The following is a 57,671-nucleotide window of genomic DNA, read 5'->3' as shown; positions in this document are numbered from 1 at the left end:
CAACCATTTCAGCGCCAAGACGCTTCAGTTCTTCCGCGTCACGTTTAATTTCACTTTTACTGACCCAGATAATTTCATCGTCTTCATCTTCAACGTCATCACCGGGCACGTCGTCGAGCCAGTCATCGGGCTGCTTAGTCATCTCAGGCTCCTTAAAAAAAGAGGCTAATGTTACCAGTTAAGGCGCGCACTGAAAAACGGTTCTCTGTTAGACTTCACTTAACACCTTCCTACATTATGGCATTAGCGATGAAAGTCATCTCTCAAGTTGCACAACAGCGCAAGACGCTGGAAGAGGCCGTGACCACGGCGCTGGAACTGGCGGCAGGCAAATCAGACGGTGCGGAAGTCTCCGTCAGCAAAACCACCGGCATCAGCGTCAGCACCCGCTACGGCGAGGTGGAGAACGTAGAATTTAATAGCGATGGTGCGTTAGGCATCACCGTTTATCATCAGAACCGCAAGGGAAGCGCCTCCTCAACCGATCTGAGCCCGCAGGCGATTGCCCGCACGGTGCAGGCGGCGCTGGATATTGCCCGCTATACCTCCCCGGACCCGTTTGCCGGCGTGGCGGATAAAGAGCTGCTGGCCTTTGACGCCCCGGATCTTGACCTGTTCCATCCGGCGGAAGTGACCCCGGATCAGGCGATCGAGCTGGCCGCCCGCGCGGAACAGGTCGCCCTGCAGGCGGATAAACGCATTACGAATACCGAAGGCGGCAGCTTCAATAGCCACTACGGCATTAAAGTGTTCGGCAACAGCCACGGCATGTTGCAAAGCTACTGCTCAACCCGCCATTCGCTCTCCAGCTGCGTTATCGCGGAAGAGAACGGTGATATGGAGCGCGATTACGCTTACACCATTGGCCGCGCGCTCGAGGATTTGCATACCCCGGAGTGGGTCGGCGACGAATGTGCCCGCCGCACCCTGTCGCGCCTGGCGCCGCGTAAACTTGCGACAATGAAAGCACCGGTTATCTTTGCCAACGAAGTGGCCACCGGGCTGTTTGGGCACCTGGTCGGCGCTATCGCCGGCGGCGCGGTCTATCGCAAATCGACGTTCCTGCTCGACTCCCTCGGCCAGCAGATTCTGCCGGAGTGGCTGACGATTGAAGAGCATCCGCATCTGCTGAAAGGGCTGGCCTCGACGCCGTTCGACAGCGAAGGCGTGCGCACGCAACGTCGTGACATTATTAAAGACGGCGTGCTGACGCAGTGGCTGCTGACCAACTACTCGGCGCGCAAGCTGGGGATGAAGAGCACCGGGCATGCGGGCGGCATTCATAACTGGCGGATTAACGGCCGCGGCCTGAGTTTTGAAAAGTTGCTTAAAGAGATGGGCACCGGACTTGTCGTCACCGAATTGATGGGCCAGGGTGTCAGTGGCGTGACCGGCGATTATTCGCGTGGCGCTTCTGGCTTCTGGGTTGAGAATGGCGAGATTCAGTATCCGGTAAGCGAAATCACCATCGCAGGAAATCTGAAAGATATGTGGCGTAATATTGTCACTGTGGGTGACGATATCGAGCTGCGCAGCAACATTCAGTGCGGTTCCGTACTGCTGCCTGAGATGAAAATCGCCGGACAGTAATTGCGGATTATCCCCACTATTCAAGATGCAGTTTGCAGAATAACCTGTACAGAAGGGCGCTCCTTGCAGCGCCCGTTTGCTTAAATAATAAAAAAGGATGTGAGCAATGCGTAAAAAACTGTTAGCAATGCTGGCTGTCTCCGCCCTGACTATGGGGTCTGTTTCGGCGTTCGCCGCTGAGCTGGGCGAAGATATGGATACCATCGCGAAAAACCTGCAGGTGGTGCAGAAAACCTCCGATGCCGGCGAACTGAAAGCGGCATTGACGAAGATGCGCGGCGCCGCCGTGGATGCGCAGAAAGCGACCCCGGAGAAGCTGGAAGGCAAAGCGGCGGACAGTGCGGAAATGAAAGACTATCGTCACGGTCTGGATATTCTGATTGGTCAGATTGACGGTGCGCTGAAGCTGGCGGAAGAAGGTAAAGTGAAAGAGGCGCAGGCTGCCGCTGAAGGGTTCAAAGCGACCCGTAACACCTACCATCAGAAATACCGCTAATGCCTGTTGCAGGAGGCTGCTGTCGAGGCCTCCTGCACATCCCCCCACGATAAAACCCTGCTGGCATCACACTTTTTCCTTTTTCTTTTCCGTTTCTTCAGGCAACGGCAACCGCCAGCGCCATGATTTCTTGTGATGCTCATCACGCGATTTCGCCCAAAACATCCTCTTCTCATCAGTTTCACGCCGATTATGTGCAATGGATCACGCAAGCCGTCCGCCTTTCCACTTCGAAGTGGAAAACAACTCGCTACAAACTCCTCCCTCCCGGCGCTAGTTTTATCCTCAGAGACATCAACGGGGTAACACTAGTGAATAACGGAGCGGTAATAAACGACGTAGGGGAACAGGCAAAGCAAACCGAGCTGCTGGCTGAGAAGATGCTGCCGCGGGTTTATGCGCTGTTAAGCCGTCGCAATATCATCCCCAACGCCGTCCAGCAGCAGATGCTGACCTCCCACGTGCGGGCGATGGCCCACCGGTCGATTAGCGGCGAGCCGCTGCCGGAAGTGGATGCCAGCCTGTTTGAAGAAATTTCAGAAGATTCAATGATGCTTGCCCGCGAAGTGGTCGCGGAATTCGGCAACCTGCCAGAAGAAGAGTCCTGGCTGCTGTCGGTCCACTTCGAAGTAGCAAAAGACAACCTGTAAGGAGCAATAAAATGGAACAGATTACTGTGGTTATTGGCGACCGCCTGGGTAAAGGGCAAAAAGTGGCCGCTGGCGCGGAAAAAGCCGGTGCTCGTGCGGTTGTTGTACCGGGGGTTGCCGCCGATATGAAGCTGGGCGACATGATGAAAGCAGAAAATGCCACCTTCGGCATCTCCTTCTGCGGCAGCGGCGGCGCAGGCGCCATCACCGCGCAGAACAAGCACGGCTACAAGGCAAAATATGGCATGCGCTCCGTTGATGAAGGCGTGACCGCTATCAACGAAGGCTACAACGTTCTGGGTTTCGGCTTTATGGATAAAGAAGAGCTGGGCGAGCGCCTGGTGGAAGCCTGGAAAAAGAAATACGGCGCGTAAGCATGAAAGAACAATTCACCACCACGGTGAGCGTGAAGGGGAAAGGCGAAAGCAAAGCACGGGCCTTCGCCGACGCCCTGAACCATGTACAGGCAGCGGTGATGAAAACCTCATCGCATATCTTACTGCGTATTGAGCCACAGGATGTGAAGGTTGTTCGTGCGCATGAAGCGACGCGTAAAGAAGCGTTTCTGTTCTTCTTTTTACGTCGTGAACGACGGAGCTACAGCGTGGAGCTGGATGTCACCGTCAACGTGACGGCCATTGATGTCGAGAAAGTGGATTTCGTCACGCAAACCTGAATTTAATCATAGGGTTAAACTATGTTCCTGATAATTTTAATAAAATCGCTCATTATCGGCGGCCTGGTCGGCGTCGGAGTGGGCGCCGGAGCGGCACGCATGTTTCATGCGCCTACCACTCAGGGGATGGGGGCGTTTCGTACCCTGGGCGAGCTGAATTCCTGCGAAGGCGATCCGGCTTCCCACTTCTCCTTTGGTCTGGGATTCTTCTTTAACGCCTGGGCCTCTTCCGTTGCAGCGGGCTCATTCACTCAGGACGTCGATCACCGCATTATCCCGAACTGGGGCGCCGCGGCATTGATGTTGAAAAACCGTAACGTCGGCGAAACGCTGCACGATCCGAAGAAAATGGCGATTGCCTGCGGCATCATCGGCATGCTGGTGGTCGCCTTCTTAAACCTGACCGCCTCTTCCGTACCGGAAGCGCTGCAGGTCACCGCGGTGAAGGTGCTGGTCCCGGCGGCCAACCTGCTGGTTAACACCGTGATGCCGGTAATCTTCTGGCTGGCGGCCATCGATGCCGGTAAAAAATCGGGCTTCTGGGCCACCATTTTCGGCGGCGCGGCGCAGCTTATCATGGGTAACGCCGTACCGGGCCTGGTGCTGGGGATCTTGATCGGTAAAGGCGTAGAAGAGAGCGGCTGGAACCGCGTCACCAAAGTGATGATGTCGGCCATTGTCGCGCTGTTTGTCCTGAGCGCCTTCTTCCGTGGCTTCGACATTAAGACACTGCAATCCTTCCATCTGACTGTGCCGAACTGGTTGGATCTGATCCACAACTCGCTCAGCGGCAAATAACAGGAGCCTCTACATGGAACAGAATAAAGGTTTTTGGTATGCCGACTGGTCGTTTCCGATCTTTGTTGGTCTGCTCTCCTCCGGCGTTTTCGCCGGGACCCACATGTATTACCTCTACGGTATCGGCGCGTTTAACGAAGTGGCTTTCGTGGCCATGCTGAAAGCGGGCATTGATACCGGCGCTTATGGCGCGGTGGCCGCGTTTGGCGCCAGCTTCCTCTTCGCCCGTATTATCGAAGGCTCGCTGGTCGGGATCCTCGATATCGGCGGCGCCATTCAGACCGGCGTGGGTCTTGGCGTTCCGGCGCTGCTGCTCGGGGCTGGCGTTGTCTTTCCGGTGGCGAACTTTGCCGCCTCGCTGGCGACCGGTCTCGCGCTGGGCCTGGCGATTGGCTACATCATCATTCTGGCGCGTAAGTTCACCATCAATCAGAGCGACTCCACCTACGGCGCCGATGTGATGATGGGGGCCGGTAACGCCTCAGGCCGCTTCCTCGGGCCGTTGATTATCCTCAGCGCCATGACCGCCTCGATTCCTATCGGTATCGGTTCTTTGGTCGGCGCGCTGCTGTTTTACATCTGGCAGAAGCCTATCACTGGCGGTGCCATCCTCGGTGCCATGATTTTAGGTTCGCTATTCCCGGTAGCGCTGTGACACCAACGGGCGCGTATGCGCCCGCCTTAACAGGAGATACGTATGTTTGATCTACTCCTGCGCCGTGCGCGCCTCGTCGACGATACCCTGACCGATATCGCCATCCACGACGGAAAAATTGCCGCGCTGGGCGAGATTAGCGCGTCAGCGCGTAAAATCGTTGATCTGCATGGCAATTATTATGTCAGCGCCGGCTGGATTGATTCCCACGTTCACTGCTACCCGAAGTCGCCAATTTATCATGACCAGCCGGACAGCGTCGGTATCGCCACCGGTGTCACCACCGTTATCGATGCCGGGAGCACCGGCGCGGACGATGTCGATGACTTTTATCAGTTGACCCGCCAGGCCACCACCGAAGTGTATGCGCTGCTCAATATCTCCCGTGTCGGGCTGATTGCCCAGAACGAGCTGGCCAATATGGCCCATATTGACGCGGATGCGGTGAAGCAGGCGGTCACACGCCTCCCGGACTTTATCGTCGGCCTGAAGGCGCGCATGAGCAGCAGCGTCGTCGGTGAGAACGGGATTACGCCGCTGGATCGAGCGAAAGCCATCCAGCGGGAAAACGGCTTTCTGCCGCTGATGGTGCATATCGGCAACAACCCGCCTAATCTCGACGACATCGCCGGGCGGCTCAGCGCAGGCGACATCATTACCCACTGCTATAACGGCAAACCGAACCGCATCCTGACACCGGGAGGCGAGCTGCGCAGCGCGATTACCCGCGCCCTGCAGCGCGGCGTACGGCTTGATGTCGGCCACGGTACCGCCAGCTTCAGCTTTGACGTGGCCCGACGGGCCATTGCGATGGGCATTCTGCCGCACAGCATCAGTTCCGATATTTACTGCCGCAACCGTATTGACGGCCCGGTTCGCTCGCTGGCGCTGGTGATGTCGAAGTTTCTCGCCATCGGCATGACGCTGCCGCAGGTCATTGACTGTGTCACCGTGAACGCCGCCGGTGGGCTGCGCCTGAAGAGCAAAGGGCAGCTGGCCGTGGGCTATGATGCCGATTTAACGCTGTTTAGCGTGCAGCATGCGCCGACGGTGCTGGTCGACGCGGAAAAAGAGAGCCTGCAGGCTGACAAAATTCTGGTGCCGCTTGCCGCGATTCGCGCAGGCAAGGGCTATCTGACCGAACAAGGGAGCGCGGAAAATGCCTTCGATTTTTGAAAAATACCATCTCAAGCAAGTCATCAACACCTCCGGTCGCATGACGGCGTTAGGCGTCTCCACCCCGCGCCCGGAAGTGGTGGAGGCGGTGATGAGCGGCATGAATCACTACTTCGAAATGAAAGACCTGGTGAACAAAACCGGGGAATACATTGCCCGGCTGCTGGATGTGGAAGGGGCGACCGTCGTCTCCTGCGCCTCGGCGGGGATTGCGCAGTCGGTGGCGGCGGTGCTGGTGAAAGACAGCAACTGGCTGCTGGAAAACCTGCATGTTACGCCGGTTGAGAACAACGAAATCGTGCTGCCGAAAGGCCACAACGTCAATTTCGGCGCGCCGGTAGGCACGATGGTCGCGCTGGGCGGCGGCAAGCTGGTGGAGGCGGGCTACGCCAACGAATGTTCCGCTGACCAACTGGCGGCAGCGATTACCCCGCGTACGGCGGCGATTCTGTATATCAAATCTCACCACTGCGTGCAGAAAAGCATGCTCAGCGTAGAGCAAGCGGTGGTTGTGGCGCGTAAACATAATCTGCCGCTGATCGTCGATGCGGCGGCAGAAGAAGACCTGCAATGCTACTACCGCGCCGGTGCTGATCTGGTGATTTACAGCGGCGCGAAAGCGATTGAAGGGCCGACCAGCGGTCTGGTGGTGGGCAAAACTCAGTACGTTGAGTGGGTGAAACGCCAGTCGGCGGGTATTGGCCGGGCGATGAAGGTGGGTAAAGAGGGGATCCTCGGCCTGACCTGCGCGATTGAACATTATTTGCTGGCGCGCAAAGAGAGCGGCGATGAGATGGTCGCCAAAATGACGCCGTTCCTTAACCAGCTGAATACGCTTAATGGCGTCACCGCTCGCGTGGTCTGGGATAGCGCCGGCCGTGATATCGCCCGTAGCGAAATCAAATTTGATGAAGCCGTGACCGGTATCGCTACCGGCGAACTGGTGGACGCGCTGAAACAGGGCGAATACGCCATTTACTTCCGCGGCTATAAGGCCAACGAAGGGATTATTGAAGCCGATGTCCGCAGCGTGAACGCGCAGCAGCTGGAGATTGTCTCTCGTCGCATCGCCGAGGTTCTGAACAAGGAGAAAAACGCATGAAACTGACCCCCAACTTTTATCGCGACCGGGTATGCCTGAATGTCCTGGCGGGCAGCAAAGACAACGCCCGTGAGATCTACGAGGCGGCGGAAGGTCACGTCCTGGTCGGCGTGCTCTCCAAAAACTATCCGGACGTGGCGAGTGCGGTGGCGGATATGTGTGAATACGCGCAGCTGATTGATAACGCACTCTCGGTAGGACTGGGAGCGGGCGATCCGAACCAGTCGGCCATGGTCAGCGAAATCTCGCGTCAGGTACAGCCGCAGCACGTTAATCAGGTGTTCACCGGCGTCGGCGCCAGCCGCGCGCTGCTCGGGCAGAACCAGACCGTGGTCAACGGCCTGGTGTCGCCGACCGGCACGCCGGGTAGGGTTAAGATCTCAACCGGCCCGCTGAGCAGCGGTGCGCCGGACGGGATTGTACCGCTGGAAACCGCCATCGCCCTGCTGAAGGACATGGGCGGCAGCTCCATCAAATACTTCCCGATGGGCGGCCTGAAACACCGCGATGAGTTCGTCGCCGTGGCGCAGGCCTGCGCCCGCCATGATTTCTGGCTGGAGCCGACCGGCGGCATCGATCTGGAAAACTACAGCGAAATTTTGCAGATCGCGCTCGACGCGGGGGTCAGCAAAATTATTCCGCACATCTATAGCTCGATCATTGATAAAGCCAGCGGCAATACCCGCCCGGCGGACGTTCGCCAACTGCTGGAGATGACTAAAGCGCTCGTCAAATAGGTTGCTTGTCCCCGCCGCGCGCGTTGCTCTGCAAGACGCGTGCGGACCCCCATTGAACCATCAAGGAGTCACTATGCCCACCGCTCGTCACCTGCTTGTTGCTTCACTTTCTCTGCTGGCCGCCGCCGCCAGCGCGCAAACGCATTATGCCTGGGTCGGCACTTACAACCCGAATGGCGAAGGACTTTACCGCTTTACCGTCGACGGTAAAACCGGCGCGCTGCGCGATAAGGCGCTGGTCAGCTCGCTGCCGAACGTTGCCCAGCTCACCGTCGCGCATGACGGGAAAACCCTGTATGCCGCCAGCGAAGTGGAAAAAGGGGTGGTGCAGGCGTGGCGGATTGAAGCCAACGGCGAGCTGACCGATCTTAACCAGGTCTCCTCTGCGGGGGCCGGGCCGGTCTATCTGTCGCTGACGCCGGATGGTCGCCATCTGCTGGTGGCGAACTATGTCAGCGGAACGGTGGCGGTGCTGCCGATCAAAGACGACGGCAGTCTCGGCGAGGCGGTTGATAGCCATCAGGATCAGGGCCCTGCCGGCGCAGAACGGCCGGCGGCAGCCGCTGAGGGGAGCTTTGCCATCAGCGATCATAACGGCCCGCATGCCCATATGATCGCCGCCGATCCGAGCGGGAAATATGTCTATTCTACCGATCTGGGGCTGGATCGGATCTATCAGTACCGGCTGGACAACGGCAGCGGCAAGCTGACGCCGAACGATCCGCCGTTTATCGCCGCCTCTTCTGCCGGCGCCGGGCCGCGGCACTTTGTCTTTACGCCGAAAGGGGACGGCCTGTGGCTGATTAATGAAGAATCCTCGACGCTGACGTTCTATCATCTTGATAAGCAGAGCGGGCTGTTGCGCGAGGGCAAAACGGTCTCCGCGTTGCCGAAAGGGTATAAAGGCACTAGTTTCGCGGCGGGCCTGGCGCTGAGCGCCGACGGAAAACAGCTATATGTCGCCAACCGTTTACATAACAGCATTGCGCATTTTAGCGTGATGGCCGATGGCAGCCTGAGCCATCAGCAAGATATCTGGACCCGCGGTGACTACCCCCGCACGCTGACGCTGGATACTCAGGGGCGGTGGCTGTACGTCATGAATCAGCGTAGCGATAATATTACCCGTTTTAGCGTGGCGCCACGGAGCGGCAAGCTGACCTTTGCCCCGGATTACACTCCGGTAGGCAGCCCATCACAGATGGTTATCTCCGCTCAACCCTGAGCCGTAAGATGAAGGAACCGACATGCGATTTCCCAACCAACGTTTAGCGCAACTGTTTACTTTGCTGCAAAACGAAACGCTGCCGCAGGATGAACTGGCGCAGCGGCTGTCGGTTTCTACTCGTACCGTGCGCGCCGACATTACCGCGCTTAACGCGTTGTTAGTGGAGTATGGCGCGCAATTCATGCTGACTCGCGGCAGCGGTTATCAGCTGAAAATCGACGACCCGTTGCGCTACCGGACCCTGCAGGAGCATGCGCCGAAGCCGCAGCAGATTCCGCGTACGGCGACGGATCGCATCAACTTTCTGCTGGTGCGCTTTTTGACCTCCGCGTTCTCCATCAAGCTCGAAGATCTGGCGGACGAGTGGTTTGTCAGCCGGGCGACGTTGCAAAGCGATATGGCCGAAGTGCGCGAGCGCTTTCAGCGCTATCAACTGACGCTTGAGACCCGTCCACGGCACGGCATGAGGCTGTTTGGCAGCGAAGTGTCGATTCGCGCCTGCCTGACCGATCTGTTATGGCAACAGGCGCAGCAGGGGGGGATAAACCCGCTGATGCATGAGGAAGCGCTGAACTCGGATGTGCAGGAGCAGCTTGGCGATATGTTGCAGGAGATCCTGACCCGCCACCATGTGCGCCTCACCGATGAAGGCGAGCGCTTTATCCGGATGTACAGCGCAGTGACGGTGCGTCGCGTCAGCCAGGGCTATCCGCTGGCGGAATTCAGCGCGGAGGATGTCGCGCAAAACGTGCGTGATGCCGCGCGCGATCTGGCCGGCGTACTGCAGCAGCTGGCGGGCAAGGCTCTCTCTCCGGCAGAAGAAGCGTGGCTGTGCGTGCATCTTGCCGCCCGTCAGGTTCAGGACGTCGATCCGGGCACTATCAGCGCCGACGATGGCGAAGCGCTGGTGAACTACATCCTGCGCTACATTAACAGCCAGTATAACTACAACCTGCTGGACGACGCCCAGCTACATGCCGATCTGCTGACCCACGTTAAAACCATGATCACCCGGGTTCGCTACCAGATAATGATCCCCAACCCTCTGCTCGATAATATTAAGCAGCACTACCCGATGGCGTGGGATATGACCCTCGCGGCGGTGACCGGTTGGGGGAAATACACGCCCTATGCCATCAGCGAAAACGAGATTGGTTTCCTGGTGTTGCATATCGGCGTCGGACTGGAACGTCATTACAACATTGGCTATCAGCGGCAGCCGCGGGTGCTGCTGGTGTGCGATACCAGTAATGCGATGGTGCGGATGATCGAAGCCATTTTGCAGCGTAAATATCCGCAGTTAGAAATCGCCGCCACCCTGTCGCAGCGGGAGTATGAGCAGCAGACGACGGTCGCTGAAGATTTTGTCATCTCGACCGTGCGGATTGGCGAAAAGGATAAGCCGGTGGTGACCATTGCGCCATTCCCGACCGATTATCAGCTGGAGCAAATCGGCAAGCTGGTGCTGGTGGACAGGACCCGTCCGTGGGTGCTGAATAAATATTTCGATGCGGCCCATTTCCAGGTTATCGATGCGCCTCTCGACTGCCAGACGCTGTTTGCCGGGCTGTGCCAGCAGCTGCAGCAGGAAGGATTTGTCGATGCCGGGTTCCATGACTCGGTGGTCGAACGCGAGGCCATCGTCAGCACCATGCTGGGCGACGGTATTGCGCTACCTCACGCCCTTGGCCTGCTGGCGCAAAAAACCGTGGTCTATACCGTCATTGCGCCAAACGGTATTGCCTGGGGCGATGAAACCGCCCATATCATCTTCCTGCTGGCGATCAGCAAAAGCGAGTATGAAGAGGCGATGGCGATCTACGATATTTTTGTCACCTTCCTGCGCGAACGCGCGATGACCCGGCTTGCCGCGACGCGCAGTTTCGAAGAGTTCAAAGCGGTGGCGGTGGAGTGCGTCAGCCGTTTTTGATTACCGTTATCTTAAGCGGTGGACGACCTGATTGCTGCTGCCGCGCCAGATCAGCGCCGGATCTTTTAAATCCTGCACGAACTTACCGTCGACCAACACGTTAATCAGATCCACCACTTCCCGCTGCGCGTCGTTCAGCTCGTCGAGCTTATAACCGGTCCAGACCCAGATATCCTTCCCGGGGCATTCGGCGAGGATGCGGCGCACCAGCGCGAGGATCTCCGGCACGTTCTGCGGATGCAGGGGATCGCCGCCGGAAAGGGAGATCCCCTGGCGTTTGATTCGCGTGTCGTTGAGATCGGCAATGATACGGTCGGCCATCGCGGTTGTGAACGGTAGCCCGGAGTTGAGTCGCCAGGTGCTTTTGTTATAGCAGCCGGGGCATTCGTGGACGCAGCCGGAGACGAACAGGGTGCATCTTGTCCCTGGCCCGTTGACGATATCGACGGGGTAGTATTGGTGATAATTCATTGTTTCCTCTTCTCATTTGACGCTGCAGCGGCGTTGGCTGCGCTCGCTCGCCCGGGTCACTTACTACAGTAAGCTCCCCGGGACTGACTCGTTTGCCGCCTTGCTACAACGCCAACTGATTTGAGGAAACCTACGCTGGTGCGTTGTAGCCCGGATAAGCCGCTGGCGGCGCCTCCGGGGGGACGATGGTGAGATTAGCGTTGTAGCCCGGACAGGCCGCTGGCGGCGCTATCCGGGATGACGGTGGCGAGATTAGCCGACTTGACCGTTGCCGAGATGTTTGACCCGGCGCTTCACCTCTTCCTGTTTACCGGCGTTGAACGGACGGGCGTCCGGGCTGCCGAGATAGCCGCACACGCGACGGGTCACCGACACGCGGGCGGCGTCGTGGTTGCCACATTTCGGGCAGGTAAAGCCTTTACTGGTACATTCGAACTCGCCGGTAAAACCGCACTCATAGCACTCGTCGATCGGCGTGTTGGTTCCGTAATAGGGGACGTGCTGGTAGCTGTAATCCCAGACATCTTCCAGCGCCCTCAGGTTATGCTGGATATTCGGGTACTCGCCGTAGCAAATGAAGCCGCCGTTGGCCAGCGGCGGATACGGCGCTTCGAAGTCAATCTTGTCGTACGGATTAACCTTTTTCTCCACATCGAGGTGGAAACTGTTGGTGTAGTAGCCCTTATCCGTTACGCCCTCAATAACGCCAAATTCGGCGGTATCAAGACGGCAGAAGCGATCGCAGAGGTTTTCGCTCGGCGTGCTGTACAGGCTGAAGCCGTAGCCGGTCTCTTCTTTCCAGCGGTCGACGGCGTCACGCAGACGCTGGACGATGGCGACGCCTTTTGCACGCAGCGCGTCGCTGTCGTACATGTGCTGATTGCCCGACAGCGCGTTGATGGTTTCGTGGATGCCGATATAGCCCAGCGAAATGGAGGCGCGACCGTTTTTAAAGATCTCTGACACCTCGTCGTCGGCATTCAGGCGTACGCCGCAGGCGCCTTCCATGTACAGGATCGGCGCCACGCGCGCTTTCACCCCTTCCAGGCGAGCGATGCGCGTCATCAGCGCTTTGTAAGCCAGATCCAGACGGTTATCCAGCAGCTTCCAGAACGTCGCTTCATCCCCTTTCGCTTCCAGCGCAATACGCGGCAGGTTCAGGCTGATCACGCCGATATTGTTGCGGCCATCGTGGATCTGCTCGCCGTTTTCTTCATACACGCCGAGGAAGCTGCGACAGCCCATTGGCGTTTTAAACGAACCGGTGACTTTCACCACCTGATCGTAGTTGAGGATGTCCGGGTACATCCGTTTGCTCGCGCACTCCAGCGCCAGCTGCTTGATGTCGTAGTTCGCATCGCCGAACTTGTGATTCAGGCCGTCGCGAATGGCGAACACCAGTTTCGGGAACACCGCGGTTTTGCGGTTTTTGCCAAGGCCAGCGATGCGGTTACGCAGAATCGACTGCTGAATCAGGCGGGATTCCCAGCTGGTGCCGAGACCAAAGCCAAAGGTGACGAACGGCGTCTGCCCGTTGGCGGTATGCAGAGTATTGACTTCGTACTCCAGCGACTGGAAGGCGTCGTAGCACTCTTTCTCGGTGCGCGAGCGGGCATAGCCTTCCGCATCAGGGATCTGCCACTGTTCGGCGATTTTACGGTGCTTGTTGCAGCTTTCTTTGACGAACGGCGCCAGCACCTCATCGATGCGGTTAATGGTGGTGCCGCCATAAATATGGCTGGCGACCTGGGCGATAATCTGCGCCGTCACCGCCGTGGCGGTGGAGATCGATTTCGGCGGTTCAATCTCCGCGTTGCCCATTTTAAACCCGTGGGTCAGCATCCCTTTCAGATCGATAAGCATGCAGTTGAACATCGGGAAGAACGGCGAATAGTCGAGATCGTGGTAGTGAATCTCACCGCGCTCGTGGGCAAGCACCACATCGCGCGGCAGCAGATGCTGACGGGCATAGTGTTTGGCGACGATCCCGGCCAGCAGGTCGCGCTGAGTCGGGATGACTTTACTGTCTTTGTTGGCGTTTTCGTTGAGCAGGGACGAGTTGGTTTGTTCAACCAGACCGCGAATCTCCTGGTTCAGGCGGCCGCGTTTTTCACGCTCGATATCGCGGTCGTGGCGATATTCGATATAGGCGCGGGCCAGCTGTTTCCACGGCCCTGACATCAGCTGGTTCTCAACGGCGGTCTGAATCTCGTTGATATCAACCTGGCTACGGCCCTGCATCTGCTGGCTAACGACTTCTGCGACGGTGGCGCAATAGTCTGCGTCATCGACTCCCGCTGCTTTAGCTGCACGCAGAATTGCTTCTTGAATGCGCTCAGATTTGAACGGCACTTTACAGCCATCACGTTTCATCACATGCGGTGTCATGATCACTCCATACTTTATAAAACAGGTTATCCACAGAGGCGGAAGAATCACCGGCGTCGCCGGGGCTATACCTGCCGCCGTTTTACGTCGGTTCCGGCCCTTTTTATCCACATCCCACCACCGCCACAGAACGATGGGATGTGCTGACATAATAGACGATTAATACAAGATGTAGGGCCGGGGTGCATTCTAAATTCTATATGTAGTGATTTGCATCAAAGATGTTTGCGATTTTATTGATGCAGAACAAAGTAAAAAGGTGAGAGTACGGATGGTGGGCGCTGGGACTTATGTAAATTTATCTGACTATAAAATAAGCAAAAATTGGCCTGGAGGGCGGAAGTATTCAGGCCGGAAATACCGTGCCTCAAACCATCACGGTGGCGTTGAGTCAATCGACCTGCTGCGGCAGGGGATAGCGTGCTGGCTACGGGCTACAGGCCCGGCAAAGTTGGCCGACCCGTAGCCCGGTAAGCGCAGCGCGCCAGGACTTATTCCTGTAACCACCATACCGCTTCAAACGGCCGCAGGGTCATGGCGGCAGGGCGATTCGCCGCTTCCGCGTAATTGCTTATCAATACCTGCCAGTCGCCGTCCGCCTCCTCCGGCTGCCAGCTCTGGAACTCGCGGCTCAGGTTTGCTGCGACGACCAGCGTTTTCCCTTGCCACTGGCGGCGATAGCACCACAGCGACGGATGCTCAGGCAGCAGATCCTGATAGTCGCCCCAGGTCAGCACCGGCGTGGTTTTACGCAGCGCAATCAGCTGCTGATAGGTGTAAAAGACCGAATCCGCATCCGCCAGCGCCGCCTCGACGTTGATCGTCGGATAGTTATCGCATAGCGCAATCCACGGTTCACCGGCGGTAAATCCTCCCTGCTCGCGAGCGTTCCACTGCATCGGCGTGCGGCTGTTATCGCGCGATTTACTCGCCAGAATCGCCAGCAGCTCGTCGGGTGCCTGGCCCTGCGCCGAGCGCTCAATAAACATGTTGTGGCTCTCGAGGTCGCGGTACTCGTCGATTTGCGAGAAGTGAGGATTGGTCATGCCAATCTCTTCGCCCTGATAAATGTAGGGAGTGCCCTGCATGCCGTGCAGGACCATCGCCAGCATTTTTGCCGCCGCTACCCGATATTCGCCTTCATCGCCAAAACGCGACACGATGCGCGGCTGATCGTGGTTACACCAGAACAGCGCATTCCACGCCCGGTTGTGCATGCCCTGCTGCCAGTGGCTGAACAGCGCTTTCAGCGCCACGTAGTCCGGGCGCGCGAGGGTCCATTTTTCACCGCCGGGATAGTCCACCTTCAGATGGTGGAAGTTAAAGGTCATCGACAGCTCGCGACCGTCCTGTGCGGCATATTGCTGGCAATGTTCCAGTGAGGTGGAGGACATCTCGCCGACCGTCATCAGATTACGCGGCGTGAAGACATCGCGGCTCATCTCCTGCAGGAATTCGTGGACCCGCGGACCGTCGGTATAAAAACGGCGGCCATCGCCCTGGGTGTCCGAGGGGAAGGTTTGATCTTTCGAAATCAGGTTGACCACATCGAGACGCAGGCCGTCGACGCCGCGGTCGGCCCAGAACTCGCACACCTTTTTTAGTTCCGCGCGCACGGCCGGGTTTTCCCAGTTGAGATCCGCCTGTTCCGGCGCGAACAGATGCAGGTAGTACTGCCCGCTCTCTGCGTGCCACTGCCAGGCGTTGCCGCCAAACTTCGAGCGCCAGTTATTGGGCGGCGTCGTCGGTTCACCATCGCGCCAGAGATAAAACTGGCGGTACGGGCTCTCTTTGTTTAACGACTCGCGAAACCAGGCGTGGGCGGTAGAGGTATGGTTGAAAACCATATCCAGCACGATGCGGATGCCGCGGGCTTTCGCCTCGGCCACCAGTTCGTCGAAATCATCCAGCGTGCCGTAAGCGGGGTCGATGGCGGTATAGTTCGCCACATCATAGCCGTTATCGACCTGCGGAGAGACGTAGAAAGGCGTCAGCCAGATGGCGTCCACGCCGAGCTTTTGCAGATAGTCGAGGTGCGAGGTGACCCCACGCAGATCGCCGGTCCCGCTGCCGGTCGTGTCCTGGAAACTCTTCGGATAAATTTGATAAATAACGCCGTTTTGCCACCAGTGGGGGAGGGTATTCATATCGCTTTCCTGCTACAACGAAGGGGGCGCCAGCGCGCCCCGGAAGAAAAAATCAGACAATCTGTAACGTGCCCTGACGGAACTTACGCTGATAGACGACGGTGGTGAGCACAATCGGTACCACGACCGCGATGACCATCGCTAAACCGTACACCTGCCAGTAAGTCGGCTGAATGGAGAGAATGCCCGGCAGGCCACCGACGCCAATCCCGTTCGCCATTACGCCGTTCAGGCCGCACAACAACCCGGCAAGACCAGAGCCGATCATCGCGCAGAGCATCGGGAAGCGGTATTTCAGGTTGATCCCGTACATCGCCGGTTCGGTGACCCCGAGGTAGGCCGAGATAGCGGCCGGGACCGAGATCTCGCGTTCGTTCTGTTTGCGGCTGGCGATAATAATGCCGACCACGGCAGACGCCTGGGCGATGTTGGACAGCGCAATCAGCGGCCACACCGGCGTACCGCCCATGCTTTGAATCATCTGCATATCGATAGCCAGCGTGGTCTGGTGGACCCCGGTAATGACCAGCGGTGCGTAGAGGAAGCCGAACAGCGCGGCGCCAATCGGCGCGAAACTGCCGGTCATCAGGTGGCGCACGGCAAAGGCGACGCCGTCGCCGATCATCCGGCCAAACGGACCGATAAAGGCGTGGGCGAGGAATACCGCCAGAATCAGCGAGCAGACCGGCACCACCACCAGATACAGATAATCAGGGACCATGCGTTTCAGGCGCGTTTCGATAAAGCCGAGCGCCAGACCCGCCAGCAGCGCCGGGATGACCTGCGCCTGATAGCCGACCTTCGCAATCGTAAACAGGCCGAAGTTCCACACTTCCGGCACCTGCTGGCCCAGCAGATAGGCGTTCATCAGTTGCGGAGAGACCAGCGTGACGCCGAGCACGATGCCGAGGATCGGCGTGCCGCCCATTTTCTTCACCGCGGACCAGCAGATACCGACCGGCAGATAGAAGAAGATGGCTTCGCCAATCAGCCACAGGAAGTCATAAAGGGTTTTCAGCGACGGGTGCATTTGCGCCAGCGTCTGCCCGTTGCTCATCGGCAGATCGCCGATCACGTTACGGAAACCGAGGATCAGACCGCCGCTGATCAGCGCCGGCAGCAGCGGGAAGAAGATCTCGGCAAAGTGCGAAATCAGTTGCTCGTGCCACTTCATGTTTTGCCGCGCGGCCTGTTTCGCCTGCTCTTTATCGGCAGAGGCTTTGCCGGTGGTGGCCAGCAGGGCTGTGTAGTAATCGCCGACGTCTGTGCCGATCACCACCTGGAACTGCCCGGCGTTGGTAAAGCAGCCCTTCACCATGCGCAGTTGTTCAATTTCTTTCGGTCTGGCGATGGCCGGGTTATTCAGCACAAAGCGCAGACGGGTAATACAGTGACTGACGGTGGCAATGTTATCGCGCCCGCCGACCAGTTCGATTAATTTATCGATGTCCTGCTGATTTACTTTACTCATGATGAGGCCTCAAAACAGAGGGGAGAGAGTGCGTAATGACCTGAGACGAATCCTAACCGCTCCGTTTAACTTTCAAAATGGGAACGTTCCCGAAACGCAGCAACGATCACATAAATCCCACAAACGGGCTTAAATCAGCGCGGCGGGAATGACGATTTGACGAGGTTCAGCGTGGCCGCCGATCTGGGCGATCAGCTGCTGGGCCGCCTGGCGACCGGCCTCGGCGTAACCGGGATTCACGGTGAGGATTTCCGGATGGAGGAACTTCATCAGCGGCGTACTGCCGACGCTGGCGACCTGCAGATGTCCAATGCGTTGCTCTTGCAAATACTTGCTGGCGCCGAGGGCGAGGGTATCGGTCGCGCACACCAGCGCGCTGGTATCGGGGGTCAGAACGCTGGCGACATTTTCATAACCCTGTTTCATGGCCAGGCCCGGCAGGGCGGCGGACGGAGTCAACCGATGCTGCGCGCAAAAATTGAGGTACGCCTGATGGCGGCGCTGCCCGGTGGTGACATCGCTATGCGGCACCCCGAGGAAGCTGATATGCCGATGGCCGTCATCGTACAGGCGCTGCATCAGCATGTTCACCGCGCCGTTGTCATCGTAGCAGACGGAGGCAAACCCCGGCGCATCGCGGGCCAGCAGCACCATCGATTCCCGCCACGGCGTCAGCATCTCTTCGCTAATACCGGTAAAGCCGAACAGTACCACGCCGTCGATATGGCGGCGGGCGAGGATCCCCAGGTGTTCGTTGACCAGCGCGGGAGAAAACTGGCTTTCCATCATAATCGGATCGTAGCCCTGCTCGTAAAAGGCGGGCAGCATCGTCTGTACGGCAAGGTTTTCCGACAGCGAGTCCAGACGGGTGACGATAATGGCAACCACTTTGTCGCTTTGACCCCGCATCGCCCGCGCTGAACGGGAGGGCGAGAAGCCGTACTGCTGCATCACCGCCTCGACCCGTTCACGGGTGCGCTCATTGACGCCGCTTTCGTTATTGAGCACGCGGGATACCGTCGATTTCCCGACGCCGCTTAAGCGCGCGATATCTTTGATGGTCAGCCGGTTTTGCATGCAGAGGTCTCGTCGTAGTCCGCCAGAAGTGAGCCTAATGCTACTCAACCAAACCGCAATGAGCAAAGTCTGGTTTACGTCTTGTTTAGTTACTCGGGGTTATCATTCCGACAGTGGCGATAAAATGCCTGTTGCTCGCGGTTCTCTCGCGCCGCTTTTACTCACTTACCGGAGATTATATGGACCCCGATCCCACTCCTCATCCTCGATGGAGTTACATCCTTTTCCGGTAAGCCTGCTTAACACTGCTTTACCGGAAGCGTAAAGCAGTGACGTCCTTGATGTCCCTGCCATAAAAAAATAATACCTGACAGGTAATATTCTCGTACCTGTCTTTTTTGCCGCGTTCGTCTGTGCGAGCGTGGAGGGACTGTTTATGTTGAAAAATATCACCCGGCACCTGTTTACACAGCTCAGCCGCCATTTGCCGCGCCGACTGGTTCAGCGCGATCCGCTGCCTGATGCTCGCAATCTGGCCACTGCGCCGATTCCGGATTCGCTGGGTAAGCACTGCCTGAACGTGGCGGCGATGGACGAAAATGAAATCTGGCGCGCCTTCGAAAGCCACCCGGAAGGGCTTAACGACGCCGACGTTGCGAAGAAAATTGCCCGCTATGGCGATAACCAAATTCCGGCGCAAAAACCGGCGCCGTGGTGGGTGCATCTCTGGACCTGCTACCGCAACCCGTTCAACCTGCTGCTGACCGTGCTGGGCATCGTCTCGTATGCGACGGAAGACCTGTTTGCCGCGGGAGTGATTGCGCTGATGGTGGGGATCTCCACGCTGCTCAACTTCATTCAGGAAGCCCGCTCGACCAAAGCGGCGGATGCGCTGAAGGCGATGGTCAGCAACACCGCGACGGTGCTGCGGGTGGTCAACGAACAGGGCGAAAGCCGCTGGTGCGAACTGCCGATTGACCGCCTGGTGCCAGGCGATATCGTCAAGCTGTCGGCCGGGGATATGATCCCGGCGGACCTGCGTATTCTCCAGGCGCGGGATCTGTTCGTGGCCCAGGCGTCGCTGACCGGTGAATCGCTGCCGGTTGAAAAAGTGGTGCGCAGCCGCGACCCGCAGCAGAGCAACCCGCTGGAGTGCGATACCCTGTGTTTTATGGGCACCAACGTGGTGAGCGGATCGGCGCAGGCGATGGTCTTCGCCACCGGCGGCAACACCTGGTTTGGTCAGCTGGCCGGACGGGTTAGCGAGCAGGAGAGCGAACCTAATGCGTTCCAGAAAGGCATCAGCCGCGTCAGCATGTTGCTGATCCGCTTTATGCTGGTGATGGCGCCGGTGGTGCTGCTGATTAACGGCTACACCAAAGGCGACTGGTGGGAAGCCGCGCTGTTTGCCCTTTCGGTAGCGGTGGGCCTGACGCCGGAAATGTTGCCGATGATTGTTACCTCAACCCTGGCGCGCGGGGCGGTAAAGCTGTCGAAACAGAAAGTCATCGTGAAGCACCTCGACGCGATTCAGAACTTTGGCGCGATGGACATCCTGTGCACGGATAAAACCGGCACCCTGACTCAGGATAAAATCGTACTGGAAAACCATACTGATATTTCCGGTAAGGTCAGCGAACGGGTTCTGCATTGCGCATGGCTGAACAGCCACTATCAGACCGGGTTGAAAAACCTGCTCGATAAGGCGGTGCTGGAAGGGGTGGATCTGGAGGCGGCACGCCAGCTTTCTGAACGCTGGCAGAAAGTCGATGAGATCCCGTTCGACTTCGAACGTCGCCGTATGTCGGTGGTGGTGAGTGAACAAGACGGCGTGCATCAGCTGATCTGCAAAGGCGCGCTGCAGGAGATCCTCAACGTCTCGACCCAGGTGCGCCACAACGGTGAAATCGTGCCGCTGGACGATACCATGCTGCGCCGTATCAAACGCGTCACCGATACCCTCAATCGCCAGGGGCTGCGCGTAGTGGCGGTGGCGACCAAATATCTGCCCGCGCGTGAAGGCGACTATCAGCGCATCGACGAGTCCGATCTGATTCTCGAAGGCTACATCGCCTTCCTCGACCCGCCGAAAGAGACCACCGCCCCGGCGCTGAAAGCGCTGAAGGCCAGCGGGATTACCGTCAAAATTCTCACCGGTGATAGCGAGCTGGTGGCGGCGAAAGTGTGCCATGAAGTGGGGCTGGACGCCGGCGAGGTGGTCACCGGGAGCCAGATTGAAGGCATGAGCGATGACGAGCTGGCGGCGCTGGCTAAACGCACGACCCTGTTTGCACGTCTGGCGCCGTTACATAAAGAGCGCATCGTCACGCTGCTTAAACGCGAAGGCCATGTGGTCGGCTTTATGGGCGACGGCATCAACGATGCTCCGGCGCTGCGCGCGGCGGATATCGGTATCTCCGTGGATGGCGCGGTAGATATTGCGCGCGAGGCCGCGGATATCATCCTGCTGGAAAAAAGCCTGATGGTGCTGGAGGAGGGGGTGATCGAAGGTCGCCGTACTTTCGCCAACATGCTGAAGTACATCAAAATGACCGCCAGTTCGAACTTTGGTAACGTCTTCAGCGTGCTGGTGGCGAGCGCCTTCCTGCCGTTCCTGCCGATGCTGCCGCTGCACTTACTGATCCAGAACCTGCTGTACGATGTATCCCAGGTGGCGATCCCGTTTGATAACGTCGACGACGAGCAGATTCAAAAGCCGCAGCGCTGGAATCCCTCGGAACTGGGGCGCTTTATGGTCTTCTTTGGCCCGATAAGCTCAATTTTCGATATCCTGACCTTCTGCCTGATGTGGTGGGTGTTCCATGCCAACGTGCCGGAAGCCCAGACGCTGTTCCAGTCGGGCTGGTTTATTGAAGGGCTGCTGTCGCAAACGCTGATTGTGCATATGATCCGTACGCGGCGGATTCCGTTTGTGCAGAGCCGCGCCGCGTGGCCGCTGTTTGCCATGACGATGGTGGTGATGCTGATTGGTATCGCCCTGCCGTTCTCGCCGCTGGCGGGCTATCTGCAGCTGCAGGCCCTGCCGCTGAGCTACTTCCCGTGGCTGATTGCCATTCTGGCAGGCTACATGACGCTGACGCAGATGGTGAAAGGCTTCTACAGCCGTCGCTACGGCTGGCAATAACCCGTCTTTGTGCCGACCGCTCTCCCTCAAGGGAGGGCGGTCTTTTTGGCCTTTCTCTTAAATCTCAGAAAGTTGTGAACCCCGCCGTCCCCTTGGCTTGACGCTCTTTTGCGCGCATGTTAGCCCAATATTTTGCTTTTTTTGGCCCGTCATCAACAGGAAAACTCATGCTGAACTCTGTGCGTTATGGCCTGCTGACCAGTTGATGCATAACGGCGCTGAAAATACGGCGATTCCTGACGTCACGATTGATGGCGCGCCGCGCTTCCCGTGACGCGAGCTGCTGCTGGATTCCGCTCGCCACTGCATGCCGCTGGAGGCGATCAAACGCCAGATTGACGGCATGGCGGCGGCCAGGCTGAACGTCTTCCACTGGCATCTGACCGACGATCAGGGCTGGCACTTTGCCTCCACGCGCTATCCGAAACGGCAACAGAAGGCCAGCGACGGGCTGTTTTATACCCAGGCGCAGCTGGACGAGGTGGCGAAAACGCGGGATGAGCTGGCGATCGCGGCGGTGTATTCGCTGGAGAAACGGCTGCGGGCGACGAAGGTCGAGTAGTAAAACTCCCTCACCCGGCGCAGGGGGAAAAGCGTATGGGTGAGGGGGAAGCGAGGATTAGCGGCGGATAGCGATCGCTTCGATCTCGATCTTCACATCTTTCGGCAGGCGAGCCACTTCAACGCAGGAGCGTGCCGGGAAGGTCGCGTGATGTTCGGTGAAGAACGCTTCATAAGCGGCATTCACGGTGGCGAAGTCGTTCAGATCTTTAACGAACACGGTGGTTTTAACAATATCGCCGACTTTCAGGCCAGCGGCTTCAACGATAGCTTTGACGTTGTCCAGAGACTGACGCGCCTGAGCGGCGACATCTTCCGGCACGCTACCGGTTTTCGGATCGACGGGGATCTGGCCGGAAGTGATGATCATGCTGCCCAGATCGACACCCTGAACATACGGGCCGATGGCTGCCGGTGCATTTTCCGTCGCGATAGTTTTAGACATGAGTTCTCCTGAATAACAGCATTATTAAATGGGGAGGCAAAATCCTTCGAGTTGCATCGACGCGACAAGGGGCGAACCGCCCGCACGGCCGACAAAGAAGCAGCTTGAAGGATAGCGCGTATGGAACCCGGCCATTATAGGGAGCCGGGTTGCCAATACCAACCTCAATTAGTTGGCCAGAACGACATAGTGCGAAAACTCTTTTTCGCAATATTTGCACTTCAGCGCGATATCGTTTTCGCGCTTTTTCACCGCAAAACTGGAGGAAACCGGCTCGGCGTGGCTGATGCAGTTACTGTTCGGGCAGACCAGTACGCTGTTAATCCGATCCGGCAGATTCGGGCGTGACTTACCGACTACTTCATAATCATCGATGCGGTTGACCGTCGCCTGCGGCGCATACAGGGAGAGCTGGTTGACCTGCTCGTCGGTGAGGAAGGTGTTTTCGATTTTGATTAAATCTTTGCGGCCCATCTCGCCTGACGGCAGGTTCAGGCCGATGGTGATACGCTGATCGGTCTCGGTCAGTTTGAACAAGGTCAGCAGTTTAAAGCCCACCTGCGCCGGGATGTGGTCGATAACGGTGCCGCGTTTAATGGCTTCTACCTGTAATTTATTGTCGTGTGTCATCTCTTTTTCCCCCTTAGAGTGCCAGATCGCGATTTAGTACCAGCGCCAGTAACGCCTGGCGGGCGAAGATGCCGTTGCCGGCCTGCTGGAAGTACCAGGCGTGCGGCGTTTTATCGACATCGGTGGTGATTTCATCAATGCGCGGCAGCGGGTGCAGCACTTTCATATTGCCACGGGCGCCTTCGAGGTCGGCGGCGCGCAGGACAAACTGCGCTTTCACGTTGGCGTATTCCGACGGGTCAAGACGCTCTTTCTGCACACGGGTCATGTACAGAATATCCACCTCTGCCATCACCTCTTCAAAGGTGCTGTGCAGGCTCCAGGCAATCCCTTGTTCATCCAGCATATCGAGGATGTACTGCGGCATCGCCAGCGCGTCCGGGGCGATAAAGTAGAAGCGGTTGCCGTTAAATTTCGCCAGCGCCTGGGTCAGCGAATGGACGGTGCGGCCATATTTCAGATCGCCGACCATCGCGACGTTGAGGTTTTCCAGACGGCCCTGCGTTTCCTGGATGGTGAAGAGATCCAGCAGGGTCTGCGTCGGGTGCTGGTTAGCGCCATCGCCGGCATTGAGTACCGGGATGCCGCCGGAAAATTCGGTCGCCAGGCGCGAAGCCCCTTCCTGCGGGTGACGCATGACGATGGCGTCAACGTAGGTGCTGATAACCGAAATGGTGTCGGCCAGGGTTTCGCCTTTTTTGCCCAGCGAAGTGTTGCTGCTGTCGGAGAAGCCCACCACGCTGGCGCCGAGGCGGTGCATCGACGTTTCAAACGACAGGCGGGTACGGGTCGAGGCTTCAAAGAAACAGCTGGCGATAACCTTATGCTTCAGCAGCTCCGGCTGTGGGTTGGCTTTCAGTTTTGCAGCGGTCGCCAGGACCAGTTCGAGGTCTTCTCGGCTGAGATCGTTTATGGAAATGATATGTTTTTGATATAGCGGGTTAGCCATGTTTATCTCCTGACGCCTGGGCAAAAAAAAAGCCCCTTAAATAAGGGGCTTCGAGAATTTATTGAGCAACGGAAAGAAAAACGCTACGCCAGCGCCTGTGTTCAGACGCGGTAAGACAGAATGTCGTACGCAGTAGACCATGCTTCCTCCCGGCAAATCGACCGGCATTATACGCAGCTCAAATTTCGGATCAAGCGATTAGTACACAAACAGGTAAACGATTGCTTCGATAAGTCTGCGTCAGTGCAAAAAACCGCAAAAAAGATGTGGTATGGTAGTGTCAAGGGGCATATAAAACAAAAAATGAAAAGCTGTTTTATCTTTGAGGGGTATTATGTTCGTTGGTCACATTCACCATCTGCAGGCCTGGCTGCCGGACGCGTTGCGCCAGGCGATTGAGCACGTTAAAGCGCACGTTAGCGAAGAGACGCCGCCCGGCAAATACGATATTGACGGTAATAACGTGTTTTATATGATTTCGGAAGATACGACCGAACCTCTTGTCGCCCGCCTCGCGGAATACCACGCGCGCTATCTGGATATCCAGATAGTGCTACGCGGTCAGGAAGCCATGACCTTCAGCACCCGACCTGCCGGCGCACCGGACATCGACTGGCTGACGGAGAAAGATATTGCGTTCCTGCCGGCCGGCGAACAGGAGAAAACCGTCATTCTGAACGAGGGAGATTTTGTGGTCTTTTATCCGGGAGAAGTGCATAAGCCGCTGTGTGCCGTGGACAAACCGGCCAAAGTGCGTAAGGCGGTAGTGAAGATGCTGATGGCGTAAAAATCCCCCGGTGGCGCTACGCTTACCGGGGCTACGGGAGAGGTAGCCCGGATAAGCGTCGCGCAATCCGGGAACATACCGCGAGAGAACGACTATTGATTCAGTCGGGTAGCCCGGATAAGCGTCGCGCAATCCGGGAACATACCGCGAGAGAACGACTATTGATTCAGTCGGGTAGCCCGGATAAGCGTCGCGCAATCCGGGACATACCGCCAGAGAACGACTATTTACTCAGCGTCGCCACCATCACCGCTTTGATGGTGTGCATCCGGTTTTCCGCCTGATCGAAGACGATGCTTGCCGGCGACTCAAAGACCTCGTCAGTCACTTCCATGCCGCCATGCAGGCCGTATTCCGCCGCCATCTGCTGACCAAGGGTAGTTTGATCGTCATGAAAGGCGGGCAGGCAGTGCAGGAACTTCACCTGCGGATTGCCGGTCAGCGCCATCATGTCGCTATTCACCTGATAAGCGCGCAGCAGCGCAATGCGCTCCGCCCACTTCTCTTTGGCTTCGCCCATCGACACCCACACGTCGGTATAGATAAAGTCCGCCCCTTTCACGCCCGCCGCGATATCTTCGGTCAGCGTGATGTTGCCGCCGTTTTTCTGCGCCAGCGCCCGACATTCCGCCACCAGGTTCTCTTCGGGCCAGCAGGCCTCAGGAGCCACCAGGCGCAGATCCAGCCCGGTCAACGCCGCGGCTTCGAGCATCGAGTTGCCCATGTTGTTGCGGGCGTCGCCTGCATACACCAGGGTCATTTCGTTAAAGGCTTTGCCCGGCAGATGCTCCTGCATGGTCAGCAGGTCCGCCAGCAGCTGGGTGGGATGAAACTCGTTGGTCAGACCGTTCCACACCGGGACACCGGCATAGCTGGCGAGCGTCTCAACAATCTCTTGCCCATGGCCGCGGTATTGAATACCGTCATACATCCGCCCCAGCACGCGGGCGGTATCTTTAATGGATTCTTTATGGCCTATCTGGCTGCCGCTTGGCCCGAGATAGGTGACGCGGGCACCCTGATCAAATGCGGCAACTTCGAAAGAGCATCGTGTACGGGTAGAGTCTTTTTCGAAGATGAGCGCGATGTTTTTGCCAGCCAGATGCTGGATTTCAATACCGTTTTTTTTATCGGTTTTCAGTCTGGCCGCCAGCGTCAGTAGGGCGGTGATTTCTGCAGGGGTAAAATCGAGTAACTTTAAAAAATGCTTCTGATAAAACGCGGACATGATTCCCTCACATGGCTTAAGCCCTATATTGAATTAAAATTCAATTTATATGTATGAATATTCATTTGCAACCCCGTTGCACAAATCTTTCGCGCAAAGGTGGAGGCAATCACGGCGGTATGTGACAATAGAAGTATCTGCCGCACATTATGAGGAACGAGCCATGGCAAACCCGGAACTACTGGAAGAACAGCGTGAAGAAACGCGTCTGATTATCGAAGAGCTGCTCGAAGACGGCAGCGATCCGGACGCGCTGTACACCATTGAACACCATCTCTCTGCCGATGACTTCGAAACGCTGGAGAAAGTGGCTGTCGAGGCCTTCAAGCTGGGTTACGAAGTGACCGAGCCGGAAGAGCTGGAAGTGGAAGAGGGCGAAGTGGTTATCTGCTGTGACATCCTGAGCGAAAGCGCCCTGAAGGTGGAGCTGATTGATGCTCAGGTTGAGCAACTGATGACTCTGGCGGAAAAATTCGACGTCGAATATGACGGTTGGGGCACTTACTATGAGGACCCGAACGGCGAAGAGGGCGATGAAGAAGATGACGACGATTTCGTTGATGAAGACGATGACGGCGTCCGCCACTAAATAAACCCGCACGCCATCCTTCAGGCCGCGTCTTTGCTGGCTACACATAGAAACCCCGCTGACATCGTTCGCTATGTTGTCGGGGTTTTCGTCTCGTTATACCCTGAACAATAATATTGTGTCTGTCTGGATGCGATAACGGCCGCCAGCCGTTACCGTATAGCAAGGAACCTCAATGGACTACCCGCAAATACTCGCCCCCGTACGCGACTTCCTGCACTGCCCAACCCCACAGGCGTGGATTGATGAAGCCCGTAAGCCGGAAAATCTCCCGCTGCTGCTGACTGACCATATGGTCTGCGAGCTAAAAGCGGCGCAAAACGCGTTGCTGCTGGTACGTAAATATGTTGCTGATAAAGAGGGGGCCGACGAGCTGCTGGCCTGCCTGAAGCCGTATGAGGACTTTACCTACCGCTGGGGGCCCGAGCCGGATTTCGTCGCGCTGCATAAACGGATTAATAAAAGCACTATGCCGCAGACCGACGATCCGTGGGCCCGTCAGCTGGTGGACAGCATGGTGCTGCTGATTAAAGAAGAGCTGCACCATTTCTGGCAGGTGCGGGAAATGATGCTGGCCCACGATATCCCGTACGTCAAAATCACCGCCAGTCATTATGCCCGCGGGTTACGCAGAGAAGTGCGCTCCCACGAACCGGTGATGCTGATCGATAAGCTGATTTGCGGAGCCTATATTGAAGCGCGCTCCTGCGAGCGCTTTGCCGCGCTGGCGCCGTGGCTGAATGACGATCTGCAAAAGTTCTATCTGTCGCTGCTGCGCTCGGAAGCGCGCCATTATCAGGATTATCTCGATCTGGCGCAGCAGATTGCCGAAGAGGATATCAGTGAACGCATACGCCAGCTTGGCGAGGCGGAAGCGGCGTTAATTAATGCTCCGGAGGCGGAGTTCCGTTTCCACAGCGGCGTGCCGGTTATCGCCTGAGGCGCTGTTCCCGGATAGCGGCGCTACGCGCCTTATCCGGGCTACCAAACCGCGCGCCTTATGCGGGTTACCTGACCGTAGCCCCGGCAAGCATCGCGCGACCCATCAGCCCGGCGAGGCGGAAGCGGCATTAATTAATGCTCCGCAGGCGGAGTTCCGTTTCCACAGCGGCGTGCCGGTTATCGCCTGAGGCGCTGTTCCCGGATAGCGGCGCTACGCGCCTTATCCGGGCTACCGAGCCGCGGGCCTTGAGCCGTAGCCCCGGTAAGCATCGCGCGACCGGGGGAACCGCGGCAGGCGGGGACGAGCGCTTACAGCGTTTTCAGCATCCGTACTTCGCAATCGACATGACCAGTGCGGCCAAGCGGCCCGTCGATATGTTCGAAGCCGAGGTGCTCATATAGCCCGACGGCTTCTTTCAGGAAGGCGGTGGTTTCCAGATAGCAGCGTTTGAAACCCTGCTCGCGGGCATAATCTAACGCCAGCAGCGCCAGCTTTTTCGCCAGCCCCTGGCCACGGGCAGAGGTCATAAAATACATTTTCTGTAGTTCGCAGATATCCGGTTCGCTATGCGCCAGCGGGGCAACGCCGCCGCCGCCGACTACCCGACCATCCTGTTCAACCACCCAATAGGCGGAGCCCGGCTGGCTGTAGAGCTCAAAAAGCTCATCGAGGTTAGGGTCGGCGACCGTATAGCCTTTATCGGCCGTCAGGCCGTATTCCGCAGAAACCTGGCGGATAACGTTGGCGATAGCTGCATTATCTTCAGCGGTGATGCGGCGCAGCGACGCCGTGATGGTCGCGCTCGTATTCATACGATGACTCATAGCAAATGACGGATGGTGTTGTTAATAACATCGCGAGCGGGGGGAGCGCAAGCGGGTATCACGGATAAAAACGCCCCTTGCCTGAGCCGGCAAGGGGCGGGAGGATTACAGCGCGGCGATGACCGCCTGCTGTTCGATCAGTTTGCTTTTCGCTTCGGCATAACCGTCCAGCTTCTCACGCTCTTTGGCGATCACCGCTTCCGGTGCGCGAGCGACAAAGCCTTCGTTGGCCAGTTTGCTTTCGATGCGGCTGATTTCCCCGTCGATCTTCGCCACTTCTTTCGCCAGACGCGCCAGCTCATCTTCTTTGTTGATGAGACCCGCCATCGGGATCAGCAGCTCGGCGCCGTCGATGATTTTGGTGACAGAAACCGGACCTTTGTCGTCGGCTGGCAGAACGGTGATGCTTTCCAGACGCGCCATGGACTGCAGGAAGCTCTGGTTGTCGGTCACGCGACGCTGAGCGTCAGCGCTGCAACCGCGCAGCAGCAGTTCGAGCGGTTTACCCGGGGCGATGTTCATTTCCGCACGGATATTACGTACGGCGATAATCGCCTGCTTCAGCCATTCGGTATCGGCCAGCGCCGCTTCATCAACCTGCGCCGCATCGTATGCCGGGAACGGCTGCAGCATGATGGTGTCCGCATCGATACCGACGATGGTTTTCACACGCTGCCAGATGGTTTCGGTGATGAACGGAATGATCGGGTGCGCCAGACGCAGCAAACCTTCCAGCACGCTCACCAGGGTGTGGCGAGTGCCGCGCAGTTCCGCTTCAGAACCGCCGGTCATCACCGGTTTGGTCAGCTCCAGGTACCAGTCGCAGAACTGGTTCCAGGTGAACTCATACAGGATGCCCGCGGCGATATCGAAGCGGAAATTATCCAGCGCTTCGCGGTACGCTTTGATGGTCTGGTTAAATTCAGCCAGGATCCAGCGATCGGCGAGGGAGAGCACCTGTTCGCCGCCGTTAAAGCCGCAATCCTGATCTTCGGTGTTCATCAGCACGAAACGGCTGGCGTTCCACAGCTTGTTGCAGAAGTTACGGTAACCTTCCAGACGCTTCATATCCCAGTTGATGTCGCGGCCGGTCGAAGCCAGCGCCGCCAGGGTGAAGCGCAGGGCGTCGGTGCCGTGCGGCTCGATCCCGTTCGGGAACTGTTTCTCGGTGCGTCTGGCGATTTTCTCCGCCAGCTGCGGTTGCATCATGTTGCCGGTGCGTTTCTCCAGCAGCTCAGGCAGGGAGATACCGTCAACCATATCCAGCGGGTCAATCACGTTGCCCTTGGATTTGGACATCTTCTGGCCTTCGTCGTCACGAATCAGACCGGTCATGTAGACGGTATGGAACGGTACCTGCGGTTTGCCGTTTTCATCTTTGATGAAATGCATGGTCATCATGATCATGCGGGCAATCCAGAAGAAGATGATATCGAAACCGGAGACCATCACGCTGGTCGGGTGGAACTGACGCAGCGCGTCGGTGTTTTCCGGCCAGCCGAGGGTGGAGAAGGTCCACAGCGCGGAAGAGAACCAGGTATCCAGCACGTCTTCGTCCTGACGCAGCGCGACGTCGGCGGAGAGGTTGTTTTCCTGACGCACTTCGTCTTCGGTGCGGCCCACGTAGACGTTGCCTTCGTTGTCATACCACGCCGGGATACGGTGACCCCACCACAGCTGACGAGAGATACACCAGTCCTGAATATCGCGCATCCAGGAGAAGTACATGTTTTCGTACTGCTTCGGCACGAACTGAATGTCGCCGTTTTCCACCGCTTCTACGGCAGGCTTCGCCAGCACGTCGGCACGCACGTACCACTGGTCGGTCAGCATCGGCTCGATCACCACGCCGCCACGGTCGCCGTACGGCACGGTCAGATCGTGAGGTTTGATCTCTTCGAGCAGGCCGAGCGCATCGATGGCTGCCACCACGGCTTTACGCGCCGCGAAACGCTCCAGATTCTGGAATTCAGCCGGGATCTCTGCGGAGTAAACGTCGGACTCTTCGCCTTTGGTGTCGTACACCTGCGCGCTTTCGCGGATGTCGCCGTCAAAGGTCAGGATATTGATCATCGGCAGGGCGTGACGTTTCCCGACTTCATAGTCGTTAAAGTCGTGCGCCGGGGTGATTTTCACGCAGCCGGTGCCTTTTTCCATGTCAGCGTGTTCGTCGCCGACGACTGGAATGCGGCGGTTAATCAGCGGCAGCACCACGAATTTACCGATCAGATCTTTATAACGCGGATCTTCCGGGTTAACGGCCACGCCGGTATCGCCCAGCAGGGTTTCCGGACGGGTGGTCGCCACCACCAGGTAATCTTTACCGTCGGCGGTTTTTGCGCCGTCGGCCAGCGGGTAGCGGATGTGCCACATGGAGCCTTTAGACTCGCGGTTTTCCACTTCCAGGTCAGAGATGGCGGTGCGCAGTTTCGGGTCCCAGTTGACCAGGCGCTTGCCGCGGTAAATCAGATCTTCTTTGTACAGGCGAACAAAGACTTCTTTCACGGCGTTGGAAAGACCTTCGTCCATGGTGAAGCGCTCGCGCTCCCAGTCCACAGAGTTGCCGAGGCGGCGCATCTGACGGGTAATGGTGCCGCCGGATTCCGCTTTCCACTGCCAGATTTTATCGATAAAAGCGTCGCGACCGTAGTCGTGGCGAGTTTTCCCTTCTTCTGCGGCAATCTTACGTTCAACCACCATCTGGGTCGCGATACCCGCGTGGTCGGTACCGGCCTGCCACAGGGTGTTTTTACCCTGCATGCGCTGGTAGCGAATCATGGTATCCATGATGGTTTGCTGGAAAGCATGACCCATATGCAAACTGCCGGTGACGTTCGGCGGCGGGATCATGATGCAGAAGCTCTCCTGGCTTTCATCACCATTCGGTTTGAAATAGCCCTGCTTTTCCCAGTGCTCGTAGAGCGGCTGTTCGATATCTTGTGGGTTGTATGTCTTTTCCATTATTTCCAGGTTGCCGTATTCAGGTTGAAACCAGCCATGCGATACGCTTTGTAGCGTTCGCGCGCCAGTTGTTTCAGAGAATCTTCGTAAGGGACAAAGTCTATCACTTCTGTGAAAGCGGTGGCAAAATCTGCAAAGTTTAGCCGCAGACTGATCAGAATATCCCGCGGGCTGCTGTTGCGCTTTTGCGGCCAGGCGATTTCCACCGGCGCGCCGCCTCTGGGGCCTTCTCCCGCCAGATTATGCGGGACGAAGCTTTCCGCAGGGCGGGCCCACAGCGCTTCATCCAGACGGATGGCCTGCTGTTCGTCTTCACAGGCGATAAGCACGCGCTTGCCGCTGCGCCAACGTTCTGCGGCGATGTCACACACCAGTTGCTCGACGGCGCTGAGGCCCTCAACGGTGTGGTCATTGTCCAGAAGGTAGAACGTTGCGTTTTTCATATATGGGGCTTCTTGTGGTGACTTTAAATGCTTAAGCCGGGTGGCGCTGCGCTGACCCGGCCTACAAACGGCATCTTTGCGTAGGCCCGGCAAGCGTAGCGCCGCCGGGCATCAGACGGCAATTACTCTTCGCCAGTAAACCCGGCGCGATTGAGCAGGAACTGCGACAGCAGGGCGACTGGACGGCCGGTAGCGCCTTTCGCTTTCCCGGAACGCCATGCGGTGCCGGCGATATCCAGGTGCGCCCAGTTGTACTTACGGGTAAAGCGCGACAGGAAGCAGCCGGCGGTGATCGCCCCGCCAGGACGCCCGCCGATATTAGCCATATCCGCGAAGTTAGACTCCAGCTGATCCTGATATTCGTCGCCCAGCGGTAAACGCCATGCGCGGTCGCCAGCCAGTTCGGATGCGCCGATCAGCTCATGAGCCAGCGGATTGTGGTTAGACATCAGGCCGGTGATGTGATGGCCGAGGGCAATCACGCACGCGCCGGTGAGCGTGGCGACGTCAATCACCGCTTCCGGTTCGAAACGCTCAACATAGGTCAGCACATCGCACAGCACCAGACGGCCTTCGGCGTCGGTATTCAGCACTTCAACGGTTTGACCGGACATGGTCGTCAGGACATCGCCCGGACGATAGGCGCGGCCGCCAGGCATGTTTTCACAGCCGGCGAGAACGCCAATCACGTTCAGCGGCAGCTGAAGTTCTGCGACCATGCGCATCACGCCGTAGACCGCCGCCGCGCCGCACATGTCGTACTTCATCTCGTCCATGCCTTCGGCAGGCTTGATGGAGATACCGCCGGAGTCAAAGGTCAGCCCTTTGCCGACCAACACAATCGGCCGCGCATCTTCCGCCGGGTTGCCTTTGTATTCAATCACCGACATCAGCGATTCATTCTGCGAACCGTTGCCGACCGCCAGGTACGAGTTCATGCCCAGCTCTTTCATCTGCTGTTCGCCGATGACGCGGGTGATCACATTCTGACTGTAGGTATCGGCCAGCTGACGGGCCTGAGAGGCCAGATAGGCGGCGTTACAGATGTTTGGCGGCATATTGCCGAGATCTTTGGCCGCTTTGATACCGGCGGCAATCGCCAGTCCGTGCTGGATGGCGCGCTCGCCGCTGGTCAGCTCGCGACGGGTCGGGACGTTGAAGACCATTTTACGCAGCGGGCGACGCGGCTCGCTTTTGTTGGTTTTCAACTGATCGAAGCTGTACAGCGTCTCTTTGGCGGTCTCAACGGCCTGGCGAACTTTCCAGTAGTTGTTACGGCCTTTCACATGCAGTTCGGTCAGGAAGCAGACGGCTTCCATTGAACCGGTATCATTCAAAGTATTAATGGTTTTCTGAATGACCTGCTTGTACTGACGCTCGTCCAGCTCACGCTCTTTGCCACAGCCAATCAGCAGAATACGTTCTGACAGAATATTGGGCACATGGTGCAGCAGCAGCGTCTGGCCAGGCTTACCTTCCAGTTCACCGCGACGCAGCAGCGCGCTGATATAGCCGTCACTGATTTTATCGAGTTGTTCGGCAATCGGGGAGAGGCGACGCGGTTCAAAGACGCCGACTACGATACAGGCACTCCGCTGTTTCTCCGGGCTACCGCTTTTTACACTGAACTCCATGCACTACGCTCCTGAATCTTAAAGACAACGACGGTGGCTACGGATAGAATTGAAAGCTTTCGTAACTCATGTCCGCTGTTGCGGTGACTTCGTGTTAATCTTAACGTTATTACGGCTTTGGTTCGTCAGAAAAAACCTGATATGCGGAACCAGTGAGTCATTTAATCTTAGCGATGATTTCGAAGACCAAAGAGAATAAATGACGTTTAAGCCATGAAACAAGCAATTTTCCAGCAACTGTGCTCTAAATTATTCGCGTTGCAGGAAGGCGGCAAGGCCGTGAACCCTCAGGAACATAGCTAACGATGTGACTGAGGTTAGCGGGTGCAGTCAACGCACCTGGAACGTGAAGAATAACGAGCAAAGACAGGTTTTAACGGGCGTATTTATAGTGATAATCATAAGATATCTGGTTCGTGAGACGCTGAAAAGCCAGTTGGCGATCCTGTTCATCCTGTTACTGATTTTCTTTTGCCAGAAACTGGTCAGGATCTTGGGCGCGGCGGTGGATGGCGATATCCCGACAAATCTGGTGCTCTCGCTGTTAGGCCTGGGCGTACCGGAAATGGCGCAGCTCATTCTGCCCCTGAGCTTATTCCTCGGGCTGCTGATGACGCTGGGCAAACTGTATACTGAAAGTGAAATCACGGTGATGCATGCCTGCGGCCTGAGCAAGGCCGTGCTGGTGAAAGCGGCGATGATCCTCGCGCTGTTTACCGGCGCGGTGGCGGCGGTCAACGTTATGTGGGCTGGCCCTTGGTCATCCCGTCATCAGGACGAAGTGCTGGCGGAAGCGAAAGCCAACCCCGGCATGGCTGCGCTGGCCCAGGGCCAGTTTCAGCAGGCCAGCGACGGCAGCGCCGTGCTGTTTATTGAAAACGTTAACGGCAAACACTTCCATGATGTTTTCCTGGCGCAGCTGAGGCCGAAAGGTAACGCGCGACCTTCCGTCGTGGTGGCCGATTCCGGCGAGCTGACGCAGAAGAGAGACGGCTCGCAGGTGGTGACCATGAACCAGGGCACCCGCTTTGAAGGTACGGCGATGCTGCGCGATTTCCGCATCACCGATTTTAAAAATTACCAGGCCATTATTGGCCATCAGGCGGTGGCCTCGGATCCTGACGACACCGAGCAGATGGGCATGCGCACGCTGTGGCGCACCGATACCGACCGCGCCCGCGCCGAGCTGCACTGGCGCTTCACGCTGGTGGCGACGGTGTTCATTATGGCGCTGATGGTGGTTCCGCTGAGCGTGGTGAACCCGCGTCAGGGCCGCGTGCTGTCGATGCTGCCGGCGATGCTGCTGTATCTGGTCTTCTTCCTGCTGCAAACCTCGATTAAGTCAAACGGCGGTAAAGGTAAAATCGATCCGATGATCTGGATGTGGGGGATTAACCTGCTCTATTTCGCGCTGGCCGTGCTGCTGAACCTGTGGGATACGGTGCCGATGCGCCGCTTCCGTGCCCGTTTTAACAAAGGAGCGGTGTGATGCAGGCGTTTGGCGTACTCGACCGTTATATCGGTAAGACGATTTTCAACACCATCATGATGACGCTGTTCATGCTGGTGTCGCTCTCGGGCATTATCAAGTTTGTCGACCAGTTGAAAAAAGCCGGCCAGGGCAGCTACGACGCGCTGGGTGCCGGGCTGTATACCATCCTCAGCGTGCCAAAAGATGTGCAGATTTTCTTCCCGATGGCGGCGCTGCTTGGCGCCCTGCTTGGTCTGGGGATGCTGGCGCAGCGCAGCGAACTGGTGGTGATGCAGGCTTCCGGCTTCACCCGTTTGCAGGTGGCGCTGGCGGTGATGAAAACCGCGATCCCGCTGGTTCTGCTGACTATGGCGATCGGCGAATGGGTGGCGCCGCAGGGCGAGCAGATGGCGCGTAATTATCGCGCCCAGCAGATGTACGGCGGTTCGCTGCTGTCGACTCAGCAGGGGCTGTGGGCGAAAGACGGGCATAACTTCGTCTATATCGAACGGGTGAAAGGGAACGATGAACTGGGCGGCGTGAGTATTTACACGTTTAACGACCAGCGCCGTTTGCAGACCGTGCGCTACGCCGCTGCGGCGAAATTCGACAACGACAATAAAGTCTGGCGCCTGTCGCAGGTCGATGAGTCTGACCTGACCGACCCGAAACAGATAACCGGCTCGCAGATGGTCAGCGGCACCTGGAAAACCAGGCTGACGCCCGACAAGCTGGGGGTGGTGGCGCTGGACCCGGATGCGTTGTCGATCAGCGGCCTGCATAACTACGTGACCTATCTGAAATCCAGCGGACAGGACCCGGGACGCTACCAGCTCAACATGTGGAGCAAAATCTTCCAGCCGCTGTCGGTGGCGGTGATGATGCTGATGGCGCTGTCGTTTATCTTCGGCCCGCTGCGCAGCGTGGCGATGGGGGTCAGGGTCGTCACCGGGATAAGCTTTGGCTTTATCTTCTACGTGCTGGACCAGATTTTTGGCCCGCTGACGCTGGTCTACGGCATCCCGCCGATTATCGGCGCGCTGCTGCCCAGCGCCAGCTTCTTCCTTATAAGCCTCTGGCTGATGATGAGAAAAGCGTAGTCATACGGATAACCCGGCCAGGCGCAAGCAATGCCGGGTTTTTTGTGTCTGCCGTTTTATTGGATGCCCTCAGCGTTTCGCCTCGTTGCCCTGTAGCCCGGATAAGGCGTTTGCGCCGCAACCCGGGGGCGTGCAGGGATTATGCTAACGGCATCTTCCTCCCAGTCGACTGCCCGGCCCTGTAGCCCGGATAAGGCGTTTGCGCCGCAAGCCGGGGGCGTGCAGGGATTATGCTAACGGCGTCTTCCTCCCAGTAAACTGCCCGGCCCTGTAGCCCGGGTAAGGCGCTTGCGCCACAACCCGGGGGCGTGCAGGGATTATGCTAACGGCGTCTTCCTCCCAGTAAACTGCCCGGCCCTGTAGCCCGGGTAAGGCGCTTGCGCCGCAACCCGGGGGCGTGCAGGGATTATGCTAACGGCGTCTTCCTCCCAGTAGACTGCCCAGCATTCCTCGCACCAGTTGATTGGTCACCTGGCGAACCGCGCTTTTAGCGGCCGTTTGTACCAGACCATCATGCTTGCCGCCGCGCGGACCGGTGGTGCCGAACAAAATATCTTTTAGCCCGCCGAGCAGCCCGTCGTCATCGCCGCTTTGCTGGCCTTTCACCGGCGGCGAAGCCTGCTGTTCCGTAGCGACCTGCACGCCTTTTTGCAACATTTCATAGGCGGACTCGCGATCGACTTCTTCTTCATATTTGCCGTACAGCGCGGAGTGGTTAATCAGGCCATTACGCTCGTCGTCCGTCACCGGCCCCATTCGTGAGCAGGGGGCGATGACCATCGCGCGCTCAACCACCGAAGGGCTGCCTTTCTCATCGAGGAAGGAGATCAGCGCTTCGCCGGTGCCCAGCTCCTGGATGGCCTGTTCGGTGCTGAAAGCCGGGTTGGCGCGCATGGTCTGCGCCGCGGTTTTTACCGCTTTCTGATCTTTCGGCGTAAAGGCGCGCAGGGCGTGCTGAACGCGGTTGCCCAACTGGCCGAGAACCGCATCTGGAATATCCGACGGGTTCTGCGACACGAAGTAAACCCCTACGGCTTTGGAGCGAATCAGGCGGATCACCTGCTCGATTTTGTCCAGCAGCACCTGAGGCGCATCGTTAAACAGCAGATGCGCTTCATCGAAGAAAAAGACCAGCTTCGGCTTCTCGAGATCGCCCGCTTCCGGCAGGCGCTCGTAGAGCTCCGAGAGCATCCACAGCAGGCTGGCGGCGTAGAGTTTCGGCATCTGATACAGCTTTTCGGCGCTGAGGATATTAATCACCCCTTTGCCGTGCTCATCGAGGCGCATCCAGTCCTGAATATCAAGCATCGGCTCGCCGAAAAAGTGTTCCGCGCCTTGCTGCTCAAGGGTCAGCAGGCCGCGCTGGATGGCGCCGACCGAGGCGCTGCTGATGTTGCCATACTGGTTTTGAAAGGTTTTCGCGTTATCGCCGATAAACTGGGTGATGGCGCGTAAATCCTTAAAGTCGAGCAGCAGCAGACCGCGATCGTCGGCGATGCGAAAGATAATATTCAGCACCCCGGACTGGACGTCGTTGAGATTGAGTAATCGCGATAGTAGCAGCGGCCCGAGGTCGGACACCGTCGCCCGGACCGGATGGCCTTTCCCGGCGAAAATATCCCACACCACCACCGGGTTAGCGTGGGGCTGCCAGTCGGTAACGCCGATTTTTTCCAGCCGCGCCTGCAGTTTCTCCGTGTTTTGGCCCGCGGCGGCAATCCCGGTCAGATCGCCTTTCACATCGGCCATAAAGACCGGCACGCCGATTTCTGAAAAGGACTCCGCCAGTTTTTGCAGGGTGACGGTTTTACCGGTGCCGGTCGCGCCGGTAATCAGGCCGTGACGGTTGGCCATTCCCGGCAGTAAATGCAGCTGTTTTTCCCGCGTGCGGGCAATCAGCAGGGGTGAGCTCATGATCGATTCCTCCATTTATCCTGCGTCGATTATAGGCAAACTGGCCGCAAACCGAGGTGAGAAATCGCTGCATTCGCCTGGCGTGGCGCTGATTTCTCTCAGGCGCAATGGTGTTGAATGAGTGCGATGCTCCGTTCCGTCTCGCGGCGGATATCCTCTTCGCTCCAGGATGCCAGCTCCGGTGCAAACGGTTCAAACGCATACACGCCCCGATAACCCCGGGCTTCGAGACGCTGGATTTGCTCACAGGTTTGCAGCCGATCTTTTGTCGTCAGCATGATACGTTCGTCGTCGGTCAGGTTTTCCCGTGGGCGGGCGTCCTCCACGCCGGAGAGGTGCACCAGACCGATGTCAGCGATGTCCACCTGGCTAAACCCGGCATCCGCCTGTGGATAGAGATAGTGGTGGAAGGTATCAATCAGTAGCTTAAACGGTACCTGCGCATCGCGGATAAGCGCCTGCGCCTGGGCGGCAGAGCGCAGTGAGCTTTGCGGGAAACCCAGCGGTTCAACCAGACCCTGCACGCCGTAAAACGAGAACCGCGGCGACAGATCGCGCAGCGCGTTCAGGGTTTCGCTGGCCGGCACCTCACTACCATCGTTGAGCGGGCACAGGACCAGCGATTTGGCGCCAATAGCCCTGGCCTCTTGCAACAGCGCTTCGGCCAGGCCGCGCACCTGCTCCGTGCGGCGGTTAAACGGGTACACCGCATTGATGGTCAGAATCTCAATATGGTAACGGTCGGCCAGCTCACGCACCTGCTGATGGCTCAGATCGTCGGTCACCTTGCCAGTGGGCAAATCATTACGCAGCTCGACCTTATTCAGGCCAAGATTGTTCACCAGACGGAAAAAGGCCTCGATGCTCAGGGATGGGGCGATCTTGCGATTAAGACAGAAACGTTGCAGTGCGATAGCCATGCGGCTCTCCTGAATGACCATAGGTTGGGTTTATTCGACCGACTGTAAGTCAAAACATTTATTTCATAATTAGCAATGACTGAAATGGTGAATCTTTGAGCTGCTTCGCAAATAATCGTACTTTCGCTGTCGGAGTCGCATCGGGTGCAGGGGGCGTCGCAGCTGAATCTTGCCGGACATGCTTTCTTGACGAAAGGTGAGTGCCGCAGCCGGGAAATGCGACGGTCATCACCAAAATAGAATTTCATTCCATATCAATATTGAAATATAAGTTTCATTTTACTACGGTTATAGCACAGCAAAATCGGAAAGGGGCCGCAGCGTTGGCCTTCCCACACCATGAGGCGAGAAGATGACGATCACAGGAAACTTTATCGGCGGAAAAACCGTCACCAGCAGCAGCAATGAAACGATGCCGGTGTATGACCCGGCGACGGGCAAGGTGGTGCGCGAAGTCACTTTGTCGACCGCTCAGGAAGTCTCTGATGCCATTCAGGTTGCCCGTGATGCGTTTGAAAGCTGGTCGCGCACCACGCCGCTACGCCGTGCCCGCGTCCTGTTCAACTTTAAAATGCTGCTTGAGCAACATGCTGAAGAGCTGGCGGGAATCATCGTTAGCGAGCACGGTAAGGTCTGGTCGGACGCACTGGGTGAACTGACCCGTGGCCTGGAAGTGGTTGAATTTGCTTGCGGTATTCCGCATCTGATTAAAGGCGAATACTCATCTGACGTCGGCACTGGCGTGGACAGCTATTCGCTGATGCAGCCGCTGGGCGTGGTGGCGGGGATTACGCCGTTTAACTTCCCGGCGATGGTCCCGATGTGGATGTTCCCGCTGGCGCTGGCCTGCGGCAACAGCTTCATCCTTAAGCCACCGGCGCTGGCTCCGACAGCCGCGGTACGCCTGGCTGAACTGCTGAAGGAAGCGGGCCTGCCGGATGGCGTCTTTAACGTTATCCATTGCAGCAACGACGATGCCGGGCAGCTGTATACCGATCCGCGCATTGCGGCGGTCAGCTTCGTGGGCTCTTCCGGCGTTGCCGAATATATCTACAAAACCGCCAGCGCCCACGGCAAACGCGTGCAGGCCTTTGGCGCGGCGAAAAACCACGCGATTGTGATGCCGGATGCGGATCTGGATGCCACGGTGAATGCGATTATGGGCGGCGCGTTTGGTTCCGCGGGCGAGCGCTGCATGGCGCTGCCGGTGGTGGTCGCGGTGGGCGATGAAACGGCGGATAAGCTGATTGCGCGTCTGAAGCCGCTGGTGGGAGCGCTGAAAGTCGGGCCGGGATGCATGCGCGGCAACGAAGAGAACGAAATGGGTCCGGTGGTTTCCGATACCCATCAGAAAAAGGTGCTGGGCTATATCGATAAAGGCGCCAGCGAAGGGGCGAAACTGGTCGTCGACGGGCGTAAGCTGCGCGTGCCAGGCTATGATGACGGGTACTATGTCGGCGGTACGCTGTTCGACAACGTGACGCCGGATATGACCATCTGGCGGGAAGAGATTTTTGGACCGGTACTGGGCATTGTCCGCGTGGCGGACTATCGCAGCGCGCTGGAGTTGGTGAACAGCCATGAATTTGGCAACGGCAGCGCCGTTTTCACCAGCAATGGGCACACCGCCCGTGAGTTCGTACATGATGTCCAGGCCGGGATGGTCGGGGTGAACGTGCCGGTTCCGGTACCGATGGCCTTCCACAGCTTCGGCGGCTGGAAACGCTCGGTATTCGGCGCCCTCAACGTCCATGGTCCTGACGGCGTGCGTTTCTACACCCGTATGAAAACCGCCACCGTGCGTTGGCCGGAAGGGCAGCAAACCGTATCTGAATTCAGCATGCCGACATTAGGTTAATCGGCGAAGGAGAACGCCATGTCGTTACTGGCTAAATCGGGAAAAGAGGGGCAGATCCAGCACATCACGCCGCAAAGCGCCGGCTGGCGCTATATCGGTTTTGATGTGTGGATGCTGAAAAAAGGACAGAGCATGACGCTGGAAAGCGGCGAGCGCGAGCTGTGTCTGGTGCTGGTCGCCGGGCTGGCGTCGGTCAAAACGACGACGACCGACTTCCCGGGGCTGGGCCAGCGAATGTCGCCGTTTGAACGTACGCCGCCGTGGGCGGTGTACGTCCCGCCGCAGGACAAGGTGCAGGTGACGGCGGATTCTGACCTTGAACTGGCGGTGTGCAGCGCGCCGGGTAAAGGGACGCTGCCGGCGCGGGTGATTCGTCCGCAGGATGTGGGGGTTGAGCATCGTGGCAAAGGGCGTAACCAGCGTCTTGTGCATAATATTCTGCCGGATAATGCGCAGGCCGACTGTCTGCTGGTGGTGGAGGTGTATACCGACGAAGGCGCCACCAGCTCCTGGCCGTCGCATAAGCACGATACCCCGCAGCCGGGGAAAGAGACCCAGTTGGAAGAGACCTACTATCACCGTTTCGATCCACCGCAGGGCTTCGCCCTCCAGCGGGTGTATACCGATGACCGTAGCCTGGATATCTGCATGGCGCCTTATAACCACGATGTGGTGATGGTGCCGCGCGGCTATCACCCGGTCGCGGCGATTGCCGGATATGACAGCTATTATCTGAACGTGATGGCCGGGCCGGAGCGCAAGTGGTTGTTTACCTGGGAAGAGGACCACGCGTGGATCAATAGTCCTGATTATCCTCGTCACGACTGACGCATCGTAAGCGTTAACAGGGCCGCTAAGCTTGTGCTTAGCGGCCCTTTTTGTCTGCTGCTGTTACCCGGTGGCCACCCGGTAATATTCCCCGGTGGCGCTGCGCTTACCGGGGCTACATGGGAGGGTCGCCCGAATAAGGCGCAGGCGCCGCCATCCGGGGAGGACCCGGCGGTGGAAATATTCTCCCGCAGGCAGCGTTAATATTCTCCCGCAGGCAGCGTTAATATTCCCCGGTGACGCTGCGCTTACCGGGGCTACGTGGGAGGGTAGCCCGAATCAGGCGCAGGCGCCGCCATCCGGGGAGTTACCTGGCGGCGGAAATATTCCCCTGCGGGCACCGTTAATATTCTCCCGCAGGCAGCGTTAATATTCCCCGGTGGCGCTATGCTTACCGGGGCTACGTGGGAGAGTAGCCCGGATAAGGCGCTGGCGCCGCCATCCGGGAGAGGGAGCGGGGTCAGGCGAGGCTCTGCTGGACTTGCGGTTCATTGCTGCTGCTCAGCGCCAGTGAAACGGCCAGCGTCTGGGCCAGGCACAGAGAGGCCACCTGGGAGCGGAAACCGTCAACCTGCGCTTCACGAACCACAAAGCAGACATCGCTGAAGGCTGCGAGTGGACTGACCTGGCTGTCGGTAATCGCAATCTGCCGCGCTTTGCGCTGGGCGCCCAGCTCAACCAGCTCGACAACTTCACGCGCGTAGGGCGAGAAGCTCACGGCGACCACCACATCTTTTGGGCCCACCAGGCTCAGTTGTTCGGTGAACATGCCGCCGAGGCCATCGATCAGAAACGCTTTACGATCAAGATGACGCAGCGCATAGGTCAAATAGGAGGCGACGCTAAACGAGCGGCGCAGACCAATCACATAAATATTCTCCGCCTCCGCCAGCAGAGCGACCGCGCGCTCGAGTTCATCGCCAGAAGTCTGCATCGCCAGCTGCTGCAGCGCCTGGGTATTCACCATGGTGAACATATTGAGAATTTCAGTCGGTGTTTCCGGCGGCGACGTTTCATCATTGGTGGTCTGGCGGAACAGGCGCGCGCGTTCGGTATAGTTGGCGGTCTCTTCCATCAGATGCTGTCTGAACATCTGTTTCATTTCGTTAAAGCCGCTAAAACCGAACGCATTGGCGAAACGGATCAGCGTCGATGGCGGGACATCCGCCTGCTGGGCGATGGAGGCGACGGTGTCGAAAGCGACGCTATTACTGTTATCCAGAATATAGCGAGCCACCTGTTTTAAGCGTTTGCTTAATGTATCGTAGCGACGCCGGATTTCATCCTGCAGGATGGTCAGTTGGGTCGGATTATTGGCCATAGATTGCGCTCTGAGAAAATGAAAGGAATATAACTTCCAGTGTACCAAATGAAGCGAATTTTTCATTTTTTGCGATGAAATACGCGATTCATTTCACGAAGAAACAGAAAAAAACCCGCACCGGGAGATGTGGGCGGGTTTTATCGCGGTTAACCGCGGGCTTCGCGCCAGTAGCCGATGAGCGTCAGGTAGTTGCGTTTCACCTCGCCAATCAGCGCCTCATCGCTCAGCTCGCCCGCCATCCAGAGCCGTGACGGCTGGCCAAAGATGGTGCGCCCGACGGCGAAGCCTTTGATGATCGGGTGGCTGGCGGCCTCGGCAAACCCGGCGCGCAGCCGATCTGACGGCGCATCGAGGCCAAGGAGCAGGATCCCGCGACACCAGGGATCTTCGCGCGCGATAAGGTCAGCTATCTTTTCCCAACTGGCGCCGGAGAGCGGCGGCAGTTTCCACCAGTCTGGCTGAATGCCGAGCCGGTAAAAATGTTCCAGCATCGTGTGATAGTGGCGCTCGTCTTTATCCGGGCCGTTTTCCGGCAGGATCACCTCCAGCAGCAGCTCGTGCCCGGACTTGTTGCAGGCCTGCCAGACTTCCAGCAGCAGCGCATCCTGCTCCGCGCGCAGCGGCGCCGGATCTGCCGGATGATAGAAGACCAGGCATTTCACCACATGCTCCAGCGGCCAGTCGATCAGCTGAGATCCAATGTTGCCGTGCTCCAGACGCAGCGGGCGCGAACCCGGCAGCTCGACCGGACGACCAATCCACCAGCCTTTGCCAGTAATGGCGTTCAGCGCGCTCTGACCGTAGGTGCCGTCGGCGAGAATACCGCTCCGCTGTTCCAGCCCCGCCTCTTTGGCGGCGGCTTCGGCGGCGGCCAGCAGCAACAGCTTAAGGCGGGGAATAGAGGCCGGATCGCACCCGGTTTCATCGGCCAGATCGGCCAGCTGTTTACGATGATCAAAAGCGAAGATGCACAGTTCCGGCCACGGCTGACGGCGACTGGTGACGCGGTGTAAATGGTTTAAGCGCGCGTCGATATCCGGACGCGGGACGGATTCCGCCCGCAGCAGATAATCATCCAGCTCGACTTTGGTTGGCATCGCCGGCGCACAACCGTGACGCGAGACCACCAGCGCGCCGCAGGCGTTGGCGTAACGACAGGCCTGCTCCCAGCCTTCGTCATTCAGCCAGCCGCGCAGCAGACCGGACATAAAGGCATCCCCCGCGCCCAGCACGTTGAGTACATCGACCCGCACCCCCTGCTGAAGCGGAATGCCGTCCCAGCTATCGGGAATATCGCCTTCCAGCACCACGCAACCCATTGGACCCCGTTTGCAGACCAGCGTCGCTTTGGTCGCATGGCGGACATTTTTCAGCGCGGTCAGCGTATCGGTGCTGCCGCCGGCGATATGGAACTCCTCTTCTGTCCCGACCACTAAATCGAACAGATGGAGCACTTCCTGAAGCTGACTGGTGACCGGACCGGATTCGATGAAACGCGTTTCACCGTCTCCCAGCGAGGTCAATCCCCACAGCACCGGACGATAATCGATATCCAGCGCGGTGCGCAGGCCGTGACGGCGGGCGTACTCCAGCGCCTTCAATACGGCCGCACGGGTACTGGCATGAGAAAGGTGGGTGCCCGTTACCGCCAGCGCACGGGAAGAGGCGATGTACTCCTCATTAATATCCTCAGGCACCAGCGCCATATCGGCACAATTATCACGGTAAAAAATGAGCGGGAAGGTCTCCTGATCTTTAATTCCCAGCATCACCAGCGCGGTGAGACGCTGTTTATCCGTGATCAGGTATTCGGTATCGACCCCGGCCCGGCTGAGCGTTTCGCGTAAAAAACGGCCATTATGCTCATCGCCGACGCGCGCCAGCATGGCAGATTTTAATCCCTGAATGGCGGTGCCAAAGGCGACGTTGCCGGAAGATCCGCCCAGATATTTAGAGAAACTGGCAACATCTTCTAGCCTTGCGCCAATCTGCTGGGCATAGAGGTCGACAGCCACCCGGCCAATACAGATGACGTCGAGCCGCTTTACTGCTGCATTCATAGCTAGGGTTTCCTTTTACATATCTGCTGTACGGAAGGGTCGGAATGCCGACAAGGTCTCCACACACAGCCTGAGGGTGAACGGTTATTCCTAGTTTGAGAAATAAATATTTCATTTGCAAATGAGATCGAAATTAAAAAACCAAAAGTGTGAGGGATCTACCACTCTGCCGCGCCAGGCCCCGTTCGGCAAAGGATCGGCGGCGCGGGTGACACCTGGTGCGACATGGTCCGGTGAGAGCCTGCTTTATACATGATTTTAAAAGGGATATTTAAGCAGCCATGCGCCCTGAGCGGCCGAGGGCGGGGCGGCTGACGGGCGTGAAACGGGTGAAACAGGGAGAGAGTTTGATCCTTCTCGCAAAATGAAATATTTTTTCTGTATTTCTATTTAATGAAAAAAATGTTTGCCTATAATCCAGAGGTATTCCAGTGGACGTTAACGATTTCCCGCAGCTGTGACAAGCATGTAGCACGGGGAAAACGCGCTAACCCACACACAAATACTGAAAATAAGGATTGTGCAAGATGGGCAAACTGAGACTGACAGTGGCACAGGCGCTGGTGAAGTTCCTTGATAACCAGTTTCTCGAAGTCGATGGCGAAGAGCATAAATTCGTAAAAGGTATTTTCGCCATCTTCGGCCACGGCAACGTGCTGGGGCTGGGCCAGGCGCTGGAACAAGACAGCGGCGAAATGCGGGTCTACCAGGGGCGCAACGAACAAGGTATGGCGCATGTCGCCACCGGTTTTGCCCGCCAGTCTCTGCGCCGCCAGATTATCGCCTGCACCTCCTCCGTCGGTCCGGGCGCGGCCAATATGATTACCGCCGCCGCGACGGCCACCGCCAACCGCATTCCTCTGCTGCTGCTGCCCGGCGACGTGTTTGCTACCCGTCAGCCGGACCCGGTGCTGCAACAGGTTGAACAGAGCTATGACCTGAGCATCAGCACCAACGACGCCTTCCGGGCCGTCAGCAAATACTGGGACCGCATCACGCGCCCGGAACAGCTGATGAGCGCCTGCATTAACGCGATACGCGTCCTGACCGATCCGGCGGAAACCGGCGCCGTGACCCTCTGTCTGCCGCAGGATGTGCAGGGCGAGGCCTGGGATTATCCCGTTTCCTTCTTTGCGCGCCGCGTGCATCGGCTCGATCGCCGCCCGGCCAGCGCCGCCCAACTGGCGGATGCGGTCGCGGCCATTAAAGCCAGCCGTAAGCCGCTGATTATCTGCGGTGGCGGCGTGAAATATGCCGGTGCCGGCGAGGCGTTGTCCCGCTTCGCCGAACGTTATGGCGTGCCCTTCGCCGAAACCCAGGCCGGGAAAGGGGCGGTGGTCTCCTCGCATCCGCTGAACGTCGGCGGCGTCGGGGAAACCGGCTGCCTGGCCGCCAATCTGCTGGCGAAAGAGGCCGATTTGGTTATCGGTATCGGTACCCGCTTTAGCGATTTTACCACCTCATCAAAATGGCTGTTCCGGCACCCCGGCGTGCGCTTTCTGAACGTGAACGTCAGCAACTTCGACGCCTGGAAACTCGACGGCATCCCGCTGCTGGCCGATGCCCGCGAAGCCCTGACGTCGCTGGACAGCGCGCTGGCCGACGAAGGCTGGCAGGCGGGCTGGGGCGCGCAGATCGACAGTGCGCAGAGCCGTCAGCTGCAAGAGACTCAGCGTGTCTATCAGGCCGTCTGGCAGGAAAAGGCTTTTGTCCCTGAAATCGATGATGCCCTCGATCGCGAGTCGGTGTACCGGGAATTTCGCCAGATAACCGACTCCACGCTGACCCAGAGCAGCGTGCTGGGGGTACTCAATGAGACGCTCGCGGCGGATGCGGTGATTGTGGCGGCGGCGGGCAGCTTGCCTGGGGATCTACAGCGCGTCTGGCGCAACCGGGCGCCCAACACCTATCACGTAGAGTACGGCTACTCCTGCATGGGCTATGAAGTGAATGCCGCGCTGGGCGCGAAGCTGGCGCAACCGCACAGCGAAGTCTATTCCCTGGTCGGAGACGGCTCTTTCATGATGCTGCACTCTGAGCTGGTGACCTCGTTGCAGGAGCAGGCGAAGATCAACGTTGTACTGCTCGACAATATGGCCAACGGCTGTATCAACAACCTGCAGATTGGCCACGGTATGGGCAGCTTCGGCACCGAGTTTCGCTATCGCTCAGCGGAAAACGGGCAGCTGCGGGGCGGCCTGATGCCGGTCGATTTCGCCACTATTGCGGCGGGCTATGGCTGTAAAACCTGGCGCGTCACTACCCTGAGTGAGCTGCGTCACGCCCTGGAGGCCGCGCGTCGCGAGACGGTCAGTACGCTGATTGATATTAAAGTGCTGCCGAAGACCATGGTGCATTCCTACGGCAGCTGGTGGAACGTCGGCGTCGCCCAAACTGCCTTGTCAGAACGTATTCGTAAAGTTGCTGAAATGATTAATGAAAAACGCGCCGAAGCGCGCGATTACTAAAACAGAATACTCACCTTGAACTCTACAGAATCATGGAGAAAACCACTATGTCACTCAAATTAGGTGTCATCGGCGCTGGCGCCATCGGTAAAGAACATATCCGTCGTTGCACCCAGGTCTTACAGGGCGCCACCGTGGTGGCGGTGTCCGATATCAATGTGGAGAGCGCGCGTGCGGCGGTGGCGCTGCCGGGCGTGCAGGCGGAAATCTACACCGACGGCCACGATGTTATCCAGTCCAGCGATGTCGACGCTATCCTTGTTACTTCGTGGGATCCGACGCACGAAGAGTATACCCTCGCGGCGATCGCCGCCGGCAAACCGGTGTTTTGCGAGAAACCGCTGGCGATGAGCGCGGAAGGCTGCCGTCGCATTGTCGATGCGGAAATGAAAGCGGGCCGTCGGCTGGTGCAGGTCGGCTTTATGCGCCCTTACGATGAAGGCTACCTGGCGCTGAAAAAAGTCATTGATGATGGCGATATCGGCGCGCCGCTGATGCTGCATTGCGCGCACCGTAACCAGTCGGTCGGTGAGAACTACACCACCGACATGGCGATCACCAACACTCTGATCCATGAGCTGGATGTGCTGCGCTGGCTGCTCAACGATGACTATCGCTCGGTACAGGTGCGCTTTCCGCGCTCCACCTCCCATACCCATCCGCGTCTGAGAGATCCGCAGATTGTCTCCTTCGAAACGCGTAAAGGCACCCTGATTGACGTCGAAGTGTTCGTCAACTGCCAGTACGGCTACGACATCCAGTGCGAAGTGGTCGGGGAAACGGGGATTGCCCGTCTGCCGGAGCCGTCGGCTATCCAGATGCGTAAAAGCGCCAACCTGTCGACCGCGATCCTCACCGACTGGAAAGATCGTTTTATCAAAGCCTACGACGTGGAGCTGCAGGCCTTTATCAATGATGTGAAAGCCGGCCAGCTGCAGGGACCGTCGGCGTGGGACGGCTATGCGGCCTCCGTCGCGGCCGATGCCTGCCTGCAGGCGCAGGAGAGCAGCGAACCGGTCGCGGTGACGCTGCCCGAGTGCCCGGCGTTCTACCAGCGCTAATCGACACTCTGCTTACGCCACGGTCAACGCTCGCGCGCCGTCCGGCAAACCGGCCGGTCGCGACGGGCATAAACCTCTCGAAGATAAATCGCCGCGTCGCCAGGATGCGGCGGCAGGAGCAATCTTATGAACCAAGATAACGTCAAGCTGGCCATCGCCCCGATTGGCTGGACCAACGATGATATGCCTGAGCTGGGCTGCGAAAATACCTTTCAGCAGATTGTCAGCGAAATGGCGCTGGCGGGGTTTAGCGGCAGCGAAGTGGGCAGCAAATATCCGCGCGATCCGGCGGTGCTGAAGCCGATGCTGGATATTCGCGGCATGCAGATCTGCAATGCCTGGTTCAGCACCTTTTTTGCCAACGGGCAGCGGGAAAAGACCATCGATGAGTTCGTGAATCACATGAATTTCCTGCATGCGATGGGGGCAAAAGTGATTGGCTGCTCCGAGCAAAGCGGCAGTATTCAGGGGCTGGAAAAACCGATTATCGGCGAGGCAAAACCCTGCTTTAGCGAGGAAGAGTGGCAGCGTGTCGCCGAAGGTTACAACACGCTGGGGCGCCTGGCCGCCGGGTATGGCATGCAGGTGTGCCTGCACCATCATATGGGGACCGGTATCCAGACCACCGCAGAGATCGACAAATTTATGTCGCTGGTCGATGACAACGTCTTCCTGCTGTTTGACACCGGACACGCCTGGTATTCCGAAGGGGGCGAAGCGCCAATGCTGGCGATCCTCCAGAAATACCTGCCGCGTATCAACCACGTGCACCTGAAAGACGTACGTCCGCCGGTGATTGAACAGGTCCGTCGCGAAGGGCTGTCGTTCCTTGATGGCGTGAAAAAGGGCACCTTCACCGTGCCTGGCGATGGCGTGATTGATTTCCGTCCGGTGTTCAAACTGCTGGATGATTTTGGCTACAAAGGCTGGATGGTGGTTGAAGCCGAACAGGATCCCGCGCTGGCTAACCCCTTCGAATATGCCCTCAAAGCGCGGAAATACATTCGGGAAACGGCAGGAATCTAATCGTTGATCCACTTTCAGGCCACACCGCGCTGTGGCCTGTTTTTTCCGCTTTACGTGCCGCGCCATAAACGCGTCCATACCAGGCTAACACCTTGATCATTCCACTCGCCCAGCCCTTCGCCTGCCATGCGGGCCGCATCGCGAATACAGCGTCTCCTGCAATCCAGAAACCTCCCCCGGTGGCGCTGCGCTTACCGGGGCTACGTGGGAGGGTAGCCCGGATAAGGCGCTCGCGCCGCCATCCGGGGTTCCCGCCACCGGGGAATTCCCACCACACCCGAAAATATCCCCCGGTGGCGCTACGCTTACCGGGGCTACGTGGGAGGGTAGCCCGGATAAGGCGCTCGCGCCGCCATCCGGGGTTCCCGCCACCGGGGGGCCACCACACCCGAAAATATCCCCCGGTGGCGCTGCGCTTACCGGGGCTACATGGAGGGGAGCCCGGATAAGGCGCTTGCGCCGCCATCCGGGGTTCCCGCCACCGGGGGGGCCACCGCGGCCCGGAAATATCCCCCGGTCGCGCTGCGCTTACCGGGGTTACAGTCGGTGCCGGTGCGTAACCCGGGGGAGGTGGGGGCCGGGTTGTTGTGCGGATAGGGTGTTGCAGCATTTTGTGATCCAGTCTGAAAAACGTGCACTTGCGTCCATCGCCCCATTTACCTTCTCTTTGCCGGCGGCATAGTATGGTCATTAAATAAAAGAACACTGTTCTATAATGTAGAACAATGTAATTCAGCAAGGAGATCTCATGCCGCAAACCGTGCAGTTTTCGGGGATTATTCCGCCCGTCTCCACCATTTTTACCGCCGATGGCCAGTTCGATAAACCGGGCACCGCCGCGCTGATCGACGATATGATCGCTGCGGGCGTCGATGGCCTGTTCTTCCTCGGCAGCGGCGGGGAGTTCTCGCAGCTCAACGCCAGCGAGCGCAAAGCCATTGCCGCCTTCGCCATCGCCCACGTCGACCGCCGGGTGCCGGTGCTGATTGGCACCGGCGGCACCAACGCCCGGGAAACCATTGAACTCAGCCAGCACGCGCAGCAGACCGGTGCCGACGGTATCGTGGTGATTAACCCCTATTACTGGAAAGTCTCTGAGCCCAACCTGATTCGCTACTTCCAGCAGGTGGCCGACAGCGTCACGCTGCCGGTGCTGCTGTATAACTTCCCGGCCTTGACCGGCCAGGATCTCACACCCGCGCTGGTCAAAACTCTCGCCGACTCGCGCAGCAATATTGTCGGCATCAAAGACACCATCGACTCGGTGGCCCATCTGCGCAGCATGATTGAGACGGTGAAACCGGCGCACCCGCGCTTTGCGGTGCTGTGCGGTTTCGATGACCACCTGTTTAACACCCTGCTGCTGGGTGGCGACGGGGCCATCTCGGCCAGCGGCAACTTTGCCCCGCAGATTTCGGTGAAGCTGCTGCAGGCCTTCCGCGACGGCAACCTGGCGGAAGCCGCGCGCTACCATCAGACGCTGCTGCAGATCCCGCAGCTGTACCAGCTGGATACGCCGTTTGTGAATGTGATTAAAGAGGCGATCGTGCTGTGCGGGCGGCCGATCTCCACGTATGTGCTGCCCCCGTCCTCTGCGCTGGATGAGGCGAAAAAGAGACAGCTCAAAACGCTGCTACAGCAGCTCAGACTCTGCTAAACCGGAAAATGAAGATGGCAATAGAGACGATTTTCACTCCCCAGGATGATGCGTTTTATGCGGTCATCACCCATGCCGCCGGTCCGCAGGGGGCGCTGCCGCTGACGCCGCAAATGCTGATGGAATCGCCGAGCGGCAATCTGTTCGGGATGACGCAAAACGCCGGCATGGGCTGGGACGCCAACAAGCTCACCGGTAAAGAGGTGTTGATTATTGGCACCCAGGGCGGGATTCGCGCCGGCGATGGCCGCCCGGTAGCGCTGGGCTACCACACCGGCCACTGGGAAATTGGCCTGCAGATGCAGGCGGCAGCCAAAGAGATTACCCGCAACGGCGGGATTCCTTTCGCCGCCTTCGTCAGCGACCCGTGCGATGGCCGCTCCCAGGGCACGCACGGCATGTTCGACTCGCTGCCGTACCGCAACGATGCGGCGATCGTGTTTCGGCGGCTGATCCGCTCGCTGCCGACGCGCCGGGCGGTGATCGGTGTCGCCACCTGTGATAAAGGCCTGCCGGCCACGATGATCGCCCTGGCGGCGATGCATGATCTGCCGACGATTCTGGTTCCCGGCGGGGCGACGCTGCCGCCGACCTTCGGCGAAGACGCCGGTAAAGTCCAGACCATCGGCGCGCGCTACGCCAACCATGAGCTGTCGTTGCAGGAGGCCGCCGAACTGGGCTGTCGCGCCTGCGCTTCGCCGGGGGGCGGCTGCCAGTTTTTAGGCACGGCGGGCACCTCGCAGGTGGTGGCGGAAGCGCTCGGCCTGGCGCTGCCGCATTCGGCGCTGGCGCCATCGGGGCAGGACGTCTGGCTGGAGATCTCTCGCCAGTCGGCGCGGGCGGTGAGCGAACTGGATAATCGCGGTATTACCACGCGCGATATTCTGACCGATAAGGCTATCGAAAATGCGATGGTTATCCACGCGGCGTTCGGCGGTTCGACCAACCTTCTGCTGCACATCCCCGCCATCGCCCATGCGGCGGGGTGCACCATTCCTGATGTCGCACACTGGACGCGAGTCAACCGCAACGTCCCGCGACTGGTCAGCGTGTTGCCGAACGGGCCGGACTACCACCCGACGGTGCGGGCTTTCCTCGCCGGCGGAGTACCGGAAGTGATGCTGCACCTGCGCGATCTTGGCCTGCTGCATCTGGACGCGATGACGGTGACCGGCCAGACGGTGGGGGAAAACCTCGACTGGTGGCAGACTTCCGAGCGGCGTGAAAAATTCCGCCAGTGTCTGCGCCAACAGGACGGCGTCGATCCGGATGATGTGATCCTCCCGCCGACGCGGGCGAAAGCCAAAGGACTCACTTCCACGGTGGCCTTCCCGGTCGGCAATATTGCGCCGGAAGGATCGGTGATCAAAGCCACGGCGATCGATCCGTCGGTGGTGGGCGACGACGGCGTGTATCGCCATACCGGACGGGCGCGGGTATTTGTCTCTGAGGAGCGGGCGATCAAGGCTATCAAAAACGGCGAGATCGAGCGGGGCGATATTATGGTGGTGATCGGCGGTGGACCGTCCGGCACCGGCATGGAAGAGACCTATCAGCTGACCTCGGCGCTGAAACATGTCTCGTGGGGGAAGACGGTGTCGCTGATCACCGATGCCCGTTTCTCCGGCGTGTCGACCGGCGCCTGCTTCGGCCATGTCGCCCCGGAGGCGCTGGCGGGCGGGCCCATCGGCAAGCTGCGCGATAACGATGTCATTGAGATCGTGGTCGACCGTCTGGCTTTAACCGGCAGCGTCAACTTCATCGGCACGCCACAAAAGCGGCTGACGGCGCAAGAGGGGGCGGCGGAGCTGGCGGCAAGAGCGCCGCATCCCGATCTGCACGCCCATGATTTTTTACCCGACGATACCCGCCTGTGGGCGGCGCTGCAATCGGTCAGCGGCGGGACCTGGAAAGGCTGTATATACGACACAGATAAAATTATTGAGGTTATTAACGCCGGTAAAAAAGCACTCGGTATTTAATTAATTTCAGGTTCAATGTCGTCTGCGGAAATATTCCGCGGACGGCTTTTTCGTGCCTGCGTTAAATATATTTTTGGCTATATTTTATTTTTTATAACCATTTAAAAATAAAGACGAAAAAATATTATCACCTTCCCTTTTTTATAACGATGGCAATCACAAAAACCAAAAAACATAATTCATAAATTAAAAATGGCCATTGCCGTAAAAATGCACATCTTCTTACACTCTATTAACACGAAAACGTGAACAGTAAGCACACGGATCATGGGTGATTTCCTGACGTTGCAGCGGGTACGTATTCCCTTTTCAGGTCCCTGACGTTTGCGCCATTCCACTCATTGGGGTTGGGGATAAATATGCAATTAACCATGAAAGATAAAATCGGCTACGGGCTGGGCGATACCGCGTGCGGTTTCGTCTGGCAGGCGACGATGTTTCTGCTGGCCTATTTCTACACCGATGTGTTTGGCCTCTCCGCCGGTATTATGGGGACGCTGTTTTTGGTTTCCCGCGTGCTGGATGCCGTCACCGATCCGCTGATGGGGCTGCTGGTGGACCGCACCCGTACCCGCTACGGTCAGTTCCGCCCGTTCCTGCTGTGGGGCGCCATTCCGTTCGGCATCGTCTGTATGCTGACCTTCTACACGCCGGACTTTTCCGCGCAGGGCAAAATTATCTATGCCAGCGTGACCTACATTCTGCTGACGCTGGTCTACACCTTCGTTAACGTCCCCTACTGCGCGATGCCGGGGGTGATTACGGCGGATCCGAAAGAGCGCCATGCGCTGCAATCATGGCGCTTTTTCCTCGCCGCCGCCGGGTCGCTGGCGATTAGCGGGATCGCGCTGCCGCTGGTTGGTTTTATTGGCAAGGGCAACGAACAGACAGGCTATTTTGGCGCGATGTGCGTGCTGGGGCTGATTGGCGTGGTGCTGCTGTACGTGTGCTTCTTCACCACCAAAGAGCGCTACACCTTCGATGTGCAGCCGGGCGCATCGGTGACGAAAGATCTTAAGCTGCTGTTCGGCAATACCCAGTGGCGCATCATGTGTGCTTTCAAAATGATGGCGACCTGCTCCAACGTGGTTCGCGGCGGGGCCACGCTCTACTTCGTGAAATACGTGATGGACCATCCGGAGATGGCGATGCAGTTCCTGCTCTACGGCAGCATCGCCACCATGTTCGGTTCGCTGGCCTCTTCGCGCCTGCTGGGACGCTTCGATCGGGTGAAGGCCTTTAAAGCGATTATCGTGATTTACTCTCTGATTAGCCTGCTGATTTTCGTCACTCCGGCGGACTATATCGCGCTGATTTTCGCGCTCAACATTGTCTTCCTGTTCGTCTTTAACACCACCACGCCGCTGCAATGGCTGATGGCCTCAGACGTGGTGGATTACGAAGAAAGCCGCAGCGGGCGACGTCTCGACGGGCTGGTTTTTTCCACCTATCTGTTCAGCCTGAAGATTGGCCTGGCCATCGGCGGCGCGGTCGTGGGCTGGATTCTGGCCTACGTGAACTACTCCGCCAGCAGCAGCGTGCAGCCGGTTGAGGTATTAACCACCATCAAAATCCTGTTCTGCGTGGTGCCGGTGGTGCTCTATGTCGGCATGTTCATCATGCTCTCACTGTACAAACTGAGCGACGCCCGGGTTGAGGCCATCAGCCAGCAATTACGTCAACATCGCGCGGAGCAGGAAGAGGATGTTTCTGCCGCCGCTGCCGCGACATCCCATTAAGCAGGAGGCAATATGTATACGATTACTAACCCTGTTCTGACCGGGTTTAACCCGGACCCGTCAATGTGCCGCCGGGGCGAGGATTACTACATCGCGACGTCCACCTTCGAGTGGTTTCCGGGGGTGCGCATTTACCACTCGCGGGATTTGAAAAACTGGTCGCTGGTGAGCACGCCGCTGGACCGCGTATCGATGCTGGATATGAAAGGCAACCCCGACTCCGGCGGGATCTGGGCGCCGTGCCTGAGCTACGCCGACGGGCTGTTCTGGCTGCTGTATACCGACGTGAAAATCGTCGATTCGCCGTGGAAAAACGGTCGCAACTATCTGGTCACCGCCCCCTCCATTGAAGGGCCGTGGAGTGAGCCGATAGCGATGGGCAACGGCGGTTTCGACCCGTCGCTGTTTCACGATTCGGACGGACGTAAATACTATATTTACCGGCCGTGGGGGCCGCGTCACCACAGCGACCCGCACTGCACCATCGTCCTGCAGGAGTATTTCCCGCAGACGCAGACCTTGTCGAAGACGCGAAAAACCCTGTTTACCGGGACGGCGCTGCGCTACACCGAAGGGGCCCATCTGTATCACAAAGAGGGCTGGTACTATCTGCTGGTGGCCGAAGGCGGCACCAGCTATGAACATGCGGTGGTGGTACTGAGAGCGAAAAATATCGTCGGGCCGTATGAACTGCACCCGGACGGGACGCTGATGACCAGCTGGCATCTGCCGGAAAATCCGCTGCAAAAAAGCGGCCACGGTTCGCTGCTGGAGACGCACACCGGCGAATGGTATATGGCCTATCTCACCAGTCGCCCGCAGCGCTTACCCGGCGTGCCGCTGCTGGCCTCCGGCGGGCGCGGCTACTGCTCGCTGGGGCGGGAAACCGGCATCGCGCGCATCGCCTGGCACGACGGCTGGCCGTCGGTGGAAGGGGGCAAACACGCGCAGCTGAACGTGCCGGGGCCGCAAATGGCCGAAAGCCGTGTCGTGGCTGACGAGCGCTGGCGGGACGCGTTCCACGGCCCGACGCTCAACCCGGAGCTGCAAACGCTGCGTATCCCCTTCGACGAGACCTTGGGCTCGCTGCATGCCCGGCCAGGTTTTCTGCGCCTGTATGGCAACGATTCGCTCAACTCGACGTTCACCCAGTCCACCGTCGCCCGGCGCTGGCAGCACTTTGCCTTCCGCGCCGAAACGCGGATGGAGTTTGCTCCGGAGAATTTTCAGCAGAGCGCTGGCTTAACCTGCTATTACAACAGCAAAAACTGGAGCTACTGCTTCGTTGACTATGAAGAGGGGCAGGGCAGAACCATTAAGGTATTGCAGCTTGATCACAACGTGCCGTCGTGGCCGCTGCATGAACGTCCGATTGCGGTCCCGGATGCCGCGCAGAGCGTGTGGTTACGGGTTGATGTCGACCATCTTGTCTATCGCTACAGCTACTCGTTTGACGGCGAGCAGTGGCACACCGTGCCGGTGGAATATGCCGCCTGGAAGCTGTCGGATGATTACATCGGCGGGCGCGGGTTCTTCACCGGCGCTTTTGTCGGCCTGCACTGCGAGGATATCAGCGGCGATGGCTGCTATGCGGATTTTGACTACTTTAGCTATGAGCCGGTAGTCGGATAAGTCTTCAGGCCGGGTAGCCCAGCGCTTTTGACAGCTGGCGCCCGGCCTCTTCCAGCAAGGCGCGGTAACGCGCGAGCTCGGCTTCATCGACGCGGGAGGTGAGCGTGGACAGGCTCAGCGCGGCAATGACCCGCGATTCATGGTTCCACACCGGTACCGCCACGCAGCGCACGCCCTGCTCATTCTCTTCGCTGTCCTGCGCATAGCCCTGGGCGCGGGTTTGCGCCAGCGCCGCCAGCAGCGCCTCGCGGGAGGTCAACGTCGCAGGGGTAAACGGCGTGTACTGATAGCCCTCCAGTAGGGTATTTTGCTCCGCCTCGCTCAGCCAGGCGATCAGCACCTTACCGATCGCCGTTGCGTGGATGGGGAGCCGACGGCCGATGCGCGAGTAGGCGATGGCGGCGAGCCTGCCTTCGATTTTCTCGATGTAGACGCCTTCGTGGCCGTCAAGAATGCCGAGGTGGGTGGTCTGCCCGGTGCGCTGCGAGAGATCCGTCAGCCAGATTTTCGCCTGCTGGCGAATATCCATCGTCCCCACCACGAAATGACCGCGTTCGACCAGCTTCATGCCCAGGCGGTATTTATCATTTTCCGGGTTCTGATCGATATAGCCGTGCAGCTGTAAGGTTTTGAGCAGCGAATGGAGGGTGCTTTTACTCAGGCCCATCTGTTTACTGATGTCGGTTATCTTCAGTTCCGTGGCTTGTTCGTTAAACAGGTCGAGGATCGTCAGGGCTCGTTCAACAGACTGAATAATAGGCATAATGCACGACTGCTCACGCTGGGAGGGAAGGTGAAAACGTACCCTTTTTACGCTGGAAAATCAAACGGCTGGCGTGAAAAGGGCGAGCGATATCACCTCAGGGAACACGTTCCCGGATGGCGGGAACCCCGATGGCGGGAACCCCCGGATGGCGGCGCGAGCGCCTTATCCGGGCTACCCGTCTCATGTCGCCCCGG

Annotated in this window: 49 protein-coding genes and 1 pseudogene (1 of these 50 running past the window's edge); 29 read left to right on the top strand and 21 right to left on the bottom strand. The window is 58.2% G+C overall.

The features are described 5' to 3' along the window. Window positions 1-142, bottom strand: partial view of a ribosome biogenesis factor YjgA gene (gene yjgA / locus CWM52_RS18165; protein ID WP_100685387.1) — the start only. It extends 410 nt beyond the left edge of the window; 142 of the gene's 552 nt are visible here — the first part of the coding sequence; the start codon lies at window positions 140-142; its stop codon lies beyond the left edge, outside the window. Window positions 143-237: 95 nt separating this feature from the next. Here yjgA and pmbA point away from each other — a divergent pair, with 95 nt between their 5' ends. From pmbA to CWM52_RS18105, 12 genes are all read left to right on the top strand, one after another. Beyond that, window positions 238-1,590 (top strand): metalloprotease PmbA, encoded by a 1,353-nt coding sequence (gene pmbA, locus CWM52_RS18160; protein ID WP_100685386.1) that lies wholly within the window; start codon window positions 238-240, stop codon window positions 1,588-1,590. A gap of 106 nt (window positions 1,591-1,696) precedes the next feature. Continuing rightward, window positions 1,697-2,086 (top strand): cytochrome b562, encoded by a 390-nt coding sequence (gene cybC, locus CWM52_RS18155; RefSeq protein ID WP_100685385.1) that lies wholly within the window; start codon window positions 1,697-1,699, stop codon window positions 2,084-2,086. A 311-nt stretch (window positions 2,087-2,397) separates the two neighbouring features. Further along, window positions 2,398-2,736 carry a glycine dehydrogenase gene (locus tag CWM52_RS18150; RefSeq protein ID WP_100685384.1) on the top strand — a complete coding sequence of 113 codons (339 nt, stop codon included), beginning with the start codon at window positions 2,398-2,400 and terminating at the stop codon, window positions 2,734-2,736. An 11-nt stretch (window positions 2,737-2,747) separates the two neighbouring features. Then, window positions 2,748-3,110 (top strand): SFCGS family glycine-rich protein, encoded by a 363-nt coding sequence (locus CWM52_RS18145; protein WP_004098072.1) that lies wholly within the window; start codon window positions 2,748-2,750, stop codon window positions 3,108-3,110. A 2-nt stretch (window positions 3,111-3,112) separates the two neighbouring features. Beyond that, entirely contained in the window at window positions 3,113-3,412 is a 300-nt protein-coding gene (locus CWM52_RS18140) for a DUF4312 family protein (RefSeq protein ID WP_100685383.1), read from the top strand. Between the two features lie 21 nt (window positions 3,413-3,433). Further along, window positions 3,434-4,210: a DUF4311 domain-containing protein gene (locus CWM52_RS18135; RefSeq protein WP_100685382.1), complete on the top strand. Its 777-nt coding sequence runs from the start codon at window positions 3,434-3,436 to the stop codon at window positions 4,208-4,210. A 13-nt stretch (window positions 4,211-4,223) separates the two neighbouring features. Beyond that, complete coding sequence (locus tag CWM52_RS18130) at window positions 4,224-4,865, top strand: DUF4310 family protein (RefSeq protein ID WP_100685381.1); 642 nt, start codon at window positions 4,224-4,226, stop codon at window positions 4,863-4,865. A 42-nt stretch (window positions 4,866-4,907) separates the two neighbouring features. Then, complete coding sequence (locus CWM52_RS18125) at window positions 4,908-6,041, top strand: amidohydrolase/deacetylase family metallohydrolase (protein WP_100685380.1); 1,134 nt, start codon at window positions 4,908-4,910, stop codon at window positions 6,039-6,041. Next, complete coding sequence (locus tag CWM52_RS18120) at window positions 6,025-7,143, top strand: DgaE family pyridoxal phosphate-dependent ammonia lyase (RefSeq protein ID WP_100685379.1); 1,119 nt, start codon at window positions 6,025-6,027, stop codon at window positions 7,141-7,143. Before CWM52_RS18125 ends, CWM52_RS18120 begins: the two co-directional genes overlap by 17 nt. Next, complete coding sequence (gene dagF, locus CWM52_RS18115) at window positions 7,140-7,880, top strand: 2-dehydro-3-deoxy-phosphogluconate aldolase (RefSeq protein WP_100685378.1); 741 nt, start codon at window positions 7,140-7,142, stop codon at window positions 7,878-7,880. Before CWM52_RS18120 ends, dagF begins: the two co-directional genes overlap by 4 nt. Window positions 7,881-7,953: 73 nt before the next feature. Then, window positions 7,954-9,105: a lactonase family protein gene (locus CWM52_RS18110; RefSeq protein WP_100685377.1), complete on the top strand. Its 1,152-nt coding sequence runs from the start codon at window positions 7,954-7,956 to the stop codon at window positions 9,103-9,105. Between the two features lie 22 nt (window positions 9,106-9,127). After that, a complete protein-coding gene (locus tag CWM52_RS18105; RefSeq protein ID WP_100685376.1) occupies window positions 9,128-11,038 on the top strand; it encodes a BglG family transcription antiterminator in 1,911 nt (636 codons plus the stop codon). Window positions 11,039-11,044: 6 nt separating this feature from the next. Here the strand turns inward: CWM52_RS18105 and nrdG are convergent, their stop codons facing one another. From nrdG to treR, 5 genes are all read right to left on the bottom strand, one after another. Beyond that, the gene (gene nrdG, locus CWM52_RS18100) at window positions 11,045-11,509 is read right to left on the bottom strand and encodes an anaerobic ribonucleoside-triphosphate reductase-activating protein (RefSeq protein WP_100685375.1); all 465 of its coding nucleotides are present in this window, start codon (window positions 11,507-11,509) and stop codon (window positions 11,045-11,047) included. A gap of 252 nt (window positions 11,510-11,761) precedes the next feature. Beyond that, window positions 11,762-13,897, bottom strand: a complete 2,136-nt coding sequence (gene nrdD, locus CWM52_RS18095; protein WP_100685374.1) for an anaerobic ribonucleoside-triphosphate reductase — start codon at window positions 13,895-13,897, stop codon at window positions 11,762-11,764. Between the two features lie 491 nt (window positions 13,898-14,388). Beyond that, window positions 14,389-16,044: an alpha,alpha-phosphotrehalase gene (treC, locus tag CWM52_RS18090; RefSeq protein WP_100685373.1), complete on the bottom strand. Its 1,656-nt coding sequence runs from the start codon at window positions 16,042-16,044 to the stop codon at window positions 14,389-14,391. Window positions 16,045-16,096: 52 nt separating this feature from the next. Beyond that, window positions 16,097-17,515: a PTS trehalose transporter subunit IIBC gene (treB, locus tag CWM52_RS18085; protein WP_100685372.1), complete on the bottom strand. Its 1,419-nt coding sequence runs from the start codon at window positions 17,513-17,515 to the stop codon at window positions 16,097-16,099. Window positions 17,516-17,644: 129 nt separating this feature from the next. Beyond that, entirely contained in the window at window positions 17,645-18,592 is a 948-nt protein-coding gene (gene treR / locus CWM52_RS18080; RefSeq protein WP_100685371.1) for a trehalose operon repressor TreR, read from the bottom strand. Between the two features lie 179 nt (window positions 18,593-18,771). On the opposite strand from treR, the gene mgtL reads away from it, so the two are divergent. The 3 genes and pseudogenes from mgtL to CWM52_RS18065 form a co-directional block, all read left to right on the top strand. Continuing rightward, window positions 18,772-18,825, top strand: a complete 54-nt coding sequence (gene mgtL / locus CWM52_RS27170; RefSeq protein ID WP_155417144.1) for a mgtA regulatory leader peptide MgtL — start codon at window positions 18,772-18,774, stop codon at window positions 18,823-18,825. A 143-nt stretch (window positions 18,826-18,968) separates the two neighbouring features. Then, on the top strand, window positions 18,969-21,677 hold the full coding sequence (mgtA, locus tag CWM52_RS18070; RefSeq protein ID WP_100685370.1) for a magnesium-translocating P-type ATPase: 2,709 nt from the start codon (window positions 18,969-18,971) through the stop codon (window positions 21,675-21,677). A gap of 199 nt (window positions 21,678-21,876) precedes the next feature. Beyond that, window positions 21,877-22,209, top strand: a pseudogene (locus CWM52_RS18065) (family 20 glycosylhydrolase); the annotation flags it as partial. Window positions 22,210-22,296: 87 nt separating this feature from the next. On the opposite strand, the gene ridA reads toward CWM52_RS18065, so the two are convergent. From ridA to CWM52_RS18045, 5 genes are all read right to left on the bottom strand, one after another. Beyond that, complete coding sequence (gene ridA, locus CWM52_RS18060) at window positions 22,297-22,683, bottom strand: 2-iminobutanoate/2-iminopropanoate deaminase (protein WP_004857278.1); 387 nt, start codon at window positions 22,681-22,683, stop codon at window positions 22,297-22,299. A 168-nt stretch (window positions 22,684-22,851) separates the two neighbouring features. Then, the gene (pyrI, locus tag CWM52_RS18055) at window positions 22,852-23,313 is read right to left on the bottom strand and encodes an aspartate carbamoyltransferase regulatory subunit (RefSeq protein ID WP_100685369.1); all 462 of its coding nucleotides are present in this window, start codon (window positions 23,311-23,313) and stop codon (window positions 22,852-22,854) included. A gap of 13 nt (window positions 23,314-23,326) precedes the next feature. Further along, a complete protein-coding gene (gene pyrB, locus CWM52_RS18050) occupies window positions 23,327-24,262 on the bottom strand; it encodes an aspartate carbamoyltransferase (RefSeq protein ID WP_100685368.1) in 936 nt (311 codons plus the stop codon). Between the two features lie 2 nt (window positions 24,263-24,264). After that, complete coding sequence (locus CWM52_RS27005; RefSeq protein ID WP_112150686.1) at window positions 24,265-24,324, bottom strand: pyrBI operon leader peptide; 60 nt, start codon at window positions 24,322-24,324, stop codon at window positions 24,265-24,267. Continuing rightward, window positions 24,299-24,403, bottom strand: coding sequence for a pyrBI operon leader peptide (locus CWM52_RS18045; RefSeq protein ID WP_100685367.1), 105 nt, complete (start codon window positions 24,401-24,403; stop codon window positions 24,299-24,301). The genes CWM52_RS27005 and CWM52_RS18045 overlap by 26 nt, the downstream gene beginning before the upstream one ends. 193 nt (window positions 24,404-24,596) lie before the next feature. On the opposite strand from CWM52_RS18045, the gene CWM52_RS18035 reads away from it, so the two are divergent. Continuing rightward, window positions 24,597-25,049 carry a YhcH/YjgK/YiaL family protein gene (locus CWM52_RS18035; RefSeq protein WP_100685365.1) on the top strand — a complete coding sequence of 151 codons (453 nt, stop codon included), beginning with the start codon at window positions 24,597-24,599 and terminating at the stop codon, window positions 25,047-25,049. A gap of 223 nt (window positions 25,050-25,272) precedes the next feature. Here the strand turns inward: CWM52_RS18035 and argF are convergent, their stop codons facing one another. Next, window positions 25,273-26,277 carry an ornithine carbamoyltransferase gene (argF, locus tag CWM52_RS18030; RefSeq protein ID WP_100685364.1) on the bottom strand — a complete coding sequence of 335 codons (1,005 nt, stop codon included), beginning with the start codon at window positions 26,275-26,277 and terminating at the stop codon, window positions 25,273-25,275. A 163-nt stretch (window positions 26,278-26,440) separates the two neighbouring features. On the opposite strand from argF, the gene rraB reads away from it, so the two are divergent. Continuing rightward, on the top strand, window positions 26,441-26,866 hold the full coding sequence (gene rraB, locus CWM52_RS18025) for a ribonuclease E inhibitor RraB (protein ID WP_100685363.1): 426 nt from the start codon (window positions 26,441-26,443) through the stop codon (window positions 26,864-26,866). Between the two features lie 175 nt (window positions 26,867-27,041). Further along, entirely contained in the window at window positions 27,042-27,806 is a 765-nt protein-coding gene (gene miaE, locus CWM52_RS18020; RefSeq protein ID WP_100685362.1) for a tRNA isopentenyl-2-thiomethyl-A-37 hydroxylase MiaE, read from the top strand. A gap of 311 nt (window positions 27,807-28,117) precedes the next feature. Here the strand turns inward: miaE and CWM52_RS18010 are convergent, their stop codons facing one another. The 4 genes from CWM52_RS18010 to pepA all read right to left on the bottom strand — a co-directional run bounded on the left by CWM52_RS18010 (window position 28,118) and on the right by pepA (window position 33,671). Beyond that, window positions 28,118-28,621, bottom strand: a complete 504-nt coding sequence (locus CWM52_RS18010; RefSeq protein WP_100685361.1) for a GNAT family N-acetyltransferase — start codon at window positions 28,619-28,621, stop codon at window positions 28,118-28,120. Between the two features lie 117 nt (window positions 28,622-28,738). Beyond that, complete coding sequence (locus tag CWM52_RS18005) at window positions 28,739-31,594, bottom strand: valine--tRNA ligase (RefSeq protein WP_100685360.1); 2,856 nt, start codon at window positions 31,592-31,594, stop codon at window positions 28,739-28,741. Next, entirely contained in the window at window positions 31,594-32,037 is a 444-nt protein-coding gene (gene holC / locus CWM52_RS18000; protein ID WP_100685359.1) for a DNA polymerase III subunit chi, read from the bottom strand. The genes CWM52_RS18005 and holC overlap by 1 nt, the downstream gene beginning before the upstream one ends. Before the next feature lie 122 nt (window positions 32,038-32,159). After that, complete coding sequence (gene pepA, locus CWM52_RS17995) at window positions 32,160-33,671, bottom strand: leucyl aminopeptidase (RefSeq protein ID WP_100685358.1); 1,512 nt, start codon at window positions 33,669-33,671, stop codon at window positions 32,160-32,162. Between the two features lie 391 nt (window positions 33,672-34,062). Between pepA and lptF the strand changes: the two genes are divergently transcribed. Continuing rightward, window positions 34,063-35,160, top strand: coding sequence for an LPS export ABC transporter permease LptF (gene lptF, locus CWM52_RS17990; RefSeq protein WP_100685357.1), 1,098 nt, complete (start codon window positions 34,063-34,065; stop codon window positions 35,158-35,160). Further along, entirely contained in the window at window positions 35,160-36,242 is a 1,083-nt protein-coding gene (gene lptG / locus CWM52_RS17985; protein WP_100685356.1) for an LPS export ABC transporter permease LptG, read from the top strand. Before lptF ends, lptG begins: the two co-directional genes overlap by 1 nt. Before the next feature lie 411 nt (window positions 36,243-36,653). Here lptG and CWM52_RS17980 read toward each other — a convergent pair whose 3' ends face one another. Then, entirely contained in the window at window positions 36,654-38,156 is a 1,503-nt protein-coding gene (locus tag CWM52_RS17980; protein WP_100685355.1) for a helicase HerA-like C-terminal domain-containing protein, read from the bottom strand. Window positions 38,157-38,254: 98 nt separating this feature from the next. Continuing rightward, a complete protein-coding gene (locus CWM52_RS17975; RefSeq protein WP_100685354.1) occupies window positions 38,255-39,076 on the bottom strand; it encodes a TIM barrel protein in 822 nt (273 codons plus the stop codon). 352 nt (window positions 39,077-39,428) lie between these two features. Between CWM52_RS17975 and CWM52_RS17970 the strand changes: the two genes are divergently transcribed. Both CWM52_RS17970 and iolB read left to right on the top strand, forming a co-directional pair. Then, window positions 39,429-40,934, top strand: coding sequence for a CoA-acylating methylmalonate-semialdehyde dehydrogenase (locus CWM52_RS17970; protein ID WP_100685353.1), 1,506 nt, complete (start codon window positions 39,429-39,431; stop codon window positions 40,932-40,934). Window positions 40,935-40,952: 18 nt separating this feature from the next. Continuing rightward, window positions 40,953-41,762 carry a 5-deoxy-glucuronate isomerase gene (gene iolB / locus CWM52_RS17965; protein ID WP_100685352.1) on the top strand — a complete coding sequence of 270 codons (810 nt, stop codon included), beginning with the start codon at window positions 40,953-40,955 and terminating at the stop codon, window positions 41,760-41,762. A gap of 460 nt (window positions 41,763-42,222) precedes the next feature. Here iolB and CWM52_RS17960 read toward each other — a convergent pair whose 3' ends face one another. After that, window positions 42,223-43,083, bottom strand: a complete 861-nt coding sequence (locus CWM52_RS17960; protein WP_100685351.1) for a MurR/RpiR family transcriptional regulator — start codon at window positions 43,081-43,083, stop codon at window positions 42,223-42,225. Window positions 43,084-43,232: 149 nt separating this feature from the next. Next, on the bottom strand, window positions 43,233-45,146 hold the full coding sequence (locus CWM52_RS17955; RefSeq protein ID WP_100685350.1) for a bifunctional 5-dehydro-2-deoxygluconokinase/5-dehydro-2-deoxyphosphogluconate aldolase: 1,914 nt from the start codon (window positions 45,144-45,146) through the stop codon (window positions 43,233-43,235). A gap of 527 nt (window positions 45,147-45,673) precedes the next feature. Here CWM52_RS17955 and iolD point away from each other — a divergent pair. From iolD to CWM52_RS17915, 7 genes are all read left to right on the top strand, one after another. Next, window positions 45,674-47,614 (top strand): 3D-(3,5/4)-trihydroxycyclohexane-1,2-dione acylhydrolase (decyclizing), encoded by a 1,941-nt coding sequence (gene iolD, locus CWM52_RS17945; protein WP_100685348.1) that lies wholly within the window; start codon window positions 45,674-45,676, stop codon window positions 47,612-47,614. A gap of 47 nt (window positions 47,615-47,661) precedes the next feature. Beyond that, window positions 47,662-48,675, top strand: a complete 1,014-nt coding sequence (locus tag CWM52_RS17940) for a Gfo/Idh/MocA family protein (protein ID WP_100685347.1) — start codon at window positions 47,662-47,664, stop codon at window positions 48,673-48,675. 126 nt (window positions 48,676-48,801) lie between these two features. After that, a complete protein-coding gene (gene iolE, locus CWM52_RS17935; protein ID WP_100685346.1) occupies window positions 48,802-49,701 on the top strand; it encodes a myo-inosose-2 dehydratase in 900 nt (299 codons plus the stop codon). 748 nt (window positions 49,702-50,449) lie between these two features. Then, the gene (locus CWM52_RS17930) at window positions 50,450-51,358 is read left to right on the top strand and encodes a dihydrodipicolinate synthase family protein (protein WP_100685345.1); all 909 of its coding nucleotides are present in this window, start codon (window positions 50,450-50,452) and stop codon (window positions 51,356-51,358) included. Between the two features lie 14 nt (window positions 51,359-51,372). Then, complete coding sequence (locus CWM52_RS17925; RefSeq protein ID WP_100685344.1) at window positions 51,373-53,340, top strand: YjhG/YagF family D-xylonate dehydratase; 1,968 nt, start codon at window positions 51,373-51,375, stop codon at window positions 53,338-53,340. A gap of 359 nt (window positions 53,341-53,699) precedes the next feature. After that, window positions 53,700-55,079 (top strand): glycoside-pentoside-hexuronide (GPH):cation symporter, encoded by a 1,380-nt coding sequence (locus CWM52_RS17920; protein ID WP_100685343.1) that lies wholly within the window; start codon window positions 53,700-53,702, stop codon window positions 55,077-55,079. Window positions 55,080-55,091: 12 nt separating this feature from the next. Then, window positions 55,092-56,711, top strand: a complete 1,620-nt coding sequence (locus CWM52_RS17915; RefSeq protein ID WP_100685342.1) for a glycoside hydrolase family 43 protein — start codon at window positions 55,092-55,094, stop codon at window positions 56,709-56,711. 4 nt (window positions 56,712-56,715) lie between these two features. Here the strand turns inward: CWM52_RS17915 and CWM52_RS17910 are convergent, their stop codons facing one another. Next, complete coding sequence (locus CWM52_RS17910) at window positions 56,716-57,474, bottom strand: IclR family transcriptional regulator (protein WP_100685341.1); 759 nt, start codon at window positions 57,472-57,474, stop codon at window positions 56,716-56,718. Window positions 57,475-57,671: the final 197 nt, after the last annotated feature.

This window comes from Raoultella sp. T31, assembly GCF_002806725.1.
In the GTDB taxonomy this organism is placed as follows: domain Bacteria; phylum Pseudomonadota; class Gammaproteobacteria; order Enterobacterales; family Enterobacteriaceae; genus Klebsiella; species Klebsiella electrica.
This window is presented reverse-complemented; position numbering and strand designations above follow the sequence as displayed.

Coding starts and splice junctions, on each gene's coding strand:
- rraB (WP_100685363.1), top strand. CDS start 26,441: ATGGCAAACCCGGAACTACTGGAAGAACAGCGTGAAGAAACGCGTCTG.
- CWM52_RS18110 (WP_100685377.1), top strand. CDS start 7,954: ATGCCCACCGCTCGTCACCTGCTTGTTGCTTCACTTTCTCTGCTGGCC.
- CWM52_RS17940 (WP_100685347.1), top strand. CDS start 47,662: ATGTCACTCAAATTAGGTGTCATCGGCGCTGGCGCCATCGGTAAAGAA.
- CWM52_RS17970 (WP_100685353.1), top strand. CDS start 39,429: ATGACGATCACAGGAAACTTTATCGGCGGAAAAACCGTCACCAGCAGC.
- iolE (WP_100685346.1), top strand. CDS start 48,802: ATGAACCAAGATAACGTCAAGCTGGCCATCGCCCCGATTGGCTGGACC.
- CWM52_RS17960 (WP_100685351.1), bottom strand. CDS start 43,083: ATGGCCAATAATCCGACCCAACTGACCATCCTGCAGGATGAAATCCGG.
- cybC (WP_100685385.1), top strand. CDS start 1,697: ATGCGTAAAAAACTGTTAGCAATGCTGGCTGTCTCCGCCCTGACTATG.
- CWM52_RS18105 (WP_100685376.1), top strand. CDS start 9,128: ATGCGATTTCCCAACCAACGTTTAGCGCAACTGTTTACTTTGCTGCAA.
- dagF (WP_100685378.1), top strand. CDS start 7,140: ATGAAACTGACCCCCAACTTTTATCGCGACCGGGTATGCCTGAATGTC.
- lptG (WP_100685356.1), top strand. CDS start 35,160: ATGCAGGCGTTTGGCGTACTCGACCGTTATATCGGTAAGACGATTTTC.
- argF (WP_100685364.1), bottom strand. CDS start 26,277: ATGTCCGCGTTTTATCAGAAGCATTTTTTAAAGTTACTCGATTTTACC.
- CWM52_RS18010 (WP_100685361.1), bottom strand. CDS start 28,621: ATGAATACGAGCGCGACCATCACGGCGTCGCTGCGCCGCATCACCGCT.
- nrdD (WP_100685374.1), bottom strand. CDS start 13,897: ATGACACCGCATGTGATGAAACGTGATGGCTGTAAAGTGCCGTTCAAA.
- treC (WP_100685373.1), bottom strand. CDS start 16,044: ATGAATACCCTCCCCCACTGGTGGCAAAACGGCGTTATTTATCAAATT.
- CWM52_RS18035 (WP_100685365.1), top strand. CDS start 24,597: ATGTTCGTTGGTCACATTCACCATCTGCAGGCCTGGCTGCCGGACGCG.
- treR (WP_100685371.1), bottom strand. CDS start 18,592: ATGCAAAACCGGCTGACCATCAAAGATATCGCGCGCTTAAGCGGCGTC.
- pmbA (WP_100685386.1), top strand. CDS start 238: ATGGCATTAGCGATGAAAGTCATCTCTCAAGTTGCACAACAGCGCAAG.
- CWM52_RS18140 (WP_100685383.1), top strand. CDS start 3,113: ATGAAAGAACAATTCACCACCACGGTGAGCGTGAAGGGGAAAGGCGAA.
- CWM52_RS18145 (WP_004098072.1), top strand. CDS start 2,748: ATGGAACAGATTACTGTGGTTATTGGCGACCGCCTGGGTAAAGGGCAA.
- iolD (WP_100685348.1), top strand. CDS start 45,674: ATGGGCAAACTGAGACTGACAGTGGCACAGGCGCTGGTGAAGTTCCTT.
- CWM52_RS17975 (WP_100685354.1), bottom strand. CDS start 39,076: ATGGCTATCGCACTGCAACGTTTCTGTCTTAATCGCAAGATCGCCCCA.
- CWM52_RS18125 (WP_100685380.1), top strand. CDS start 4,908: ATGTTTGATCTACTCCTGCGCCGTGCGCGCCTCGTCGACGATACCCTG.
- pyrB (WP_100685368.1), bottom strand. CDS start 24,262: ATGGCTAACCCGCTATATCAAAAACATATCATTTCCATAAACGATCTC.
- CWM52_RS17915 (WP_100685342.1), top strand. CDS start 55,092: ATGTATACGATTACTAACCCTGTTCTGACCGGGTTTAACCCGGACCCG.
- CWM52_RS17920 (WP_100685343.1), top strand. CDS start 53,700: ATGCAATTAACCATGAAAGATAAAATCGGCTACGGGCTGGGCGATACC.
- pepA (WP_100685358.1), bottom strand. CDS start 33,671: ATGGAGTTCAGTGTAAAAAGCGGTAGCCCGGAGAAACAGCGGAGTGCC.
- CWM52_RS17910 (WP_100685341.1), bottom strand. CDS start 57,474: ATGCCTATTATTCAGTCTGTTGAACGAGCCCTGACGATCCTCGACCTG.
- CWM52_RS18005 (WP_100685360.1), bottom strand. CDS start 31,594: ATGGAAAAGACATACAACCCACAAGATATCGAACAGCCGCTCTACGAG.
- ridA (WP_004857278.1), bottom strand. CDS start 22,683: ATGTCTAAAACTATCGCGACGGAAAATGCACCGGCAGCCATCGGCCCG.
- nrdG (WP_100685375.1), bottom strand. CDS start 11,509: ATGAATTATCACCAATACTACCCCGTCGATATCGTCAACGGGCCAGGG.
- pyrI (WP_100685369.1), bottom strand. CDS start 23,313: ATGACACACGACAATAAATTACAGGTAGAAGCCATTAAACGCGGCACC.
- treB (WP_100685372.1), bottom strand. CDS start 17,515: ATGAGTAAAGTAAATCAGCAGGACATCGATAAATTAATCGAACTGGTC.
- CWM52_RS17930 (WP_100685345.1), top strand. CDS start 50,450: ATGCCGCAAACCGTGCAGTTTTCGGGGATTATTCCGCCCGTCTCCACC.
- holC (WP_100685359.1), bottom strand. CDS start 32,037: ATGAAAAACGCAACGTTCTACCTTCTGGACAATGACCACACCGTTGAG.
- CWM52_RS18135 (WP_100685382.1), top strand. CDS start 3,434: ATGTTCCTGATAATTTTAATAAAATCGCTCATTATCGGCGGCCTGGTC.
- mgtA (WP_100685370.1), top strand. CDS start 18,969: ATGTTGAAAAATATCACCCGGCACCTGTTTACACAGCTCAGCCGCCAT.
- iolB (WP_100685352.1), top strand. CDS start 40,953: ATGTCGTTACTGGCTAAATCGGGAAAAGAGGGGCAGATCCAGCACATC.
- CWM52_RS18045 (WP_100685367.1), bottom strand. CDS start 24,403: ATGGTCTACTGCGTACGACATTCTGTCTTACCGCGTCTGAACACAGGC.
- CWM52_RS18130 (WP_100685381.1), top strand. CDS start 4,224: ATGGAACAGAATAAAGGTTTTTGGTATGCCGACTGGTCGTTTCCGATC.
- CWM52_RS18120 (WP_100685379.1), top strand. CDS start 6,025: ATGCCTTCGATTTTTGAAAAATACCATCTCAAGCAAGTCATCAACACC.
- CWM52_RS17980 (WP_100685355.1), bottom strand. CDS start 38,156: ATGAGCTCACCCCTGCTGATTGCCCGCACGCGGGAAAAACAGCTGCAT.
- CWM52_RS17925 (WP_100685344.1), top strand. CDS start 51,373: ATGGCAATAGAGACGATTTTCACTCCCCAGGATGATGCGTTTTATGCG.
- miaE (WP_100685362.1), top strand. CDS start 27,042: ATGGACTACCCGCAAATACTCGCCCCCGTACGCGACTTCCTGCACTGC.
- CWM52_RS17955 (WP_100685350.1), bottom strand. CDS start 45,146: ATGAATGCAGCAGTAAAGCGGCTCGACGTCATCTGTATTGGCCGGGTG.